Annotated in this window: 54 protein-coding genes (1 of these 54 cut by a window edge); 37 read left to right on the top strand and 17 right to left on the bottom strand. The window is 71.3% G+C overall.

Features of this window, described 5'->3' with window-relative positions; translation table 11 throughout:
• The 3 genes from KBX26_RS27650 to KBX26_RS27640 form a co-directional block, all read left to right on the top strand.
• A protein-coding gene (locus tag KBX26_RS27650; RefSeq protein WP_030337330.1) for a heme o synthase crosses the window boundary here: on the top strand, positions 1-14 show its final stretch. Its footprint begins 940 nt before the window's first position; 14 of the gene's 954 nt are visible here — the last part of the coding sequence; the start codon falls outside the window, past its left edge; the stop codon is at positions 12-14.
• A gap of 290 nt (positions 15-304) precedes the next feature.
• Positions 305-640 carry a hypothetical protein gene (locus tag KBX26_RS27645; protein WP_030337329.1) on the top strand — a complete coding sequence of 112 codons (336 nt, stop codon included), beginning with the start codon at positions 305-307 and terminating at the stop codon, positions 638-640.
• 21 nt (positions 641-661) lie between these two features.
• Complete coding sequence (locus tag KBX26_RS27640; RefSeq protein WP_210866749.1) at positions 662-1,573, top strand: RimK family alpha-L-glutamate ligase; 912 nt, start codon at positions 662-664, stop codon at positions 1,571-1,573.
• Positions 1,574-1,776: 203 nt separating this feature from the next.
• Here the strand turns inward: KBX26_RS27640 and KBX26_RS27635 are convergent, their stop codons facing one another.
• Positions 1,777-2,742, bottom strand: a complete 966-nt coding sequence (locus KBX26_RS27635; RefSeq protein ID WP_167337351.1) for a heme A synthase — start codon at positions 2,740-2,742, stop codon at positions 1,777-1,779.
• Positions 2,743-2,840: 98 nt separating this feature from the next.
• Here KBX26_RS27635 and KBX26_RS27630 point away from each other — a divergent pair, with 98 nt between their 5' ends.
• The 12 genes from KBX26_RS27630 (at position 2,841) to KBX26_RS27575 (ending at position 12,615) form a co-directional block, all read left to right on the top strand.
• Positions 2,841-3,641, top strand: coding sequence for a helix-turn-helix transcriptional regulator (locus tag KBX26_RS27630; protein WP_374224336.1), 801 nt, complete (start codon positions 2,841-2,843; stop codon positions 3,639-3,641).
• A complete protein-coding gene (sufB, locus tag KBX26_RS27625; RefSeq protein WP_030337321.1) occupies positions 3,638-5,068 on the top strand; it encodes a Fe-S cluster assembly protein SufB in 1,431 nt (476 codons plus the stop codon). Before KBX26_RS27630 ends, sufB begins: the two co-directional genes overlap by 4 nt.
• A 57-nt stretch (positions 5,069-5,125) precedes the next feature.
• Positions 5,126-6,271: a Fe-S cluster assembly protein SufD gene (gene sufD / locus KBX26_RS27620; RefSeq protein WP_210866738.1), complete on the top strand. Its 1,146-nt coding sequence runs from the start codon at positions 5,126-5,128 to the stop codon at positions 6,269-6,271.
• Positions 6,271-6,597, top strand: coding sequence for a non-heme iron oxygenase ferredoxin subunit (locus tag KBX26_RS27615; protein WP_030337319.1), 327 nt, complete (start codon positions 6,271-6,273; stop codon positions 6,595-6,597). Before sufD ends, KBX26_RS27615 begins: the two co-directional genes overlap by 1 nt.
• On the top strand, positions 6,597-7,370 hold the full coding sequence (gene sufC, locus KBX26_RS27610; RefSeq protein WP_210866737.1) for a Fe-S cluster assembly ATPase SufC: 774 nt from the start codon (positions 6,597-6,599) through the stop codon (positions 7,368-7,370). The genes KBX26_RS27615 and sufC overlap by 1 nt, the downstream gene beginning before the upstream one ends.
• 20 nt (positions 7,371-7,390) lie before the next feature.
• Complete coding sequence (locus KBX26_RS27605) at positions 7,391-8,695, top strand: cysteine desulfurase (RefSeq protein ID WP_210866736.1); 1,305 nt, start codon at positions 7,391-7,393, stop codon at positions 8,693-8,695.
• Positions 8,695-9,168: a Fe-S cluster assembly sulfur transfer protein SufU gene (gene sufU / locus KBX26_RS27600; RefSeq protein WP_030337314.1), complete on the top strand. Its 474-nt coding sequence runs from the start codon at positions 8,695-8,697 to the stop codon at positions 9,166-9,168. The genes KBX26_RS27605 and sufU overlap by 1 nt, the downstream gene beginning before the upstream one ends.
• 67 nt (positions 9,169-9,235) lie before the next feature.
• A complete protein-coding gene (locus tag KBX26_RS27595) occupies positions 9,236-9,682 on the top strand; it encodes a metal-sulfur cluster assembly factor (protein WP_030337313.1) in 447 nt (148 codons plus the stop codon).
• A 480-nt stretch (positions 9,683-10,162) separates the two neighbouring features.
• On the top strand, positions 10,163-10,795 hold the full coding sequence (locus KBX26_RS27590; RefSeq protein ID WP_030337312.1) for a LysE family transporter: 633 nt from the start codon (positions 10,163-10,165) through the stop codon (positions 10,793-10,795).
• A 340-nt stretch (positions 10,796-11,135) separates the two neighbouring features.
• Entirely contained in the window at positions 11,136-11,783 is a 648-nt protein-coding gene (locus KBX26_RS27585) for an acVLRF1 family peptidyl-tRNA hydrolase (protein WP_210866735.1), read from the top strand.
• A 95-nt stretch (positions 11,784-11,878) separates the two neighbouring features.
• A complete protein-coding gene (locus KBX26_RS27580) occupies positions 11,879-12,178 on the top strand; it encodes a muconolactone Delta-isomerase family protein (protein ID WP_030337308.1) in 300 nt (99 codons plus the stop codon).
• Positions 12,179-12,255: 77 nt separating this feature from the next.
• Positions 12,256-12,615: a nuclear transport factor 2 family protein gene (locus tag KBX26_RS27575; RefSeq protein WP_210866734.1), complete on the top strand. Its 360-nt coding sequence runs from the start codon at positions 12,256-12,258 to the stop codon at positions 12,613-12,615.
• 89 nt (positions 12,616-12,704) lie between these two features.
• Here the strand turns inward: KBX26_RS27575 and KBX26_RS27570 are convergent, their stop codons facing one another.
• On the bottom strand, positions 12,705-13,625 hold the full coding sequence (locus KBX26_RS27570; protein WP_030337304.1) for a neutral zinc metallopeptidase: 921 nt from the start codon (positions 13,623-13,625) through the stop codon (positions 12,705-12,707).
• Between the two features lie 263 nt (positions 13,626-13,888).
• Between KBX26_RS27570 and KBX26_RS27565 the strand changes: the two genes are divergently transcribed.
• Positions 13,889-15,493, top strand: coding sequence for an ABC-F family ATP-binding cassette domain-containing protein (locus KBX26_RS27565; RefSeq protein WP_030337302.1), 1,605 nt, complete (start codon positions 13,889-13,891; stop codon positions 15,491-15,493).
• Positions 15,494-15,566: 73 nt separating this feature from the next.
• Here KBX26_RS27565 and KBX26_RS27560 read toward each other — a convergent pair whose 3' ends face one another.
• A complete protein-coding gene (locus KBX26_RS27560) occupies positions 15,567-16,166 on the bottom strand; it encodes a cadmium resistance transporter (RefSeq protein ID WP_210866733.1) in 600 nt (199 codons plus the stop codon).
• 216 nt (positions 16,167-16,382) lie between these two features.
• Here KBX26_RS27560 and KBX26_RS27555 point away from each other — a divergent pair, with 216 nt between their 5' ends.
• From KBX26_RS27555 to KBX26_RS27545, 3 genes are all read left to right on the top strand, one after another.
• Positions 16,383-16,610, top strand: a complete 228-nt coding sequence (locus KBX26_RS27555; protein ID WP_007462679.1) for a helix-turn-helix domain-containing protein — start codon at positions 16,383-16,385, stop codon at positions 16,608-16,610.
• Positions 16,611-16,656: 46 nt separating this feature from the next.
• Positions 16,657-17,424 (top strand): enoyl-CoA hydratase/isomerase family protein, encoded by a 768-nt coding sequence (locus tag KBX26_RS27550; protein WP_210866732.1) that lies wholly within the window; start codon positions 16,657-16,659, stop codon positions 17,422-17,424.
• 114 nt (positions 17,425-17,538) lie between these two features.
• A complete protein-coding gene (locus KBX26_RS27545) occupies positions 17,539-19,515 on the top strand; it encodes an ABC transporter ATP-binding protein (RefSeq protein WP_030337295.1) in 1,977 nt (658 codons plus the stop codon).
• 87 nt (positions 19,516-19,602) lie between these two features.
• On the opposite strand, the gene mug is transcribed toward KBX26_RS27545, so the two are convergent.
• From mug to KBX26_RS27515, 6 genes are all read right to left on the bottom strand, one after another.
• Positions 19,603-20,190: a G/U mismatch-specific DNA glycosylase gene (mug, locus tag KBX26_RS27540; RefSeq protein WP_210866731.1), complete on the bottom strand. Its 588-nt coding sequence runs from the start codon at positions 20,188-20,190 to the stop codon at positions 19,603-19,605.
• Between the two features lie 29 nt (positions 20,191-20,219).
• Entirely contained in the window at positions 20,220-20,981 is a 762-nt protein-coding gene (locus KBX26_RS27535; RefSeq protein WP_210866730.1) for an SDR family oxidoreductase, read from the bottom strand.
• Entirely contained in the window at positions 20,966-21,511 is a 546-nt protein-coding gene (locus tag KBX26_RS27530) for a hypothetical protein (protein WP_210866729.1), read from the bottom strand. Before KBX26_RS27530 ends, KBX26_RS27535 begins: the two co-directional genes overlap by 16 nt.
• Positions 21,508-22,326, bottom strand: coding sequence for a DUF692 domain-containing protein (locus KBX26_RS27525; protein ID WP_210866728.1), 819 nt, complete (start codon positions 22,324-22,326; stop codon positions 21,508-21,510). Before KBX26_RS27525 ends, KBX26_RS27530 begins: the two co-directional genes overlap by 4 nt.
• The gene (locus KBX26_RS27520; protein ID WP_030337285.1) at positions 22,323-23,246 is read right to left on the bottom strand and encodes a TIGR04222 domain-containing membrane protein; all 924 of its coding nucleotides are present in this window, start codon (positions 23,244-23,246) and stop codon (positions 22,323-22,325) included. Before KBX26_RS27520 ends, KBX26_RS27525 begins: the two co-directional genes overlap by 4 nt.
• A gap of 82 nt (positions 23,247-23,328) precedes the next feature.
• Positions 23,329-23,901: a TetR/AcrR family transcriptional regulator gene (locus KBX26_RS27515; RefSeq protein WP_030337284.1), complete on the bottom strand. Its 573-nt coding sequence runs from the start codon at positions 23,899-23,901 to the stop codon at positions 23,329-23,331.
• 77 nt (positions 23,902-23,978) lie between these two features.
• Between KBX26_RS27515 and KBX26_RS27510 the strand changes: the two genes are divergently transcribed.
• The 3 genes from KBX26_RS27510 to KBX26_RS27500 all read left to right on the top strand — a co-directional run bounded on the left by KBX26_RS27510 (position 23,979) and on the right by KBX26_RS27500 (position 26,660).
• Positions 23,979-24,839 (top strand): carbon-nitrogen hydrolase family protein, encoded by an 861-nt coding sequence (locus tag KBX26_RS27510; RefSeq protein WP_030337283.1) that lies wholly within the window; start codon positions 23,979-23,981, stop codon positions 24,837-24,839.
• A gap of 65 nt (positions 24,840-24,904) precedes the next feature.
• Positions 24,905-25,549: an HAD family hydrolase gene (locus KBX26_RS27505; RefSeq protein WP_030337281.1), complete on the top strand. Its 645-nt coding sequence runs from the start codon at positions 24,905-24,907 to the stop codon at positions 25,547-25,549.
• A 178-nt stretch (positions 25,550-25,727) separates the two neighbouring features.
• Complete coding sequence (locus KBX26_RS27500) at positions 25,728-26,660, top strand: serine protein kinase RIO (protein ID WP_030337279.1); 933 nt, start codon at positions 25,728-25,730, stop codon at positions 26,658-26,660.
• Between the two features lie 44 nt (positions 26,661-26,704).
• On the opposite strand, the gene KBX26_RS27495 is transcribed toward KBX26_RS27500, so the two are convergent.
• Positions 26,705-26,953 (bottom strand): DUF2630 family protein, encoded by a 249-nt coding sequence (locus KBX26_RS27495; RefSeq protein WP_030337278.1) that lies wholly within the window; start codon positions 26,951-26,953, stop codon positions 26,705-26,707.
• 431 nt (positions 26,954-27,384) lie between these two features.
• Here KBX26_RS27495 and KBX26_RS27490 point away from each other — a divergent pair, with 431 nt between their 5' ends.
• From KBX26_RS27490 to KBX26_RS27450, 9 genes are all read left to right on the top strand, one after another.
• Positions 27,385-28,722 carry a cytochrome P450 gene (locus tag KBX26_RS27490; protein ID WP_210866748.1) on the top strand — a complete coding sequence of 446 codons (1,338 nt, stop codon included), beginning with the start codon at positions 27,385-27,387 and terminating at the stop codon, positions 28,720-28,722.
• The gene (locus tag KBX26_RS27485; protein WP_210866727.1) at positions 28,719-29,636 is read left to right on the top strand and encodes a terpene synthase family protein; all 918 of its coding nucleotides are present in this window, start codon (positions 28,719-28,721) and stop codon (positions 29,634-29,636) included. The genes KBX26_RS27490 and KBX26_RS27485 overlap by 4 nt, the downstream gene beginning before the upstream one ends.
• Positions 29,629-31,245: a prenyltransferase/squalene oxidase repeat-containing protein gene (locus KBX26_RS27480; RefSeq protein ID WP_210866726.1), complete on the top strand. Its 1,617-nt coding sequence runs from the start codon at positions 29,629-29,631 to the stop codon at positions 31,243-31,245. The genes KBX26_RS27485 and KBX26_RS27480 overlap by 8 nt, the downstream gene beginning before the upstream one ends.
• A gap of 124 nt (positions 31,246-31,369) precedes the next feature.
• A complete protein-coding gene (locus tag KBX26_RS27475; protein ID WP_030337270.1) occupies positions 31,370-33,928 on the top strand; it encodes a nitrate- and nitrite sensing domain-containing protein in 2,559 nt (852 codons plus the stop codon).
• A gap of 90 nt (positions 33,929-34,018) precedes the next feature.
• On the top strand, positions 34,019-34,441 hold the full coding sequence (locus KBX26_RS27470) for a roadblock/LC7 domain-containing protein (protein WP_030337269.1): 423 nt from the start codon (positions 34,019-34,021) through the stop codon (positions 34,439-34,441).
• 5 nt (positions 34,442-34,446) lie between these two features.
• Complete coding sequence (locus KBX26_RS27465) at positions 34,447-34,833, top strand: DUF742 domain-containing protein (protein WP_030337267.1); 387 nt, start codon at positions 34,447-34,449, stop codon at positions 34,831-34,833.
• Complete coding sequence (locus KBX26_RS27460; RefSeq protein WP_030337265.1) at positions 34,814-35,425, top strand: ATP/GTP-binding protein; 612 nt, start codon at positions 34,814-34,816, stop codon at positions 35,423-35,425. Before KBX26_RS27465 ends, KBX26_RS27460 begins: the two co-directional genes overlap by 20 nt.
• 86 nt (positions 35,426-35,511) lie before the next feature.
• The gene (locus tag KBX26_RS27455) at positions 35,512-35,847 is read left to right on the top strand and encodes a YciI family protein (protein ID WP_030337264.1); all 336 of its coding nucleotides are present in this window, start codon (positions 35,512-35,514) and stop codon (positions 35,845-35,847) included.
• A 5-nt stretch (positions 35,848-35,852) separates the two neighbouring features.
• Complete coding sequence (locus tag KBX26_RS27450; RefSeq protein WP_374224335.1) at positions 35,853-37,106, top strand: RNA polymerase sigma factor; 1,254 nt, start codon at positions 35,853-35,855, stop codon at positions 37,104-37,106.
• 100 nt (positions 37,107-37,206) lie between these two features.
• Here the strand turns inward: KBX26_RS27450 and KBX26_RS27445 are convergent, their stop codons facing one another.
• The 3 genes from KBX26_RS27445 to KBX26_RS27435 form a co-directional block, all read right to left on the bottom strand.
• Positions 37,207-37,581 carry a type II toxin-antitoxin system VapC family toxin gene (locus KBX26_RS27445; protein WP_210866725.1) on the bottom strand — a complete coding sequence of 125 codons (375 nt, stop codon included), beginning with the start codon at positions 37,579-37,581 and terminating at the stop codon, positions 37,207-37,209.
• On the bottom strand, positions 37,578-37,835 hold the full coding sequence (locus KBX26_RS27440) for a type II toxin-antitoxin system Phd/YefM family antitoxin (RefSeq protein WP_210866724.1): 258 nt from the start codon (positions 37,833-37,835) through the stop codon (positions 37,578-37,580). The genes KBX26_RS27445 and KBX26_RS27440 overlap by 4 nt, the downstream gene beginning before the upstream one ends.
• Positions 37,836-37,941: 106 nt before the next feature.
• Entirely contained in the window at positions 37,942-40,794 is a 2,853-nt protein-coding gene (locus tag KBX26_RS27435) for an aconitate hydratase (protein WP_210866723.1), read from the bottom strand.
• 212 nt (positions 40,795-41,006) lie between these two features.
• Between KBX26_RS27435 and KBX26_RS27430 the strand changes: the two genes are divergently transcribed.
• Positions 41,007-41,822 (top strand): DedA family protein, encoded by an 816-nt coding sequence (locus KBX26_RS27430; protein WP_307857920.1) that lies wholly within the window; start codon positions 41,007-41,009, stop codon positions 41,820-41,822.
• A 115-nt stretch (positions 41,823-41,937) separates the two neighbouring features.
• Here KBX26_RS27430 and KBX26_RS27425 read toward each other — a convergent pair whose 3' ends face one another.
• Positions 41,938-42,600, bottom strand: a complete 663-nt coding sequence (locus KBX26_RS27425) for a C39 family peptidase (protein WP_210866722.1) — start codon at positions 42,598-42,600, stop codon at positions 41,938-41,940.
• A gap of 719 nt (positions 42,601-43,319) precedes the next feature.
• The gene (locus tag KBX26_RS27420) at positions 43,320-43,508 is read right to left on the bottom strand and encodes a hypothetical protein (RefSeq protein WP_036412665.1); all 189 of its coding nucleotides are present in this window, start codon (positions 43,506-43,508) and stop codon (positions 43,320-43,322) included.
• A 19-nt stretch (positions 43,509-43,527) separates the two neighbouring features.
• Between KBX26_RS27420 and KBX26_RS27415 the strand changes: the two genes are divergently transcribed.
• The 5 genes from KBX26_RS27415 (at position 43,528) to pulA (ending at position 51,946) form a co-directional block, all read left to right on the top strand.
• Complete coding sequence (locus KBX26_RS27415) at positions 43,528-44,280, top strand: hypothetical protein (protein ID WP_210866721.1); 753 nt, start codon at positions 43,528-43,530, stop codon at positions 44,278-44,280.
• Positions 44,281-44,317: 37 nt separating this feature from the next.
• Positions 44,318-44,707, top strand: coding sequence for a hypothetical protein (locus KBX26_RS27410; protein ID WP_030337824.1), 390 nt, complete (start codon positions 44,318-44,320; stop codon positions 44,705-44,707).
• 98 nt (positions 44,708-44,805) lie between these two features.
• On the top strand, positions 44,806-45,492 hold the full coding sequence (locus KBX26_RS27405) for a hypothetical protein (RefSeq protein ID WP_210866720.1): 687 nt from the start codon (positions 44,806-44,808) through the stop codon (positions 45,490-45,492).
• Positions 45,493-45,633: 141 nt separating this feature from the next.
• The gene (locus tag KBX26_RS27400) at positions 45,634-46,341 is read left to right on the top strand and encodes a cellulose binding domain-containing protein (protein WP_210866719.1); all 708 of its coding nucleotides are present in this window, start codon (positions 45,634-45,636) and stop codon (positions 46,339-46,341) included.
• A gap of 109 nt (positions 46,342-46,450) precedes the next feature.
• Entirely contained in the window at positions 46,451-51,946 is a 5,496-nt protein-coding gene (gene pulA / locus KBX26_RS27395) for a pullulanase-type alpha-1,6-glucosidase (RefSeq protein ID WP_210866718.1), read from the top strand.
• Positions 51,947-52,056: 110 nt separating this feature from the next.
• On the opposite strand, the gene KBX26_RS27390 is transcribed toward pulA, so the two are convergent.
• Together KBX26_RS27390 and KBX26_RS27385 are read right to left on the bottom strand one after the other, a co-directional pair.
• A complete protein-coding gene (locus KBX26_RS27390; protein ID WP_210866717.1) occupies positions 52,057-53,712 on the bottom strand; it encodes a hypothetical protein in 1,656 nt (551 codons plus the stop codon).
• Positions 53,713-54,003: 291 nt separating this feature from the next.
• Positions 54,004-55,875, bottom strand: coding sequence for a hypothetical protein (locus KBX26_RS27385; protein ID WP_210866716.1), 1,872 nt, complete (start codon positions 55,873-55,875; stop codon positions 54,004-54,006).
• Between the last annotated feature and the right edge of the window lie 1,015 nt (positions 55,876-56,890).

Below are 56,890 nucleotides of genomic sequence, written 5' to 3'. Positions count from 1 at the left end.
ACGCGCTGATCTGACCCGTCCCCACCCCGCCCGGTCGGCGCTTGACGGCGATGATCCACTGACTAATCATGAACGTGGATGAGTTGTCCGCTTTTAACGTCACATCAGAGTAACTTTCAGCATGAGCCAGGTCGGCTCAACTCAGGATGGTTCGGGGGCGTTTTGCCCACGTGGTTTGAGCGCAAAAGTCCTGATATAAACGGACAGCAAACCTGTGGTCGTCCTTAAACCTGTAGGTAATTGGCATCACAAAAGGTTCATGGTTCTCGCGCGACCGGGTGCAACTCTGCTTAGGCTTCGCGTCATGGCAGATGGTTCCGATACGACGCTGACGGCCGAGCAGACCACCGGCGAGCAGGCGCCCCACGGCCTGGTCGCGGGCCTCAAGGCGTTCGCCGCCGGGCACGGCGGCGCGAAGGCGGTCATCGAGTACGTCGGCAAGCGTGGCGCGCGGATCGTCCTGGTGGGTTCCGACGGTGAGTGGGGCGACCAGTTCGCCGACGACACCGTCACCGCCCGGGAGGCGTGCGCCAAGGCGGGAGTCACCGTCGAGAACGCCTGGGAGCGTGAGCTGATGGACCAGATGCGTCCGAGCAACGACCTCTGGCGGTCGATGGCCCGCCGCACGATGTCCCGCTGAATAGACAGTTGAATTGACCACATATCACCAGTCGGCCCGGGGGGACCCCGGGTCGCTCTCGTCACCTGCTCCGAGCTGGCCGACCTCGACCCGGACGACCGGTTGGTCCTCGCCCCGCTCGCCGCCCGCGGCGTCGCCGCCCAATCCGTGGTCTGGGACGACCCCGACGTCGACTGGTCGTCCTACGACCTGGTCGTGCTCCGCTCACCCTGGGACTACGCGTTGCGCCGCGACGAGTTCGTGTCCTGGGCGGCGGGCGTCCCGGCGCTGGTCAACCCGGCCGACGTGGTCCGCTGGAACACCGACAAGCGCTACCTCGGTGAGCTGAGCGCCGCCGGGGTGCCGACAGTGCCGACGACCTGGATCGAGCCGGGGGAGAGCTGGCAAGCACCCGCCGAGACCGGCGAGTACGTGCTCAAGCCCGCCGTCAGCGCCGGCAGCCAGGACACCGGCCGCTACGACCTGGCCGACCCGGAACACCGGGAGTTGGCCGCCGCGCATGTTCGCCGGCTCTCCGACGCCGGCCGGGTGACCATGGTCCAGCCGTACCTGCGTGCCGTCGACACCGAGGGCGAGACGGCGCTGCTCTTCCTGGCCGGTCCGGAGGGGCTCGCGTTCAGCCACGCGATCCGCAAGGGTCCGATGCTGACCGGGCCGGATCTCGGCCCGGACGGGCTCTACAAGGCCGAAGAGATCACCGCGCGCACCGCCCGAGCCGACCAGCTGGCCGTGGCCGAGCAGACCCTCGCGGCGGTGCCCGGCGGCACTCGACAGCTGCTCTACGCGCGGGTCGACCTGATCCCCGGCCCGGACGGCAAGCCGGTCCTGGTCGAGCTGGAGCTGACCGAACCGTCGCTCTTCATCGGGTACGCCGACGGCGCCCCCGACCGGCTCGCCGACGCGATCACCACCCACCTGACCCGCCCCGGCTGACGGGGCGCCGGCCGGAAGATCGTGCTCGTTCATTGTTGTAGTGGTGTCCGCGCCTCGTGAGGCCACTACTTCCTGGTTCGAGCACGATCTTCGGCGCGGGGCGCGGGGCGCGGGGCGCGGGGCGCGGGGCGCGGGGCGCGGGGCGCGGGGCGCGGCGGTTACCGGCCCGTCGGGCGGTTGCGTGCCGGGGCGCGCGGGGGTTGTCAGGCGGGGGTCGGGACCGGGGTGGCCTCCTCGGCCGGGGTGGCCCGGGGCGCCGGGGTGACCGGCCGGCGTTCCCGGGTGGACCACTGCACCGCCAGGGTGGCCAGCAGCACCAGGCACGAGCCGAGCATGTGTGCCCCGACCAGGAGCGCCGGCACGTGGGTGAAGTACTGCACGAAACCGATCAGGCCCTGACTCAGCTCCACAACCAGCAGGATGACCGCGGCGCGGGTGGCCCGCTGCGCACCGACGGCGCGGAACGCGAAGATGAGCGCCACCGTGAGGCCGATGAGCAGGAAGACCGCGTCGGCGTGCACCTGGGAGATCGACTCCGGGTCCAGGCCGTTGCGGGCGGCGCCGTGGTCGCCGGCGTGCGGGCCGCTGCCGGTCACCCAGGTGCCGATGACCAGCACCGCGACGCTGACGCCGGTGGTGATCCGAGCGAGGGTGCGCAGCGGGGCGGGCACGACCGCCACGACCGGGCCGTCGGGGTCGACGATGCGCCGCCAGAGCGCGTACGCGGCGGCGATCACCGCCATCGAGGCGAGGAAGTGCAGCCCGACCACCCACGGGTTGAGATTGGTCAGCACGGTGATGCCACCGATCACCGCCTGCGCGGGAATGCCGAGGAAGACGGCGACGGCCAGCGCGAGGAGCCCGGGCCGGCGCGGCCGGTGGACCAGCACCGCCAGCACGGTGGCCAGCGCGATGAGGCCCACCGCGAAGGTCAGCAGCCGGTTGCCGAACTCGATCACCCCGTAGATGCCCATCTCGGGGGTGGTGACGTACGAATCGTCGGTGCACCGCGGCCAGGTGGGGCAGCCGAGGCCCGAGGCGGTCAACCGGACGGCCCCGCCGGTGACGACGATGCCCACGTTCGCGATGATCGAGGCGAGCGCGAGGCGGCGCAGCAGGATGCCGGAGACCGGACGGACGATTCGGTTCACGGCGCAAATCCTACGCACCGTAGTGATCGAGGTCCGTCCGACTCCGGCAGCTCGGTGGTTGGGATCACCGGGGCCCGGGTTTGCGGCCCTCCGGGTAATTACGTAACGTTGGCGTTGTGAAAAACGCGGCGGCGCTCTCCGGGCACCAACCGACGGCCGTAGCGGCCGTCGGTGCGCCGGTGTCCGCGCCCGCCGTGGGCACGTCGGCCGGCCTCGCCGGTCCGGCGGTGGCCGAGATCTCCACCCGGGATCGGGTCACCCGACTGCTGCTGGAACAGGGTGCCGCCACCGCCGCGCAGCTTGGCGCGGCGCTCGGGCTCAGTCCGGCGGCGATCCGCCGGCACCTGGACGCGATGCTCCTGGACGGTGACGTCTACGCCCGCGAGCAGACCGTGCAGGGCAGCCGTGGTCGGGGGCGCCCGGCCAAGGTGTTCCTGCTGACCGAGGCCGCCCGGGTCCGCTGTGGCACACACCACTACGACAACATGGCCACCGCCGCGCTGCGGTGGATCGCCCGCAGCGGCGGCTCGGACGCGGTCGAGGCGTTCGCCACCGAGCAGGTCTCCGCCCTCGAGTCCCGTTGTCGGACGGCCATGGAGGACGCCGGCGATGACCCTCTCGCCCGAGCCGAGGCACTCGCCGCAGCGCTCACCGCCGAGGGTTACGCTGCCAACGCGACCACGATCGCCTCCGGCGGCCAGCTCTGTCAGAACCACTGCCCGGTGGCGCACGTGGCCGCCGAGTTTCCTCAGCTGTGCGAGGCCGAGACCGCGGTCATCTCCCGTCTGGTCGGCACCCACGTGCAGCGTCTGGCCACCATCGCGCACGGCGACGGGGTGTGCACCACGCACATCCCGGCTCAGCCGGGCCGCGCTCAATCCGGTAATCCCGTCACCACTGTGAGGACAGATAGATGACCGAGCAGATCGTCCAGCCCCTGACCCAGGAAGAGCAGCTCGCCGCCCTGGGCCGGTACGAGTACGGCTGGTCCGACCCGGACGCCGCCGGCGCGGTCGCCCAGCGCGGCATCAACGAGGCGGTGGTGCGGGACATCTCGGCGAAGAAGAACGAGCCGGAGTGGATGCTCGACCTGCGGCTGAAGGGCCTGCGGCTGTTCGGCCGCAAGCCGATGCCGGCGTGGGGCGCGGACCTCACTGGGATCGACTTCGACAACATCAAGTACTTCGTGCGGTCCACCGAGAAGCAGGCCACCAGCTGGGAGGACCTGCCCGAGGACATCAAGAACACCTACGACCGGCTGGGCATCCCGGAGGCGGAGAAGCAGCGCCTGGTCGCCGGTGTCGCGGCGCAGTACGAGTCCGAGGTCGTCTACCACAAGATCCGTGAGGACCTTGAGGAGCAGGGCGTCCTCTTCCTGGACACCGACACGGCGCTGCGCGAGCACGAGGACGTCTTCAAGGAGTATTTCGGCACGGTGATCCCGGTCGGCGACAACAAGTTCGCCGCGCTGAACACCTCCGTGTGGTCCGGTGGCTCGTTCATCTACGTGCCGAAGGGCGTGCACGTGGAGATCCCGCTGCAGGCCTACTTCCGGATCAACACGGAGAACATGGGCCAGTTCGAGCGGACGCTGATCATCGTCGACGAGGGTGCGTACGTCCACTACGTCGAGGGCTGCACCGCGCCGCTGTACTCCTCCGACTCGCTGCACAGCGCGGTCGTGGAGATCATCGTCAAGAAGAACGCGCGCTGCCGCTACACGACCATCCAGAACTGGTCGAACAACGTCTACAACCTGGTCACCAAGCGCGCCGTCTGCCACGAGGGCGCGACCATGGAGTGGGTCGACGGCAACATCGGCTCCAAGGTGACCATGAAGTACCCGGCGGTCTACATGACCGGTGAGCACGCCAAGGGCGAGGTGCTCTCGGTGGCGATGGCCGGCGAGGGTCAGCACCAGGACGCCGGCGCCAAGATGGTGCACGCGGCCCCCCACACGAGCAGCACCATCGTGTCGAAGTCGATCGCCCGTGGCGGCGGCCGCACCTCGTACCGCGGTCTGGTGCAGGTGCTGGAGGGTTCGCACCACAGCCGGAGCACCGTCAAGTGCGACGCGTTGCTGGTCGACACCATCTCCCGTTCGGACACCTACCCGTACGTCGACATCCGCGAGGACGACGTGTCGATGGGGCACGAGGCGACCGTCTCCAAGATCAGCGACGACCAGCTCTTCTACCTGATGAGCCGGGGCCTGAGCGAGGACGAGGCGATGGCCATGATCGTGCGCGGCTTCATCGAGCCGATCGCCAAGGAGCTTCCGATGGAGTACGCCCTGGAGCTCAACCGCCTGATCGAGCTTCAGATGGAGGGCGCGGTCGGCTGACGCCGCCCGCCCTACCGAGCACCTGACACCGTCGTCGTTGAACAGACCAAGGAAGAAATGACTACCCAGGCTTCCGCGCCGCCGCCCAGCACCAAGTCGCAGGCGCTGCGCTCGTACGACGTCGCCGACTTCCCGGCCCTCACCGGCCTGGAGGAGGAGTGGCGCTTCACCCCACTCAAGCGCCTCCGCGGCCTGACCACTGAGGCGCCGGCCGTGGCCGGCGCGGTCCGACACGAGTACGGCGACCTGCCCGAGGGCGTCGCCATCACCCGGGTCGGCCGTGACGACGACCGGGTCGGCAGTGTGCTGACCCCGGTCGACCGGGTCAGCGCGCTGGCCTACGGTGCCGCCGCCGACGCCCTGCTGCTGCGGGTGGCCCCCGACGTGGTGCTTGGCGAGGCGGTGCGGCTGCGGGTGGTCGGCGAGGGTGTCGAGCAGCCGGTCTTCGGTCACACGTTCGTCGAGGTGGGCCGGTTCGCCGAGGCGACGGTGGTGGTGGAGCACGTCGGGTCGGCCACCCTGGCCGACAACGTCGAGGTCGCCGTGGCCGACGGGGCGAAGCTGACCCTGGTCACTGTTGCCGACTGGGCCGACGACGCGGTCCAGGCTCAGCACCTGAAGATCAAGCTGGGTCGGGACGCCAAGGTCATCCACATCCAGGTCACCCTCGGCGGCGACCTGGTCCGGCAGTTCACCAGCGTGGAGTACACCGGGCGGGGCGGCGAGGCCGAGCTGTACGGGGTGTACTTCGCCGATGCCGGCCAGCACCTGGAGCATCGGCAGCTGGTCGACCACAACGTGCCGGACTGCCGCAGCTACGTCGGCTACCGGGGCGCCCTGCAGGGCGAGAGCGCGCACACCGTCTGGGTGGGCGACGTGCTCATCCAGGCCGAGGCGACCGGCACCGACACGTACGAGATCAACCGGAACCTGCTGCTCACCGACGGCGCGCGGGCGGACTCCGTACCCAATCTGGAGATCGAGACCGGCGAGATCGCCGGCGCCGGTCACGCCAGCGCGACCGGCCGCTTCGACGACGAGCAGCTGTTCTACCTGATGGCCCGGGGGATTCCGGAGAGTGAGGCCCGCCGGCTGGTGGTCCGTGGCTTCTTCGCCGAGCTGATCAACAAGATTCCGGTGGAGTCGCTGCGCGAGCAGCTCGGCGACGCGATCGAGGCCCGGCTCACCAAGGCCGGCGCCTGATGATCCGGATCTGCTCGACCGAGGACGTGCCGAAGGGCACCGCGATCAGCGCGGACGTCGACGGCACGCCCATCGCGCTGGTGCACGGCGAGGACGGCGAGTTCTACGCCGCGTACGACGAGTGCTCCCACGCCGCGGTCGCCCTCTCCGAGGGCGAGGTCGACGGCTGCACGCTGGAGTGCTGGCTGCACGGCTCCCGTTTCGACCTGCGCACCGGCGAGCCGACCGGCCTGCCCGCCACCGAACCCGTCCCCGTCTATCCCGTCGACGTTCGCGACGGAGACATCTACCTCAGCCTGACGCCGAGTAATGGAGTGACCCGATAATGAGCACCCTGGAGATCCGCGACCTGAAGGTGTCGGTCAAGCTGCCCGAGGGTGAGCTCAAGCCGATCCTGGCCGGCGTCGACCTGACCGTGAAGTCGGGCGAGACCCACGCCATCATGGGCCCGAACGGCTCCGGTAAGTCCACCCTGGCGTACTCGATCGCCGGTCACCCCAAGTACGAGATCACCGGCGGCACGGTGACCCTCGACGGCGAGGACGTGCTCGCCATGACCGTCGACGAGCGGGCCCGCGCCGGCCTCTTCCTGGCCATGCAGTACCCGGTCGAGGTGCCCGGCGTCTCGGTGGCCAACTTCCTGCGCACCGCGAAGACCGCCATCGACGGCGAGGCACCGAAGCTGCGCACCTGGGGTGGCGAGCTGCGCGGCGCGATGGAGCGCCTCCAGATGGACCCGGCGTTCGCCCAGCGCAACGTCAACGAGGGCTTCTCCGGTGGTGAGAAGAAGCGCCACGAGATCGTCCAGCTGGAGCTGCTCAAGCCGAAGATCGCCATCCTCGACGAGACCGACTCGGGCCTCGACGTGGACGCGCTGCGCGTGGTCAGCGGGGGCGTCAACCGGGTCCGCGACACCGGTGACACCGGCATGCTGCTGATCACCCACTACACGCGGATCCTGCGCTACATCAAGCCGGACTTCGTGCACGTGTTCATCGCCGGCCGGATCGTCGAGCAGGGCGGCCCGGAGCTGGCCGACAAGCTCGAGGCCGAGGGCTACGAGCGGTACGCCGCCGGGGCCGGCACGGCCAAGGCCTGAGTGGGAGAGGCGCTGCCGAGATGACCAGCATCGCGATCCCTTCGGGGATGCCGCAGTACGACGACGCGCCGCGTTTCGACGTGGCCCGGGTGCGCGCCGACTTCCCGATCCTGGACCGGGAGATCAACGGGCATCCGCTGGTCTATCTCGACAGCGCCAACACCTCGCACAAACCCCGGCAGGTGCTCGACGTGCTCGGGGAGCACTACGCGCTGCACAACGCCAACGTGTCGCGCTCGGTGCACACCCTGGGCACCGAGGCCACCGAGGCGTACGAGGGGGCACGGGCGAAGATCGCCGCGTTCATCAACGCGCCGAGCGCCGACGAGGTGGTGTTCACGAAGAACTCCACCGAGGCGATCAACATCGTGGCGTACGCCTTCTCGAACGCCTCGCTGCGTCCGGACGGCGACCCCCGGTTCCGGCTCGGTCCGGGCGACGAGGTGGTGATCTCCGAAATGGAGCACCACTCGAACATCGTCCCGTGGCAGCTGCTCTGCGAGCGGACCGGCGCGACCCTGCGCTGGTTCCCGGTCACCGACCAGGGGCGGCTGGACGAGTCGGGCCTGGAGGACCTGGTCACCGAGCGGACGAAGATCGTCTCGCTGGTGCACATGTCCAACATCCTCGGCACCGTCAACGCCACCTCCCGGATCACCGCGCGGGTCCGTGAGGTGGGTGCGCTGCTGCTGCTGGACTGCTCGCAGTCGGTGCCGCACCTGCCCATCGACGTGGTCGACCTGGACGCCGACTACATCGTCTTCACCGGGCACAAGATGTGCGGTCCGACCGGCATCGGCGTGCTCTGGGGGCGCGGTGAGCTGCTGGCGGCCATGCCGCCGGTCTTCGGCGGCGGTTCGATGATCGAGACGGTCACCATGGCCCGCTCGACGTTCGCGGCGCCACCGGCCCGGTTCGAGGCGGGCACCCCGCCGATCGCCGAGGCGGTCGCCCTCGGCGCGGCGGTCGACTACCTGACCGGCATCGGGATGTCGGCCATCCAGTGGCACGAGAAGGAGCTGACGGCGTACGCGCTGGACGCGCTCGGCTCGGTGCCGGACCTGCGGATCTTCGGCCCGACCGTGCCGGTGGGCCGGGGCGGCACCATCTCGTTCGCGCTCGGTGACGTGCACCCGCACGACGTGGGTCAGGTGCTCGACTCGCTCGGCGTGCAGGTGCGGGTGGGCCACCACTGTGCCAAGCCGGTGTGCAGCCGGTTCGGCGTCCCGGCGATGACCCGGGCCTCGTTCTACCTCTACACCACCACCGAGGAGATCGACGCTCTGGTGGCCGGTCTGGAGCAGGTGCGGAAGGTGTTCGACTGATGCAGCTCGACCAGCTCTACCAGGAGATCATCCTGGACCACTACAAGCACCCGCACGGGCGTGGCCTGCGCGACGCCGACGACCCGGGCGACCGGGTCGCGGAAGCACACCACGTCAACCCCACCTGCGGCGACGAGGTCACCATCCGGGTGGCCACCGACGGCACCGTGCTGCACGACATCTCGTACGACGGGATGGGCTGCTCGATCAGCCAGGCGTCGGCGAGCGTGCTGCACGAGTTGCTGCGCGGTCGGGGCACCGGGGAAGCTTTCGAGGTGCACGAGGCGTTCGTGGAGTTGATGTCCGGACGTGGCCAGGTCACGCCGGACGAGGACGTGCTCGGTGACGGGGTGGCCTTCGCGGGCGTGGCCCGCTACCCGGCCCGGGTCAAGTGCGCGCTACTGCCGTGGATGGCCTTCAAGGACGCTGCGGCCCGCGCCGGTGTGGGCGTGAGCCCGGAGGTGAAGGCGTGACCGTGCGTCAGCGAGCGAATGACACAGTGGTGCCTGGTGGCATCACGAAGCGATGCGGAGGGACGGCATGAGCGAGAACACCGCTACCGAGGCGACGCCGGAGGCCGGTGACACCAGCGTGGTGCCGCAGACCGACGCCGCGACGACCGATGGCGGCGCTGACGCCGCTGCCGCTGCGGGCGGCGTCAGCAAGGCCATGCTCGCCGACATCGAGGAGGCGATGAAGGACGTCGTCGACCCGGAGCTCGGCATCAACGTGGTCGACCTGGGCCTGGTGTACGGCGTACACGTCGACGACGAGAACGTCGCCACCCTGGACATGACGCTCACCTCGGCGGCCTGCCCGCTGACCGACGTCATCGAGGACCAGACCCGGCAGGCGTTGACCACCGGCCCCGGCGGCGGCCTGGTCAACGACATCCGGATCAACTGGGTGTGGCTCCCGCCGTGGGGCCCGGACAAGATCACTGACGAGGGTCGGGACCAGCTCCGCTCCCTCGGCTTCAACGTCTGATCCGAACCACTTCGTCGAGCGCGGCACCCGTCCGGGTGCCGCGCTCGACGTGTTGAACGCCGACGTGAACAAGCACGGGTCGTTCCGGTCTGATCCTGACGGTCAACCGTCAACAGCTCAAGATCGCGCTCGATCATTGACTCAAGATCGCGCTCGATCATTGATGTAGTGGCCTCGGTGCGTCGCCGAGGCCACTACATCCTGGTTCGAGCACGACTTTGGCGGGGCGAGCCGGGCCGAGCCGGGGCGAGCCGGGGCGAGCCGGGGCCGGGGCGAGGGCGCGGCGAGCCGGGGTGGGGCGAGCCGGGGCGGGCGAGCCGGGGCGGGGCGCGGGGGAATTAGGTGGCGGGGGCGCGGGTTCGGCGCGCAGGATGCGCTTGTGATTGAGGCGTACCCGATGCAGGTCCCTGTCCGTGCGGCCACTGCCGTGCGTCGACAGCGGCCGGTTCCCGGACGAGCCTCGACCTGCCACCGACGTCCGTGACCGGGGCGTTCCTCGCCGGCCTGGTCGCCGGTTACGGCGTCGCCATCCCGGTCGGCGCGATCGCGATCCTCATCCTGGGGCTCAGTGCCCGTACCTCGTTTCGGGTCGGTGCGGCCGCGGCGCTCGCCGTGGCGACGGCCGACGGGCTCTACGCGGCCGTCGCCGTGCTCGGCGGTGCCGGGCTGGCCGATGTCATCGCGCCGGTCGCCGGGCCGCTGCGGGTGGTCGCCGCCGTGGTCCTGTTGGGGCTTGCCGGGCACGGCCTCTGGCGGACCTGGTCCGCGCACCATTCGCAGCGGCCACCGGCGGAACGCGCCGGTCGGGGCATGAGCACTCCGGGGCGGGCCTACGCGGCGCTGCTCGGCTTGACCCTGCTGAACCCGATGACGGTGCTCTACTTCGCCGCGCTGGTGCTCGGTCGCAGGGACACGGCCGAATCGGGCGTGGTCCCCATGGCGCTCTTCGTGGCCGGGGTGTTCCTGGCGTCGGCGAGCTGGCAACTGGTCATCGCCGGCGGCGGCACGGTGGTCGGCCGGGCGTTGACCGGGCCGCGTGGCCGGCTGGTCACCGGCCTGGTCTCCAGCGCGCTCATCGCCGCGTTGGCGGTGGCCGCGCTACTGCCCAGCTGAACGGTCGCCGCGCCGTGCACGCGCCACGCTGGTCCGTGCCGGGCCGTGCTGCGTCTTGCCGGGCTGGGCCGTGGCGGGCCGTGCCGTGCCGCGCTGCGCCGCGCCGTGCCGTGCCGTGCCGGGCTGGTCCGTGCCGTGCCGTGCCGTGCCGCGCTGTGCCGGGCTGTGCCGTGCCGCGCTGTGCCGGGCTGGGCCGTGCTGTGGCGGGCCGTGCTGTGGCGGGCCGTGCTACGTCGTGCCGGGCTGGGCCGTGGCGGGCCGCGTCGGGTCGGGTCGGGCTGTCGGGCCGGGGAGCCCGCCCGGGGGTCCGGGCGGGCTCGCGGTGCCGTACGGTCGGGCGGTGACCAGTCGACCCGCAGCCGGCGGAGGTCGGTGGGTCGAGGTCGATCCGGCCCGCGTCGGCCGCTGGGTCGAGGGCTTCGCCGACCGGCACGGCCCGCCCACCACCAGCACACAGGAGTACGGCCTGCTGCTCGCCGCTCCGGACGGGGCGACCGCCGAGCTGTACGCCCCACCGGGCGCGCCGGTCGGCACGGATGTGGCCGGGTTCGTGGCCTCCGCCGTGACGCCGCGCCGGATCGGTCTGCTGCTGGCCCGCAAGGGCGCGGTGGCGATCGGGGTGGCCGAGGGTGCCGACCTCGTCAGCTCCAAGGTGGACACCCGGTACGTGCAGGGGCGCACCGCCGCGGGGGGATGGTCACAGCACCGGTTCGCCCGCCGGCGCGACAACCAGGCGAAGGCCGCGCTGGGCGACGCGGCGGACCTGGCCGTACGACTGCTGTTGCCGGCGGCGGCGACGCTCACCGCGCTGGTCTGCGGTGGTGACCGCAGGGCCGTGGACGGGGTGCTCGCCGACCGGCGGTTGGCCCCGCTCGTGCCGTTGCGGGCAGAGCGGTTGCTCGACGTGCCGGAGCCCCGGCACGCGGTGCTGCTCGCGGCGGTGGGCGCGGCCCGCGCGGTCCGGATCCGGTTGCGCGACCCCGATTGACCTCGCCCTCCGCCGACCAGGTCCCAGGGGAGACGGCCGCCACGCAAAACGGGGTTCCCGCCGTGCTGCCCGGCTGGCGGCCGGAGGATGGGCGCGTGGAGTTTCTGGTTGACATGGTGACGACGGTGCCGCCCGGAACGTCGGACGACGGGGTTGCTGAGATGCGCGCGCGTGAGGCGGCACGCTCGGCCGAGCTGACGGCGCAGGGCAGTCTCCTGCGGCTGTGGCGGCCGCCGCTGGCGCCGGGGGAGTGGCGTACGTGGGGGCTGTTCCGGGCCGACGACGCCGACGAGTTGGAGGCGGTGCTCGCGTCGATGCCGCTGCGTGCCTGGCGGCGCGAGACCGTGACGCCGTTGACGCCGCACCCGAACGACCCGGGTCAACCGCCGCGCTGAGCCTGACGGGGCTCGCCCCGTGGGTCGGTGAGCACGACAGGCACGTTACGCGGCACTCCGCCAACAGGGAGATCATCATGTCCGAGGCCCAGATTCTGCGTACCGTCCTCGACCGGTGGAAGTCGGCTGTCGACGCCCACGAGCCCGATCGGGTCGCGGCGTGCTTCACCGACGACGCGATCTTCCAGGGGTTGCAGCCGTACTCGGTCGGTCGTGCCGGCGTCGCCGCGTACTACGCCGGCCAGCCGCTCGGCCTCACCGCCGCGTACGACGTCCGGGAGATCCGCCGTCTCGCCGACGACGTGGTCCTCGGCTACCTGGAGGTGGAGTTCGGCTTCACCGACCGGCCGGCCCTGACCGTCAACCTCGGTGTGCTGCTGCGGCGGGTAGGCGACGACTGGCTCATCGGCCACTACCAGGTGTCGCGGCTCACCTGACCAGGGAGGCGCCGTCGGCGACAGCGTCTGGTGCCCGAAACAGATCGTGGCAGGCCCGCCGGAGGGGCCTGCCACGATCTCGGAACTGGTCAGAGCTGGTCGGTGCCGAAGGTGTCACAGCTCTTCGGGTCGCCGCGGTCGTAGCCCTGGGTGAACCAGCGCTTGCGCTGCTCGGACGTGCCGTGGGTGAACTGGTCGGGGTTGACCCGCCCGCCGGAGCGTTCCTGGATGCTGTCGTCGCCGATCGCCTCGGCGGCCTGCACCGCCTCGCTGATGTCGGACTGGGTGATGGACGTGAACAGCGGCTCCTGGCCGGTCTTGTCCTTGCTCTCGGTGGCGTGCTTGGCCCAGGCGCCGGCGTAGCAGTCGGCCTGCAGCTCGAGCCGTACGGAGGCGGAGCGGGGGCCACTCTGGTCGCCCTGGCCGGCCTTCGCGTTGGTGCCGAGCAGGTTCTGGATGTGGTGTCCGTACTCGTGGGCGAGCACGTAGGGCTGGGCGAACTCGCCCTTGGCGCCGAACCGGGAGGCCAGCTCGTCGTAGAAGCTCAGGTCGATGTACACCTGCTTGTCGGCGGGGCAGTAGAACGGGCCGACACCCGAGTCGGCCTGCCCGCAGCCGGTGTTCACGGCGGCCTGGAAGAAGTTGGTGTCGGTCGGCTCGTACTTCCCGTTGCCCACCTCCGGGTACGCCTTCTGCCAGTAGGCCTGGATGCTGTTGACGTAGAGCGCGTTGCGGCAGCGCGCGTCGTCGAGGCGCTGCGGGTTGTCGCGCGAGCAGAGCTGCTCCAGGTCGGTGCCGCCGGCCTGACCGCCCTCGTCGCCGTTGGTCATGGCGTTGAGGCCGAAGCCGCCGCCGAGCAGCGCGACGAGCACTGCCACCACGATGCCGATGATGCCGCCTCGACCGCCGCCGCCGGGGATCGGGATGCCGAAGCCGCCGCCGGATCCGCCACCCCGGCCGACGTCGTTGACCTGGGAGGTGTCGATTTCGGCCCGCTCGTTGAGTTCCATGGTGACCCCGATCGCCGTATGCCGGTGAGTGTCTTTTATGTGTTGTTTCGTCCCTCAAGTGCCGGACGGGGTCCGGACAGGCGTTCCCGTACCCGATGATCTTGATCGGTAATCCGGGCGGGCCGCCCGGCGGCGCCCGGTACACTTGTCAGGTGCTGCGCTGCGAAGGCTGAACCGCCCCGCGCCGTCGGGCCCCTTGAGCCCGCCGGCCGTTTCGCGTGCCCCGAGTCAGCCTTCCGAACCCCGAGAGCGAGCCCGCAAACATGATCACTGCCACCGGCCTGGAACTGCGCGCCGGTTCCCGGATCCTGCTGTCCGACACCACCCTGCGCGTGCAGCCCGGTGACCGGATCGGCCTGGTCGGTCGTAACGGTGCCGGCAAGACCACCACGCTGAAGGTGCTCGCCGGTGAGGGGCAGCCGTACGGCGGCCAGATCGACCAGCGCAGCGCCATCGGCTACCTGCCGCAGGACCCACGCACCGGCGACCTGGAGGTCACCGGCCGCGACCGGGTGCTCTCCGCCCGTGGCCTGGACGTGCTGATGGCGCAGATGCAGGAGATCGAGGCCCGGCTCGCCGAGGACGCCGACGAGAAGCTGGTCCGTCGGTACGGCGCGCTGGAGGACCAGTTCGCCGCCCTGGGCGGGTACGCGGCCGAGGCTGAGGCCGCGCGGATCTGCGCCAACCTCGGCCTACCGGACCGTGCGCTCGCGCAGACCATCGGCACCCTCTCCGGTGGTCAGCGTCGGCGTATCGAGCTGGCCCGGATCCTGTTCCGCGACGCGGGCGAGAACGGCGGCGGCATCCTGCTGCTCGACGAGCCCACCAACCACCTCGACGCCGACTCGATCACCTGGTTGCGGGGCTTCCTCGCCAACCACAAGGGCGGCCTGATCGTGATCTCCCACGACGGCGCGCTGCTGGAGTCGGTGGTCAACAAGGTCTGGTTCCTCGACGCCACCCGGTCGGTCATCGACGTGTACAACCTGGGCTGGAAGGCGTACCTGGAGGCCCGCGAGACCGACGAGCGGCGGCGGCGTCGGGAGCGGGCCAACGCGGAGAAGAAGGCCGGCGCTCTGATGGCGCAGGCCGACAAGATGCGGGCCAAGGCCACCAAGACCGTGGCCGCGCAGAACATGGCCCGCCGTGCCGAGAAGCTGATCTCCGGCCTGGAGGAGGTGCGGGTCGCCGACCGGGTGGCCAAGGTGCGTTTCCCCAGCCCCGCGCCGTGCGGCAAAACCCCGCTCACCGCGACCGGCCTGTCCAAGTCGTACGGCTCACTGGAGATCTTCACCGACGTCAACGTGGCGGTGGACCGCGGCTCCCGGGTGGCCATCCTCGGGCTCAACGGTGCCGGCAAGACGACCCTGCTGCGGATGCTCGGCGGGCTGCTCACCCCGGACACCGGCGAGGTGCACGCGGGGCACGGCCTGCGGTTGGGCTACTACGCCCAGGAGCACGAGACGCTGGACGTGGAGCGGACGGTGCTGGAGAACATGCGCGCCGCCGCCGTCGAGCAGTCCGACACCGACCTGCGCAAGATCCTCGGCGCGTTCCTCTTCTCCGGTGACGACGTGAACAAGCCGGCCGGGGTGCTCTCCGGTGGCGAGAAGACCCGGCTGGCGCTGTCCACCCTGGTCTGTTCCGGCGCCAACGTGCTCCTCCTCGACGAGCCGACGAACAACCTCGACCCGGTCAGCCGGGAGCAGGTGCTCGACGCCATCGCCAACTACCCGGGCGCGATCGTCCTGGTCACCCACGACCCGGGTGCGGTGCTCGCGCTCAAGCCCGACCGGGCCATCCTGCTGCCCGACGGCGACGAGGACGCCTGGAGCGACGACCTGCTCGAACTGGTCGAGCTGGCCTGATCGAGGCAGCTCGACGTGCGCTCGACCTCAACGTGCGCTCAAGCTCCGCCTGCGCTCGACCTCGGCGCTGCGGTCAGCCGAGCAGGTCACCCAGCCGGCCGAGCACGCCGGAGCTGACCAGGATCACCAGCCCGATGGCGATGAAGATCGCCGGCACCAGCCAGGCGCCGGCGCGTTCGACGAGCCGGACCACCCTCCGATGCCCGCCCAGCCAGGCCCCGGCCACACACCACAGGGCGATCAGCAGCACGAAGACCAGCAGGAACACGGCGCTGTCGGCCACCCCGAGGGCCCGGAAGACGGGTACGTAGACCGCGACGTTGTCGGCACCGTTCGCGATCGTCACCCCGGCCACGCCGAGCGCTCCGGTGACGACAGCGGGTGGCTCGTCGTCGCCCGAACCCCGCAGTGCGCGTACGCCGAGCGCGATCGGCAGCAGGCCCAGCAGACCCGTCCACGGGTCGGGCACCACCAGGAGCCCACCCGCGATCACCGCGCTGGCCAGCGCGAGCGCGCCGATGCCGAGGTATTGCCCGGCGACGATCTGCCAGGTGCGGGGTTGGCCGGTGGTGCGGGCCGCGACGAAGAACAGCGTCAGGATGACGATGTCGTCGATGTCGGTGGCGGCGAAGACGACGGCCGCTGCGCCCGCGGTGCTCAACAGGTCGATCACGACCGAAGGCTACGGGTCGTCGGCAGCCGCCAGCGTCCAGCGGTGGTACGCCCGGACGACGCGGCGGGCCGGATCGCCAGGATCACTCTATCGGGAAGCTGACATTGCATAGCGTGTCGGTTGGCGAAGAGTTGATATCTGGCGCATGATCGTCCGAGGCGGTCTAATAGGTGGGACCGTATCCGAACCGCACAGTCTGGGACGTGAGGACACAGCATGGCAGCCACTGGCACAGCCACCAGCACTGAGAAGGGTCGCCGGATCGTCGGAGCCGAGCGTCAGACGCTCGCCAAGGACCTGGTAAAGCGGTACACCTCGGGGGAGAGCATCCGCGCGTTGGCGGCCTCGACCGGCCGTTCCTACGGGTTCATCCACCGAGTGCTCACCGAGTCCGGCGTGCAGCTGCGTCAGCGCGGTGGTGCCCGGCGCCGCAAGAAGGCGTGACCCGCCCCCCAGCGTCGTCCATCAGCGCCGCGCCCCGGGACGTCCGGTGACCGCCGAGGCGACCGGGGTTCGGCTGACCTGCGACGGGCCGGTCGCCACGGTGACGTTGTGCCGGCCCGACGTGCTCAACGCCCAGACGCCCGCGATGTGGCGAGCGATGAGCGACTTCTCCCGTGACCTGCCCGGCGATGTCCGGGTGGTGGTGGTCCGCGGTGAGGGTCGGGCGTTCTCGGCCGGCCTCGATCTCGCGGTGGCGGGTGCCTCCGGTCCGGGGTCGTTCGCCGAGTTGGCCACGCTGTCCGAGCAGGAGTGCGCCGAGCGCATCGCGGAGTTCCAGGCCGGTTTCACCTGGCTGCACCGGCCGGACGTGATCTCCGTCGCGGCCGTGCAGGGCCACGCCATCGGTGCCGGCTTCCAGCTGGCGCTCGCCTGTGACCTGCGGGTGCTCTCCGCTGACGCGAAGCTGTCGATGGCCGAGGTGACCCTCGGCCTGGTGCCCGACCTGGCCGGCACGAAGCGCCTGGTCGAGCTGGTCGGCTACGCGCGGGCGTTGGAGATCTGTGCGACCGGCCGCCGGTTGGACGCCGCCGAGGCGGACCGGATCGGCCTGGCCACCCTGGTCGTGCCGCCAGCCGAGCTGGACGGTGCGGTGCGGGACCTGACCGCCGGCCTGCTCTCCGGAGCCCGCGACGCGGTGGTGGAGATCAAGGCGTTGCTCGCGGGCGCGGTCGGGCGGTCGCACGCCGACCAGCAGCGCGCCGAGCGGGAGGCGCAGACCCGTCGGCTGCGTGACCTCGCCGGCACTGGAGAATAGGTAAGGACCGCACGGGAAGATCCGGGTTACGGCTGGGGTTGTCACACTCGTCGGGAGAATTGACCTGACGGTGCGGTCTGCCCGGCAACCCGGAGGTGAGCGATGTCCAACCCGATGTCCGGCGGTGGCATGGCCGGGTGGAGCATGCTCCGGTCGATGCGCAACAGCGACGAGGTCTCCACCCACCGCCTCAAGCGGGGGGTGGCCCGCCGCATCGTGGCCTTCGCGCGCCCCTACCGACGCGACATCGTCATCTTCCTGATCACCGTGGTGCTGGCGGCCGTCATCGGCGTGGCCACACCGGTGCTCGCCGGCGACGTCATCAACGCGATCAACCGGGGCGGCGACGAGGCCGGCCGACTCGTGGTGCGGCTGGCCCTGTTCATCGCCGCGCTGGCGGTCGCCGACGCACTGCTCTCACTGGCCCAACGGTGGTATTCGGCCCGGATCGGCGAGGGCATCATCTTCAACCTGCGCACCCGGGTCTACGACCACGTGCAGCGGATGCCGTTGCAGTTCTTCACCCGTACCCAGACCGGGGCGCTGGTCAGCAGGCTCAACAACGACGTCCTCGGCGCCCAGCGGGCGTTCACCTCGACGTTGTCCGGCGTGGTCAGCAACGTCATCCAGTTGGTGCTCACCGCGGCGGTGATGTTCACCCTCTCCTGGCAGATCACCGCGCTCTCGCTGGTGCTGCTCCCGATTTTCATCATTCCGGCCCGCCGGGTCGGTCGGCGGCTGGCCGAGATCACCCGGGAGTCGTACAACCTCGACGCCAAGATGAACGCGACCATGACCGAACGCTTCGGGGTGGCCGGCGCACTGCTGGTGAAGCTCTTCGGTCAGCCCGAGATCGAGGCCCGCCGGTTCGCCGGGCGGGCCGAGCGGGTCCGCGACATCGGCATCCAGTCCGCCATGTACTCCCGCACCTTCTTCGTGGCGATGCTGCTGGTCGCCTCGCTGGCGCAGGCGCTGACCTACGGCCTCGGCGGCTGGCTCGCGGTGACCGGCGGTGTCAGTGCGGGCACCGTGGTGACCCTCGCGTTGCTGCTCACCCGCCTGTACGGTCCGCTCACCGCGCTTTCCAACGTCCGGGTGGACGTGATGAGCGCGCTGGTCTCCTTCGACCGGGTCTTCGAGGTGCTCGACCTCAAGCCGGGCATCGTGGAGAAGCCCGACGCCGTGGCGGTGCCGCGTGGCAGCGGCCGGGTCGACTTCCGGGACGTGCGGTTCCGCTACCCGAGCGCCGCCGAGATCTCCCTCGCCTCGCTGGAGGAGGTCGCCACCCTCGACCGGACGATCAACGAACCGGTGCTCAAGGGCGTCTCGTTCAGCGTCGAGCCGGGGCAGATGGTCGCACTGGTCGGCCCGTCCGGGGCGGGCAAGTCGACGCTGTCGATGCTCATCTCCCGGATCTACGACGTCAGCGACGGGCAGGTGCTGGTCGGCGGTGTGGACGTACGCGACGCGACGCTCGCCTCCCTGCGTGACGAGATCGGTGTGGTCACCCAGGATTCGCACCTGTTCCACGAGACGATCGCCGAGAACCTGCGCTACGCCAAGCCGGACGCCACCGACGACGAGATCTGGGCCGCGCTGGCCGGAGCGCAGGTCGCCGACCTGGTCCGGTCGCTGCCCGACGGGCTGGACACCACAGTGGGGGAGCGCGGCTACCGGTTCTCCGGCGGCGAGAAGCAGCGCATCGCCATCGCCCGCCTGCTGCTCAAGGCCCCGTCGATCGTGATCCTCGACGAGGCGACCGCACACCTGGATTCGGAGAGCGAGGCGGCGGTGCAGCGTGCGCTGTCGGTGGCGCTGACCGGGCGGACCGCCCTGGTGATCGCGCACCGGCTCTCCACAGTGCGCGACGCCGACCAGATCCTCGTTCTCGACGGCGGGCGGATCGTCGAGCGGGGGCGACACGACGAACTGGTGGCGGTCGGCGGGCTCTACGCCGAGCTGTACCGGACCCAGTTCGCTGTCGCCGACTCGCCCACCCCGTTCGTCGACGCGACCGGCCCCGAGCCGGTGGTCATGCCACTGGGCACGTACGTCGCGGACGAGGCCATGCCGCCCGCCGCCGCCAACTGACGGCTGCCGGCCTTGATCGACTCGGGTTCCCTGAAGTCGGGGTGTCCTGGTCGCGTTGACCGCCCGACTTCCTGAAAACCGAGTCGATCAAGGGGCGGTTACCTCGGTGGCCTCCCGCAGCTCGGCGAACGCCAGGCCCAGCGTGACCGGGGTGAAGTGGGCGTTCAGGCCGCTCGGGTTGGGCAGCACCCACAGCCGCGCCCCGGCCAACGACTCCGGTTGCGGCCCGAAGGTCGCCTTGGGCCGTTGGAAACCGATCCGGTACGCGGTCACCCCCACCACCGCCACCCAACGCGGCCGGTACCGGGCCACCTTGTCGGTCAGGATCGCCGCGCCGTCGAGGAGTTCCTCGGTGCTGAGCTCGTCCGCGCGGGCGCTGGCCCGGGCGGCCATGTTGGTGATGCCGAGCCCGAGCGCGGGCAGCTCGCCCTGTTCGCTGGGGTGCAGCAGTCGGGGAGTGAACCCGCCCCGGTGCAGGGCAGGCCAGAACCGGTTGCCGGGCCGGGCGAAGTGCCAGCCGGTGGCAGCCGACCAGAGGCCGGGGTTGATGCCGACGAAGAGCACCGCCAGCCCCGGCGCGAGCACGTCGGGGATGGTCCGGTCAGCGGCCGCCGCCAACTCCGCCCGGGTCGGCCCGGCCGCTCTGTCGGTGCGAGCCGGCTTCGACGGTGTCACGGCCCGGGTTTGCCGGGCCCTGTCGGGGGTCACAGCCCGCGTAGAGCGCCGCCGTCGACCGGCACTGTGATCCCGGTGAGGTAGCTCGCGGCGGGGGAGAGCGCGAACGCGGCCACCCGACCGAACTCGGCCGGGTCGCCGATGCGGCGCAGCGGGATGCCGGCCTCCGCCTCGGCGCGGGCCCGCTCCGGGTCGCCGGTCGCTCCGAACAGCTCCCGGTTGCGATCGGTCATGATCCGGCCGGGCAACAGGCCGACCACGCGGACGCCCCGAGGGCCGTAGTCGTCGGCGATGTCCTTGGCGGCCCCGACCAGGCCGGGCCGCAGACCGTTGGAGATGCCGAGACCGGGCACCGGGCCACGCGCCGAGGTGGAGAGCACCAGCCCGATCGCGCCGCCCTCGGGCAGGGCGTTGGCGACAGTGCGTACGGCACGGATGGTGCCCAGGAAGACCGTCTCGAAGGAGAGCCGCCACTGCTCGTCGGTGACCGCTGCGGCGTTGCCGGGCGGTGGCCCACCGACCGAGATCAGCGCGCCGTCGAGCCGGCCGAAATGCTGCTGGGCGGCGGCGACGAGCTGCCCCGGGGTCTCCGGGTCGGCCAGGTCGCCGGTCAGCCCGACGGCGTGCTCCGGCCCACCCAGCTGCTGCGCGGCGGCGGCCACAGCGTCCGCGTCCCGGGCTGAGAGGACCACCCGTGCACCGTCGGCGACCAGGCACTGCGCTGTCGCGAAACCCAGGCCGCGGGAGGCGCCGGTGAGGACGTACACGCGGTCGGTCAGTCCGAGATCCATAATGCCGATCCTGCCGCATCCGAAACGCCGTCGCCAGCACGGGTGGGTACCCGCGGGGCGGGGCGCAGCAGGCGTACCCGGCCGGCGATCTGCACCGCGACGGCCCCGCCGGCGCGGCCCACCGCCGGCAACCGGCGCGGACGTGGCGCCCGCAGCCCGTCGTAGCGCAGGAGCGCCTCCCGGGCGGCCAGCTCCTCGGCGGCCGGCGGCGGCAGCGCACGTTCGGCGTGCAGCGCGCGGGCCAGGTCCCAACCGTCGCGCAGCGACCCGGCGGTGGGTCGCCGCTCGGCCCAGCCGGCGAAGGTCGTCGTCCACCTGGCACCGAGGCTGGCGGCGAGCAACGGCCAGTGCCGGGCGACGGCACCGGCCCGTTTGCGCAGCAGGGCCGCGCGGGTGGCGGCCAGCGGGCCGGGTGCGAACCCCGGCGGGGGTGGCCCTCCGGCGACGAGCGCGGCGACCAGTTCGGCCTGCCGTTCGGCGAGCCCGGCGCGGGGCGCGGCTGCCAGGTCGCCGTGGGGCGCGCCGGTCATGTGACGGCCGGGAAGCCCGCGGCGGCGGCGAGGGCGTCCAGTTCGGCGCGGAGTTCAGCGGCCGGCGGGTAGTGGCCGTCGCGTTCCAGCAGCAGCGCCGGTGGCCGCTGCCGGGCGCAGAGCGCGCCGACCAGCTCCAGCACCGCTGGCGGAACCGGGTCGGTGTGGGTGTCGTGGTAGAAACCGCCGTGCTCCGCGCCGCCGGCCACATGGGCGTACGCGATCCGCTCCAGCGGCAGACGGTCCAGCAACGCCAGCGGGTCGGCGCCCCGGTTGCGGGCGTTGGCGTGCACGTTCGCCACGTCCAGCAGCAGCAGGGCCCCGGTCCGGTCGAGGATCTCGGTGAGGAAGTCCGCCTCGTCCAGCTCGTCGTCGGGCCAGTCGACCAACGCGGCGATCGGTTCCAGCGCGATGGGCACCGGCAGGTCGGCCTGGGCCCGCGCCACGTTGGCGCAGACCGCGTCGACGGCTTCCCGGCTGCGCGGCAGCGGCAGCAGGTGCCCGGCCTCCAGACCGCCGGCCCTGACGAACGCGATGTGTTCGCTGATCAGCGGGGCGTCCAGGCGTTGCGCCACCGCGGCCAGGTGGCCGACCCGGGCCGGGTCGACCGGCTCGGCGCCGCCGAGGGAGAGCCGCACCCCGTGCGGTACGACTGTCACCGCGCGTTCCCGCAGCTGTGTCAGCCCGGGTGGGAGCGGCCCGGACGCGGGCACCCCCTCGGCCACCACTTCGACGAAGCGCAGGCCGGGCAGGTCGGCCACGAAGCCGGCGATCTCCGGACGCCAGCCGATGCCGACCCCGGACGGGCCGGTCATCCGCCGCACCCCCCGCCGCCGCACCCGCCACCACCGCCGCAGGAGCTGCCACCGTCTCCACCGGAGCTGTCCCCGCCGCCGGAGGACCCGTCGGACCCGCCCGTCCATCCGCTGCCGGAGGCGGCCTGGCGCTGAATCTCGGCCTGTTCGGCGAAGCCCGGGTCGAGTGCCCAGAGCGAGGCGGTGCCGTACAGGGCGACGCCCATCGCCGCGCCGGCCGCCCCGTAGGTGGCGTAGGCGGGTGCGGAGGCGGGCGCGAGGTGGGTGTGCTCGCGGCGGACGGAACGCACTGCCGATCGACCGGCCCGGGTGAGCATGGGCGCCCGGCGCAGCACGAGCGTGATGATCAGCAGCGGAACCAGTGTCAGCAGCAGGTAACCGACCGGGTGACCGTTGAACAGGCCGGAGACCAACCGGAGCACACCGAGGCCCAGCAGGGCGATCAGGATCGTGGCCCAGAAGCGGGCGCGGGCGCGCTGCGCGTCGTCGGTGAGCAGTCCGCGTTGCTCCAGGCCGTTGCGGATCTGGTGCAGCGCGGTGCGTACCCGCTCGTCCTGCGGGAGGTCCCCGACCCGGGCGTGCTGGTGGGCCGCCCAGTGGATGGCCTGATCCAGCGGGGTGAGCCCGGTCGGCGCGGCCCCGACGGTGGTCAGCCGGCGGTCCGGTCGCACGCCGATCGCTCCGCTGGCGCGCAGCCCGCCGAGCGCGGCGTGTACGGCCAGCCGAGGCCCCCCGTTGAGGTACGCGACCTGCTGGGGCCCGAGGGGGTCGGTGGTCATGGCGCCGGTCGATCCGGCGGCGAGCCGGACCCGGTGGTACGCCGCGATCACCACCACCAGGATGGCCGCTGCGAGGTAGTACCGGAGGAAGGTCGGGCCGGAGATGCCCCAGGTGTCACCGGACGCGGCGTGGACGCTCATCGACTGCTCCTGTCACCGGAGGGGATCGGCGGCCCCATTGTGGAGCAGCCTCGCCACGGTCGACCGACCGGTGCCCGCGCGGTCAGTGCCGGCGGACCGCCTCCTCGACCAGGTCGAGCACCGGGCCCAGGTCACCGGCCGGTCGACCCATGGCCAGGTGCAGCACCAGACCGTCGTAGGCCAGCTCCAGGAACTGGGCCAGCACGTCGATCGGTACGTCCTCACGCAGCACCCCGGCGTCGCGCTGGCGGGCCAGCCGGTCCCGGGTCGCCTCCGCGATCGCGGCGGACCGCTCGGCCCACCGTTTGGCGAACGCGGGGTCGGTGCGCAGCCGCCGGGAGACCTCCAGTTGGCTGCCCAACCAGCCGGTGGTGTCGGGGGAGACGGCGCGGGCCAGCAGATCGCGCATCACCTGCACCAGACCGTTGCGGGCCACCGTCTCGACCATGGCCGCGGCGTCGTCCTCGGCGACGGCCAGGAAGAGCGAGTCCTTGTCGCGGAAGTGGTGGAAGATCGCGCCGCGGGACAGACCGGTGGCCTCCTCAAGGCGGCGTACGGTCGCGCCCTCGTAGCCGAGCCGGGCGAAACACGCCCGGGCGGCGGCGAGGATCTCCTGCCGGCGCGCGTCGAGCTGGTCCTGACTTACTCTGGGCACACGTCGATCGTCGCAGGTCAACCCGGGGCACGCAAACCGTACGTACGGCTTGGGATGGTGCCGTTTACCATCGCCCGGTGACCCAGCCCCACACCGTGCCCAGCTCCCCGCTGACGGTGGCCACCGTCCAGGCCACCCCCACGCCGGGCGACGTCGCCGGCAACGCGCTCGTCGCCGCCGACCTGGTCCGCCAGGCGGGCGAACGGGGCGCCCGGGTGGCAGTCCTGCCGGAGTTGTTCCTCTGCGCGTACCACCCGCCGGCCCTCGCCGCCGACCCGGCCGGCACGGACGTCGCCGCCGATCAGGGCGGGATGGTCGCGGATCCCCGGCTCGACCCGCTGCGCGTCGCGGCGCGCGAGGCCGGCGTCACCGCGCTGGTGGGCGCGGCCGTGCGGCACCCGGACGGCCGGCGGACCATCGCGGCGCTGGTGGTCGACCGGGCCGGCGAGGTGCGGGTCGGTTACGACAAGCAGCAGTTGTGGGGTGACGAACGGGAGCTGTTCGTCCCCGGCGATCGGGGTGCCACGCTGCTCGTCGACGACTGGCGGCTCGGGCTGGGCATCTGTTATGACGGTTGTTTCCCGGAGCACGGCCGGGCCGCCGCCCTCGACGGCGCACACGCCTACCTGTGCCCGAGCGGGTACCTGACCGGCTCCGAACACCGCCGGGATCTCTACTACGCCGCGCGGGCCCTGGACAACACGATGTTCGTGGTCTTCGCCAACGCGGTCGGCGGCGTCGACCCGTGGCGGTTCAACGGTGGCGCGGCCATCTACGACCCGGAGGGGCGGGTGCTGGCTCGCGGGGCCGACGACGGCACGGCGGTGCTCGTGGCGTCGCTGGATCCGGCCGTGCTCGCGGCCACCCGGGCGGCCCACTCGATGCTCGTCGATCGGCTGCCGGAGCAGGGCGGCGCGCGGGTGTCGATGCCTGGCTGAGCCCTTCGTCAGGTCGATACCCGCCGCATCTGTTGGCGGACACGTCGGTCCCGTAGGGTGCCCGAGTGCCACTGCTCCTGCTGGACCTGGACAACACCCTGCTGGATCGGGCCGGGCCGTTCCGCCGCTGGGGTGAGCGCTTCCTGGACAGCATCGGCGCGCCCCACACCGACATCGACTGGCTGGTCTCCATCGACGCCGACGGCCTGACCGACCGCTGGGACCTCGCCGACGCCATCCGGGACCGCTACGAGCTGCGCATTCCCTCGATCGACCTGGTGGAGGAGCTGCACGACGGGGTGGTGGCGCAGACCCGGCTCGACCCGCTGACCGCCTGCGCGCTGCGGATCGCCGACGACGCCGGCTGGGTGCCGGTGGTGGTCTGCAACGGCACCGTACGCGTCGAGGACGCCAAGATTCGCCGGACCGGGCTGGACCAGTACGTCGCCGACTGGGTGATCTCCGAAGAGGCCGGCGTCAGCAAGCCCAACCCGAGAATCTTCGCGCTCGCCGCCCAACGGGTGCGGATGCCGCTGCGCGGGTCGTGGGTGATCGGCGACAGCCCGGAGGCGGACATCGGCGGCGCTGCGGCCGTCGGGCTGCCCAGCGTCTGGCTGCACCGTGGGCGCACCTGGTCGGACGTCCGGTTCGCGCCGAGCCGCACCGTGGACGGGTTGATCGCCGCGGTCGCCACCGTCCTCGCCCGCTGAGGGTTCGCGCACTGGGCTCGGTTATTCGGTTGACCGGTCGCCGTGCTGCGACGAGCATTGTCCGCGCATCGTGCGTCCCGGGTGTGTGCCCGGTCGAGGAGAGGGGGTCGGTCATGGCCGTCTTCGCAGGTCGCTTCCAGCTGCCTATCTCAGCCTCGACCAAGGGAACCTCACCACAGTGCGCGATCATGATCTTCCGGCGCTTGAGCGCCGAACCCGCGGCAAGAGCCGCTTCGACGACGACGAACCGCAGTTTCTGAAGCGCGGGCGGCCCACCGAGCCGCTCGCGGACCCGGACAGCGAGCCCGACCCGGACACCGGCGAGCGCTGGTCGTCCTGGGACGACGCCGTGCACGGGCCGCAGCCGCACCCGGCCTGGCTGGTCACCGAACTGGCCGCCAAGGACACCGAGCTGGGTGTGCTGAAGACCGGCAAGGAGGCGGACGTCCACCTGGTCCGTCGGGCGGTGCCCGACACCGACCGGTCCTGTCTGCTGGCGGTGAAGCGCTACCGCGATCCCGAGCACCGGCTGTTCCACCGCGATGCCGGTTACCTGGAGGGCCGTCGGGTGCGCCGGTCCCGGGAGAACCGGGCGATGGCCGGCCGGACGGCGTTCGGCCGGCAGATGATCGCCGGGCAGTGGGCGGCGGCCGAGTTCGCCGCGCTGAGCCGGCTCTGGGAGATCGGCGCCGGCCACGACCGGATCGCCGTGCCGTACCCGGTGCAGTTGCGGGGCACCGAGTTGATGCTGGAGTTCGTCGGTGACGCCGAGTCGGGGGAGGCGGCGCCGCGACTGGCCCAACTGCGTCCCGGCCCGGCCGAGCTGAGTGACCTGTGGGCCCAGTTGGTGGAGGCGCTGCGGGTGCTGGCTCGGGCCGGCTACGCGCACGGCGACCTGTCGCCGTACAACCTGCTCGTGCACCAGGGGCGGCTGGTCGTGATCGACCTGCCGCAGGTGGTCGACGTGGTGGCGAACCCGCAGGGGCCGGAGTTCCTGGCCCGCGACGTGCGGGTGGTCGCCGCCTGGTTCGCGGCCCGGGGCCTCCCGGGCGAGCAGGCCGACAGCGGTCGGTTGACCGGAGAGCTGCTGCGCGAGGCGGGCCTGCGCTGACCGGAGCGGGGCGGGCGACCCGGTCGCCCCACCCGCCGCGCTGGCTATTGCAGGTAGCGCTCCACCTCGGGCTTGGGGCGTTCGCCCTGGGCGTCCGGGTCGCCGTGGGTGTCCCGGGCGGCCCGCCGACGGCGCAGCAGGTCCCAGCACTGGTCGAGGGACTCCTCCAGGGCGCGCAGGCGCTCGCTGGCCTCGCCCTCGGTGCCCGACTCGTGGGCCTGGGCCTCGGCCCGCAGCTTGTGCTCCTCGTCGACCAACTCGGAGATCCGGTTCAGGATGGTCTTGTCGTCCATGCCCCAGAGCCTGGCACAGGGTGCCGGGCGTCGCCCGGATTCGGGGGTACCGGTGCGTTCCGGGTCACTGACCGGCACCGACCGGGCCGGCCTCGCCGGGCTGGTGCCGGTGCCGCAGGGACCGCCTCGGCGGGCCCGGGCCGTGGCGCCCCGCGTACCGGCCTTATCGTCCTGCTGAGTGTCCACTCAGGATTCACCAAAACGAAAATATCGACGCCGGTAGGTTTGTGTAGACGGAAATTGCGCTGTCCGCAAGTCTGGAGGTACCCCTCGTTTGGTGAGATGCTTCCCGTCGGCCCAGAAGGTGAAAGTTTCATCAGCCTGTCCGACCGAAGTGGATCGCTGCGGTCGACGGGACGACGAGGAGACGTGGTTCGATGTCGCAGGTGTCCGAGGCGCGCTCCGCCACCGTCAGCACCGAGCCCCGGACGATCCCGGCACGACGCGCGCTGCCCGCGCTGGTCCGTGATCCGCTGGGCGCGCTCGTCGACTTCGCGGATGCCGCCGGCGGTGAGGTCGTCCGGCTCAACCTCGGCTCGTTCCGCCCCTACCTGGTCAGCCATCCTGAGCACCTGCAACGCGTCCTGCGCGACAACGTTGCCAACTACATCCGGGACGGCGACGGGCTGCTCTGGCGACCCGTTCGCCGGATCGTCGGTGACGCCATCCTGGTCGCCGAGGGTGCGGTCTGGGAGTCCAGCCGAGGCGCGCTGCAGCCGTTGTTCACCGCCAAGCGGGCCGAGACGCTCGTCGACAAGATGGCCGAGGCGATCAACGAGGCGGTCGACGAGTGGCTCGAACCGGCCCGCACCGGTCGCCCGATCGACGGCGGCGCCGAACTGACCCGGATCGTCCTGCGTACCACCATGCGGGTGCTCTTCGCCGACCGGATCTCGGTCCCCGACGCGCTGCGGATCAGCGCCGCGCTGGACACCCTCACCACCGCGATGCTCCCGCGACTGGTGATGCCCGCCGTGCCGTACGCGGTGCCGATGCCCCGCGACCGGCAGTTCCGCGAGGCGGTGCGCACCATCGACGAGGTGGTGCTGCCGATCATCCGGCAGGCCCGGGCCCACCCCACCGACGGCGACGACATCATCTCCACCCTCTGCCGGCCGCGCGCCGACGGCAGCGAACCCGACGAGTACGCGATCCGCGGCGACGTGGTCGCGATGTTCTCCACCGCCACCGAGACCACCATCGCCCTGCTCTCCTGGCTGTGGCCGGTGCTGGCGTCCCGCCCCGACGTGGCCGAGCGGATGACCGACGAGATCGAGCAGGTGGTCGGCGCCGAACGGGTCGGCCGCGAGCACCTGCCCCAACTGCGCTACGGCCGGATGGTGCTCGACGAGATGCTGCGGCTCTACCCGGCGGGTTGGATGATCCCGCGCACCGCGGTCGGCGACGACATGCTCGGCGGGGTGCGGATCAAGGCCGGCGGCACCGTGCTGGTCAGCCCGTACGTGACCCAGCGGATGTCGACGTTCTGGGACAACCCGTCGCTCTTCGACCCGGAGCGGTTCGCGCCGGAGCTGCCCCGGCGGCGTTACCGGTACTCCTACTTCCCGTTCGGCGGGGGCCCGCACCAGTGCCTCGGGCAGTACCTGTTCCTGCTGGAGGCCCAACTCATCGTCAGCACCGTGCTGAGCCGCTACCGCTTCCGGCTGCGCGAACCGGTGGGCCTCACCCCTCGGATGGGTGCCTCCCTGCAACCCAAGCAGCGTGCCGAGGTCATCCTCACCGCGGTCGAGCGCCCGGCCGCATCGTGACCGAGACCCCGCGACCGGCACCGGCAGCTCATGACGCGATCGCCGAGCAGGGGCGGGTGTGCGCGCTCGCCGTGCGGGGCGTACGCGACCTGCAGGAAGTTACCGCCGACCATCCCGAGCTGTTCGACGCCGCGCCGTTCGACCCGGCGCTGCTCAGCTCGGTGGCCACCACCGTCGCCTTCATCGCACCCTGGCACAGTGCCGCCGAACTGCGGATCACCACCCGTACCGTGCTCTGGGTCTTCGCCACCGACTGGCAGGTCGACTACCTCGCCCGGTCCGTCGACGACATCCGGAAGGTGGTGACCGACTGCCTCGCGGTGGCCGACGGCGCCACGCCGGCACCCGGGCGGCACCTGGCCCGGCTGCTGGCCGACCTGCGCGACGAGCTGGCCACCGTGCCGGCGTTCGCCCGGCTGCGCCCGATCTGGCGCGACGAGCTGGCCCGGATGCTCGCCGCCATGGCCCGGGAGTGGGACTGGAAGAACCTGCCGACCGACCCGACCACCGGGCGACGCCTGCCGGACCTGGACCGCTACCTGGACAACGCCGACAACTCCGGCAGCTCCTTCGTCAACGTCACCCACTGGATCGCCACCGGCGACGAGAAGACCCTCGCCCAGTTGACCGACCTGCTGGACGCCGGACGTGGCGTGCAGCGGGTGCTGCGGCTGGTCAACGACCTCGCCACCCAGGGGCGCGACGCCGAGTGGGGTGACCTGAACGCCCTCTCGCTGGTCGACGACCCGGCGCAGGTGCACGACCGACTGGCCGAGCTGACCGCCCGGTCCCGGGGGGACCTGGCCGCCCTCGCCGAGCGGTGCCCCCGCCAGGCGGATTACCTCAACCGGCAGATCTCCTTCACCGGCGGCTTCTACCAGCTGTCGGACTTCTGGGGGGTGCGTGATGAGTGACGGTGCCACCCGGGTGTTCGTCGACGCGGCGGCCGCGGCCGACCCGGTCGCCGACGCCGCCCGCGAGCTGATCGCCGGGCTCGGCCTGCGGCCGTGGGGGCAGGTCGCCGCCTCGGTGTACGAGACCGGCCGGCTGGTCGCCGTCGCTCCCTGGCTGACCGGGCACCACCAGCGGATCGCGTTCCTGGTGCGCAGCCAACGCCCGGACGGGGCGTGGGGCCCACCCGAGGGGTACGCGCTGGCGCCGACGCTGAGCGCAACCGACGCGTTGCTCGCCGCGCTGGCCGACGGCCGGACCGGAACGGAGCTGCTCGCCCCGGTGGCCGGTGGGCTCGGCGCGCTCGCCGACATGCTGCTCCGCGCCGACGCCCGGACGCTGCCGGACACCCCCGCGTTGGACCTCATCGTTCCGGCGCTGGTCGACACGATCAACGACCGGCTCGCCGGGCTGGAGCGGGCGGTCGCCGACCGGCTGCCCCGCCCGCCGTTGCCGCTGCCCGCCGGGTTGCACCGGGACCGGCTGCGCGCGGTGCGGTCCGCGGTGGCCGCCGGAGCGACGCTGCCACCGAAGGTGGCCCACTTCTACGAGCTGCTGGACGCGGTACCGGCCGACGCCGGCCCCACCCTCACCGCGGTTGGCGCCTCACCCGCGGCGACCGCGGCCTGGCTGACCGCCGTCGGGCCGGCCGCCGGCCCCGCCGCGCACGCCTTCCTGCGGACGTTGATCCGTGACGGGGGTGGCCCGGTGCCCTGCCCGGCACCGATCACCGTCTTCGAGCGAGCGTGGGTGCTGAGCGGCCTGCGCCGCGCCGGCATCGCCGTCAACCCGCCGGCCTCCGTGCTGGAGAGCCTGACCGCCGCCACCGCCGGCCAGGGCATCGCCACCGGTGACGGTCTGCCGACCGACGCCGACACCACGTCGGTGTCCCTCGACGCGTTGGCCCGGCTCGGCCATCCGGCGGACCCGGCCAGCCTGTGGGCGTACGAGACGGCCGACGGTTTCTGCACCTGGCCGGGGGAGGACGGCTTCTCGGTCACCACCAACGCCCATGTGCTGGACGCTTTCGGCCAGCACCTGACCCGGCAGCCGGGCGCGGACGCGCGCTACCGCCGGGCCGTCGACCGGCTGAGCTCGGTGCTGGCCGGGCATCAGCGCGCGGACGGCGCCTGGCAGGACCGGTGGCACGCCTCGCCGTACTACGCCACTGCCTGTTGCGTGCTGGCGCTCGCCGAGTTCGGGCGCGGTGCGGCCGCCGCCGAGGCGGTGGACCGGGCTGCTGGCTGGGTGCTGAACAGCCAGCGCCCGGACGGCTCGTGGGGGCGGTGGGACGGCACCGCCGAGGAGACCGCGTACGCCCTGCAGGTGCTGTTGGCGGTGCCGACGACGGTGCCCCGGGTCGACGACGCGGTCGCCCGTGGGCACGCCTACCTGCACGAATCCGCCACCCGGGACCACCGTCCACTGTGGTATGGCAAAGAGCTGTACTGTCCGACAGTGATCGTTCGCGCGGCGGTGCTCGCCGCCTGCCGGTTGGCCACCGATCGGGTCTCCGGCGTGGACCGATCGGTGGTGGATTGCGGTTACCAGGCTACAAAAACAACAACTTGAGGGGTTGTGTGGACACTGCTAGCGTACGCAGAGCCTCAGCCCCGGATGCCCCACCATGGTGGGACGTCGCCCCCTCTGATCATTCGTTGATGAGCTGAGTCAACGCCCGGCCTGGGACGGTTCAATGCGTTCTCGCGGTACGAGTATCCGCACCAAGGTTGTCGCCCTGCTGCTCTCCCTGGTCGCGCTGTGGATGTTCGCGGCCTGGGTGACCCTGCGCGACGGCTTCAACCTGCTCGGTGTCCAGGTGATCAACAGCAAGGTCTACGCGCCGACCGAGCCGTTGTTGCAGGAGCTCCAGTTGGAGCGGCGGCTAACCCAGGCGTACCTGAGCAACCCCGAGGCCGCGCAGCGGACGGCGCTCGAAGCCGAGCAGCGCAAGAGCGCGGGGCTGGCCGCCGACTTCGCCGACTCGGTGCGTGACTGGCAGGTCGACATCGCCGGCAGTTCCGCACTGGACACGCAGCTCGGTCTGACGATCGCTCAGGTCAACGCGTTGGAGCAGACCCGCGCCGAGGTGCTGGACCGCAAGATCGACCGGGTCGCCGCCGCCGAGGCGTACACCTCCGCGATCGAGTCGATCTTCCAGATCTACGACGTGACCGGCAGCCTGGACGACAAGCAGATCGCCGGCGAGGCGGCAGCCCTGATCCAGCTCAACCGGATGAAGGAGCTGATCTCCCAAGAGGACGCGCTGCTCAGCGGGCTCTTCGGCAACGGCCGGATGAGCGGGCCGGAGTACGCCCGCTACGTCAGCCTGGTCGCCGCCGAGCGGTTCCTCGGCGACGAGGTCCGGACCCGCCTCGCCGACGCCGACGAGCGCCGCTTCCGGCAGCTCGTCAGCGGGGAGGCGTTCACCAGACTGCGCGCCGTACAGGACAGCATCATCCGCGAGGGCCGGCCGTCGACCCAGCTACCGATCGGCGCCGAGCAGTGGCGGGGCACCGTCGAGCCGGCGTTGACCGAGGTGAACGACGCCGTCACCGCCGGCGGTGAGGGCATCGTTGATCGAGCCACCGGCGTGGCCGTGATGGTCGTCGTCCGACTGGTGCTCGCCACCGGTCTGGGTCTGCTCGCCGTCATCGCCTCCGTCGTCATCTCGATCACCACCGCGCGGAACCTGCTGCGCCAGCTGGACCGGCTGCGGGAGGCCGCCTGGCAGCTCGCCGACGAACGGCTGCCCCGGGTGGTGGAGCGGCTCGGGCGCGGCGAGGAGGTCGACGTGGCCACCGAGGCGCCCCCGCTGGAATTCGGCACCGACGAGATCGGGCAGGTCGGTAAGGCGTTCAACGCCGTTCAGGAGACCGCGCTGCGGACCGCCGTCGAGCAGGCCGACCTGCGTCGCAACGTCCGCGAGGTCTTCCTCAGCCTGGCCCGACGCACGCAGGCACTCGTACACCGTCAGCTCACCCTGCTCGACGCGATGGAGCGCCGCGAACACGACGCGGAGGAGCTGGAGGACCTGTTCCGGGTCGACCACCTGGCCACCCGGATGCGACGCAACGCGGAAAACCTGATCGTGCTCTCCGGCTCCACCCCCGGTCGGGCCTGGCGGCGCAACGTCCCGATGGTCGACGTGGTGCGCGGCGCCGTGGCCGAGGTGGAGGACTACACCCGGGTCAACGTGCTGCCGCTCGGGCCGGTCTCGCTCGCCGGCCGCGCGGTCGGCGACGTCATCCACCTGCTGGCCGAGCTGATCGAGAACGGCCTGTCGTTCTCCCCGCCACACACGACCGTCGAGGTCCGCGGCCAGCTGGTCTCCAACGGGTTCGCCCTCGAGATCGAGGACCGGGGCCTCGGCATGAGCGAGGAGGACCTGGCCGCGGCGAACCACCGGATCGTCGACCAGTCCGAGCTGAACCTCGCCAACGCCGCCCGCCTCGGGCTCTACGTGGTGAGCCGGCTGACCGAACGGCACGGCGTGCGGGTCCGGCTCAAGGAGTCCGCGTACGGGGGCACCACGGCGGTCGTGCTGATCCCGCTGGAGCTGGTCACCGAGGCCGACGCCTCCCCGGAGGACTCGGGCTCGTTCCGGGCCGGTTCGGCCATCCCGATGCCGTCGACGCCGGCCGCGGAGAGCGGCAGCCCAACCTCGCTCGCACCGGTCGCCCTCGCCGCACCGACGACCACCGCGCCGGACGTGGCCGCGACGTCGTCGGCGCCGACGCCAACCGACACCACCACCCCGACGTCGGACGAGGAGGCCGAGGCGGACACCGTTCTCCCCACCCGACAGCGGACCACCCCGACGACCGGCACACCCGACCTGCCCACCCGCGCCCGGCGCGGCCCGGGTCAGCCAGCCCTGGAAGCCCCGACCGTGCCCACCGGCCTGCCCGCCGTCGAGCGCACCCGCCCGGAGACCCGCGACGCGGAGTCGGTCGCGGCTGGTGACGGTGGCCCGGTGCCCGCCCGCGCCGACGCGGAGCGGACCGACTCCGGCCTGCCCGTCCGGGTCCGACAGGCGAACATCGTTCCCGAGTTGCGAGACGACCCGGCGATGTCGGAGACCGACGACGAGGATGTGGTGCGCCCACCGGAGCAGGTCCGCCGGATGATGAGTTCCTACCAGACCGGCACCCGGCGTGGGCGAACCGACGCGGCTCGGCTGCTCGGCGGCGCCTCCGGCGCCCCGGCGGCGACGCCGTCCGAGCCGACCGACGAGGATCCACAAGCGACCTGACCGAGCACCGATGACGCGGGTTCCCGCGCGGTGTGACGGTCAAGCCCCAAACGAACACGGCGCACAGCCGGGCGAGAAGAGGACGACGAAGTGACCCAGAAGACGGCTTCGAGCGCCGACCTGACGTGGTTGCTGGATGACCTGGTGGGCCGGGTGAAGCAGGCCGAACACGCGGTCGCGCTCTCCACCGACGGCCTCTTGATGGCCTCCTCCCAGGGGTTGAGCCGAGACGACGGCGAGCACCTCGCGGCGATGGCGGCCGGCATCCAGAGCCTCGCCCGAGGCGCCGGCAAGCGTTTCGGTGGCGGGCAGGTGCAGCAGACCATCATCGAGATGCAGTCGTCGTTCCTGTTCGTCACCGCGGCCGGCCGCAACGCCTGCCTGGCGGTGCTGGCCACCGAGGACGCCGACGTCGGTCTGATCGCCTACGAGATGGCGATGCTGGTCACCCGCGTCGGCAAGTACGTCGCATCACCATCGCGTGGCACTGATCAGCAGGTCGGCGAGAGGTAACGGCGATGACGGTCCAGGGGGAGTCCGCAGACCATCAGTGGGTGGATGACCATGCGGGTCCGGTGGTGCGCCCGTACGCGGTGACGCGCGGTCGGGCCCGCCCGGTCACCGGCACATTCGACCTGATCTCCCTGGTCACGGCGACCCGAGCCGAGGTCACGCCCGAGGTGGGTCTCGGCCCCGAGCATTTGGCGATCGTCGGGCTGTGCCAACGCATACAGTCCGTCGCCGAGATCGCCGCCCATCTCGACCTGCCGGTGGGCACCATCCGGGTGCTCCTCGGTGATCTGGCAGCCCGCAGCCTGGTGCAGGTCCGCGAGCCGCAGACCACGGCCGGTCTTCCCGACAACAGCATCTTCGAGGCGGTAATCAATGGACTACGGGCACTCTGACCGGCCGGCGGGAGCGACGCCACTGCCCACCGCGATCAAGATTCTGGTCGCGGGCGGCTTCGGCGTGGGCAAGACGACCATGGTTGGCGCGGTCAGCGAAACCCGGCCGTTGCGGACCGAGGAGGTGCTGACGGAGTCGGGGGTCGGCATCGACGACCTCTCCGGTGTGGAAGGCAAGACCACCACCACCGTGGCCATGGACTTCGGCCGGATCACCATCAGCGACGACCTGGTGCTGTACCTGTTCGGCACTCCGGGACAGGACCGGTTCTGGTTCGTCTGGGACGAGTTGGCGTTGGGGGCGATCGGCGCCGTGGTGCTGGCCGACACCCGCCGGCTCGCCGACTGCTTCCCCTCGATCGACTACTTCGAGGGTCGCGGCACGCCCTTCGTGGTGGCGGTGAACTGCTTCCAGGGCGCGCGGACGTACCGGCTCGACGAGGTGCAGGCCGCGCTGAACCTGGACCCGGGCGTGCCGGTGCTGCTCTGCGACGCCCGGCAGCGTGAGTCCAGCAAGGAGGTGCTCGTCACGCTGATGGAGCACGCCATGAAGACCCGCGAGGCCCGCCGCCGCGCCGCCAGCGGAGACTGACCCGAGGTTTTTCGGGGGAGGGTGTCCGGAACGCTGTCGGCCGATCGTCATGCTGGTGATACCCCGAGAAACAAGGGAGCGACCAGATGAAGTTCATGATGTTCGTGTGCAGCGACGCCGAGCCGGACACCGACCCCACCGAGTTGCCCGACATCCACAAGTGGGTAGCGGAGAACGACTCACGGGGTCGCCGCCTGACCGGCGACGCGCTGGCGCCGACCAGCGCGGCCACCACCGTCCGGGTTCGCGGCGGTGAACTGCTCGTCTCCGAGGGCCCGTTCGCGGAGACCGCCGAGGTGATCGTGGGCTTCGACCTGCTCGACTGCGCCGACCTGGACGAGGCGATCGAGGTGGCCCGCACGCACCCGATGGCCCGCGAGGGGCGGCTGGAACTGCGCCCGTTCGCGGACCTACCCGACTGACGACGATGTTCACCTCGCCGCGCCGGCCGATGCCTACCCAGGCCCCCGCCGGCGCGGCGGCGGCCGGCGCGGGCCCCCGCGTCGAGGCGTACCCCCGGATCGTCGCGACCCTGATCCGGGTGACCGGGGACTGGTCGTTGGCCGAGGACTGTGCCCAGGAGTCGTTGACCGCCGCGCTGGAGCGCTGGCCCGCCGACGGTGTGCCCGCCAACCCGGGCGGCTGGCTGATGACGGTGGCGCGTAACCGGGCGATCGACGTGCTGCGCCGCGCCACCGTGGAACGACGCAAGCTGCACGACCTGGCGTTGCTCACGCCGGATGAGGCGTCGCCGGAGCCGGAGGTGGGCCAGGACGTGGTGGACGACCGGCTGCGGCTCATCTTCACCTGCTGCCATCCGGCGCTCGCGATCGAGGCCCGGGTGGCGTTGACGTTGCGAACGGTCTGCGGCGTGCCGACCGCCGACATCGCCCGCCTCCTGCTGGTCAGCGAGTCGACGATGACCCGCCGGTTGACCCGGGCCCGCACCCGCATCACCCAGGCGGGCATCCCGTACCGGGTGCCGAGCGGGCCGGCGCTGACCGAGCGACTACCCGGCGTCCTCGCCGTGCTGTACCTGCTGTTCACCCGGGGCTACGTCGCCGACGGCGAACCGGCGTTCGCCGACGAGGCGGTCCGGCTGGCCCGGCTGCTCGACCGGCTGATGCCCGAGCAGTCCGAGGTCGCCGCGCTGCTGGCGCTGTTCCTGTTCCACCACTCCCGTCGGGATGCCCGCCGCGACGCCGCCGGCACCCTGCTCACCCTGCACCGGCAGGACCGCGACCGGTGGGACCGCGCCGCCATCGCCGAGGGCCTGGCCACCCTCGATCGGGTACGCCACGACGGGCCGTACGCGTGGCAGGCCCGGATCGCCGCCTGCCACGCCACCGCCGTCTCGGTCGACGACACCGACTGGCCGACGATCGCGCGGGCCTACGACGCGCTGGCCGACCTCCGCCCCTCGCCGGTGATCGCGCTCAACCGCGCGGTAGCGCACGGGTACGCGTACGGGCCGGCCGTGGGGCTGGCCCTGCTCGACGCGGCACGAGCCGGGGGCGGACTGGGCGGCTATCCGCTCGCCGTGGCGGTGGAGGCCGACCTGGTGGCCCGGCAGGGTGACCGGTTGCGCGCGGCCAGCCTGTTCCGGGAGGCGGCGGCGGCGGTCGGCTCGACCGCCGAGCGCCGTGCCCTGCTCGGCCGGGCTGACGAACTGGCCGGGTAGGCCGGTGGGGTCCAGCCGGGCCCGGCCAGCACCAGGAATCGGGTCCAGACCGCGAGGCCCTGGTCGACCGGGCCGACGACCTCATCCGCGAGGTTGACAGTCACGCCACAAGGATCGGTACGTCGTACTTGTGGATGCGGTCGTTCCGGGTGACCAGGGTCAGCCCCTCGTGCAGGGCCTGCGCGACAAGCATCCGGTCGAAAGGGTCCCGGTGGATCGCCGGCAGCCGACCAGCCGCGATGGCGTGATCGTGGAGGATCGGGAGTTCCCGCAGTTCGGCGTCACGAATCCGTTCGGCGAGGTCGGCAGGGCCGGCCAACTTGCCCAGCGACTGTTTGATCGCGACCTCCCACAGCGTGACCGGGCTCAGATACACATCGGGTTCGGCGTCGATGCGGTCCTTGACGTCCGTGGCGAGCCCCGGGTCGTCGGTCAACCACCAGAGCACCACGTGCGTGTCGAGCAAGAGCCTCATCCGGACAGCCCGAAGTCGCGAGCAACCTCGTCGTTGACCTCGTCGGAATCCCAGTCTCCGGTGAGATCCAGCGCACCGCGCAGAGAGCCGCGACCAGTGCGTGTCGTACGACGAAGAGGAATGACTTTGGCAACCGGGTTACCGGCCCGACAGATCACGATTTCCTCGCCGTGCTCGACCCGTTCGATGATGCGTGACAGGTTCGTCTTCGCATCGTGGATGTTGAACTGTGCCGCAGCTTCACCGGCCACCATGACACCTCCTTAGCTAAGAGGTTAGCCCGGGGCGGGGTGTCGGGACGGGAACGACGCAGGCTCCCTCCCGCCGAAGGGCGGAAGGGAGCCTGGTGACATCGGTACGTCAGCTGGCGATCATGCGGCGCAGCACGAACTGCAGGATGCCGCCGTGCCGGTAGTAGTCCGCCTCGCCCGGGGTGTCGATCCGCACCACAGCCTCGAACTCGACGCCGGTGTCGGTGGTGACAGTCACCGTGCGCGGGGTCTCACCGTCGTTGAGCGCGGTCACCCCGGTGATGCTGAACGTCTCGGTGCCGGTCAGGCCGAGCGACTCGGCGGTGACGTCCACCGGGAACTGCAGCGGCAGCACGCCCATGCCGATCAGGTTGGAGCGGTGGATCCGCTCGTACGACTCGGCGATGACCGCCCGGACGCCCAGCAGCATCGTGCCCTTGGCCGCCCAGTCCCGCGACGAACCCGAGCCGTACTCCTTGCCGGCCAGGATGACCAGCGGGATGCCGGCCTCCTGGTAGGCCATCGAGGCGTCGTAGATCGAGGTCTGCTCGCCGGTGAGGTGGTTGACGGTGAAGCCGCCCTCCACCCCCGGAACCAGCTGGTTGCGCAGCCGGATGTTGGCGAAGGTGCCCCGGATCATCACCTCGTGGTTACCCCGGCGGGAACCGTACGAGTTGAACTCGTGGCGCGGCACGCCGTGCTCGGCCAGGTACGTGCCGGCCGGGGAGTCCGCCTTGATCGCACCGGCCGGCGAGATGTGGTCGGTGGTCACCGAGTCACCCAGCTTGGCCAGCACCCGGGCGGCGGAGATGTCGACGACCGGGCTCGGCTCCTGCTGCATGCCCTCGAAGTACGGGGGCTTGCGCACGTAGGTGGAGTCGTCCGCCCAGGCGAACGTGTCGCCGGTCGGGGTGGGCAGCGACTGCCAGCGCTCGTCACCGGCGAAGACGTCCGAGTACGCGGCGCTGAACCCGGTGGCGCCGATCGCCTGGGCGATGACGTCCTGAATCTCGGCGCTGTTCGGCCAGATCTCCCGCAGGTACACCGGGTTGCCCTCGGAGTCCTCACCGATCGGCTCGTTGGCCAGGTCGATGTCCATCGTGCCGGCCAGGGCGTACGCGACAACCAGCGGCGGCGACGCCAGGTAGTTCATCTTGACGTCCGGGTTGATCCGGCCCTCGAAGTTCCGGTTGCCGGAGAGCACCGAGACCACCGACAGGTCGTGCTCGTTGACCGCGGCGGACACCTCCTCGGGCAGCGGGCCCGAGTTGCCGATGCAGGTGGTGCAGCCGTAGCCGACCAGGTTGAAGCCGAGCTTGTCCAGGTACGGCGTGAGGCCGGCCCGCTCGTAGTAGTCCATGACGACCTTCGAGCCCGGGGCCAGGGTGGTCTTCACCCACGGCTTGCGGCTCAGGCCCTTCTCCACGGCGTTGCGGGCCAGCAGCGCGGCACCGATCATCACCTGCGGGTTGGACGTGTTGGTGCAGGACGTGATCGCGGCGATCACCACGGCGCCGTGGTCCAGCTCGTACTCGACGCCGTCGGCGCCGGTGACCCGGACCGGGTTGGTGGCCCGGCCACCCGCGCCGACCGCCGCCGTCTCCAGGTCACGCGGCTCGTCGGCCGGGTCGCTGAACTCGTTGGCCGGCGGGTCGCTGGCCGGGAACGACTCGGCGCTGGCCTCGTCGGCCGGGCCATTGGCGCCGCGCGGCAGCTCCTCGCGGGGGACACCCGGCTTGAGGTCACGCTCGTTGGTGGAGTCGTCGGCCACGTAGTCGGTCAACGCGGAACGGAACAGCGTCTTCGCCGCGCCCAACGGCACCCGGTCCTGCGGGCGCTTCGGGCCGGCGAGCGACGGCTCGATGGTGCTGAGATCCAGCTCCAGGCGCTCGGAGTACTCCGGCTCGGCGTCCGGGTCGTGCCAGAGGCCCTGCTCCTTGGCGTACGCCTCGACGAGCGCGACCTGCGCGGCGTCGCGGCCGGTCAGCTCCAGGTAGCGGATGGTCTCACCGTCGATCGGGAAGATCGCCACGGTGGAGCCGTACTCCGGGGACATGTTGCCGATGGTGGCCCGGTTGGCCAGCGGCACGGCGCTCACGCCCGGGCCGTAGAACTCGACGAACTTGCCGACCACACCGTGCTTGCGCAGCATCTCGGTGATGGTCAGCACCAGGTCGGTGGCGGTGGTGCCGGCCGGCATCTCGCCGTGCAGCTTGAAGCCCACCACACGGGGGATCAGCATGCTGACCGGCTGGCCGAGCATCGCGGCCTCGGCCTCGATGCCGCCGACGCCCCAGCCCAGCACGCCCAGGCCGTTGACCATGGTGGTGTGCGAGTCGGTGCCGACGACGGTGTCCGGGTACGCCTGGCCGCCCCGCTCCATGATCGTGCGGGCCAGGTACTCGATGTTGACCTGGTGCACGATGCCGGTGCCCGGCGGGACGACCTTGAACTCGTTGAACGCGGTCTGGCCCCAGCGCAGGAACTGGTAGCGCTCCTTGTTGCGCTCGTACTCCAGCTCGACGTTGCGGGCGAACGCGTCCTCGCGGCCGAACAGGTCGGCGATGACCGAGTGGTCGATGACCAGCTCGGCGGGGGCGAGGGGGTTGACCTTGCTGGCGTCGCCGCCCAGCTCGCGGACGGCCTCGCGCATGGTGGCCAGGTCGACCACGCAGGGCACACCGGTGAAGTCCTGCATCAGCACCCGTGCCGGGGTGAACTGGATCTCCACGCTCGGGGCGGCGGTGGAGTCCCACCCGCCGAGCTGGCGGATGTGGTCGGCGGTGATGTTCGCGCCGTCCTCGGTCCGCAGCAGGTTCTCCAGCAGGATCTTCAGGCTGTACGGCAACCGGGCGTGGCCGTCCACCTTGTCGATCTTGAAAATCTCGTAGCTCGCGTCTCCGACGCGTAGCTGGGTCTTCGCACCGAAGGTGTCGAGGCTCGCCACGTCGTACTCCTTCACACCAGCGACCGTGAGTAGTCCTGAGCAGTCTGTCGCACCGGTCGGGGTGCCGCCGAGGTTAGGTGACACTTACCGCCGATTCCGCTTCCAACAAAACCGTACGTCCGTCTTGCTATATGTGCAACCCGGCGTACCGACCCGGCGGGCCCACGACCGCACCGCGCCGACAGACCGGCGGGGTAGGGTCGGGAACCGATCGGAAGGGGTGCCGAGTGATCGACGTTCAGCACTGGCTCTCGGCGCTGCCTCCAGGCGTGGTCTACCTGCTCGTCGCCGCAGTGATCGGCGTGGAGAGCATGGGCGTCCCCCTGCCCGGCGAAATCGTCCTGGTCAGCTCCGCACTGCTCGCCGCCACCGGCGTGGTGGAACCGGAGTGGGTGGCCACCGCGGCGGCGTTCGGCGCCATCGTCGGCGACTCCATCGGGTACGCCATCGGCAGACGCGGCGGCCGTCCGCTGCTCGTCCGGCTGGGCAGGCGCTTCCCCAAACACCTGGGCCCGGCGCAACTCGCCCGCGCCGAACAGAGCTTCGCGCGGCACGGCGTCTGGGCGGTCTTCTTCGGTCGGTTCGTGGCACTGCTGAGGATCCTGGCCGGGCCGCTCGCCGGGGCGCTGCACGTGCCGTACCGCCGCTTCCTGGTGGCCAACGCCGCCGGCGGGTTGGTCTGGGCCTTCGGCACGACGTACCTGCTCTACTCGGTGGGTCGCGCGGCCGAACACTGGCTGAAGGACATCTCCTGGGCCGGGCTGGTCCTCGCGGTGCTCGCCGGGCTCGGCAGCACCTGGTGGCTACGCCGACGCGCTCACCGCATCGAGGCGGCCGACGCCGGTAGGGGCCCGGCCGACGCCGGCAGTGGCCCGGAAGTGGCCGAGGTTGCCGCCGACGGTCCGACGGCTGCGGTGGCCCCGGGCGGTCGGTTGGCTGGGGTGGCCTCGGGCGGTCGGTCGGCTGGGGTGGCCCCCGACCTCGGTCCGGTCCGTGTCGACCCGGTCCGTGTCGACCCCGTCCGCGCGGGCGACGAGCACTGACCTCTGGCGCTGACCTCTGGACATGCTGAAGGGCCGGCCCCGTGGTGGGGTCCGGCCCTTCAGCTGTGTGCTGGGGTGCTGTGTGTTGGTGTGGTGTGGTGTGGTGTGGTGTGGGTCAGCTGGTGGCGTAGCCGCGGGTGGCGATCCAGTCCGCGAGGTGCTCGACGGTGATCCAGTAGGAGGCGGTGTCCGGGTTGGCGGAGTCGGCGATCTTCACCACGTTCCCGCCATCGCGGTAGCCGACGACGCTGATGTAGTGCCCGCCCTCGAAGGAGTGGATACCACCGTCGGTGTCGGTGGTGGTGCCGGCGATGTTGGCGACCACGGCCCGGCCGTCGTCGACGGTCTTCACAACGTCGGCGCGCAGCTGGTCGGTCTGCTTGTCATCCGCGTCCGGGCTGGAGATCTCCACCGACCGGTAGGCGTCGTTCTTACCGGTCTCCTTGTTCAGCACGGGGGTGATGTCGTTGATGGAGTTGGTGCCGGCCTCGGTGGTGCCCATCTCCTTGGCCATGGCGTCGACGCTGATGTCCTTGCCCTGCACGGACAGGGCGTTACGGGCGGCGGCGGGGCCGCAGTAGTAGAAGTTCGGCTGGGCTTCGTAGCGCACGCCGAGCTGACGCTCACCGGCGGGCTTGCGGTCGGTCTGGGTCTGCGACGCCGGCTTGCTGGTGTTCGGGGCGGCGAAAGCGGTGGTGACGGGGCCGGCGATGGCACCGCCGGTGAAGGCGAGACCGGCGGCGGTCAGGGCGGTCTTACGAATCAGATCGGTACGCATGATGGCGTGCTCCTCTGCATCGGGGGAAACCGCACGGCACTGAACGCGGGGGGGGTGTGGCCGTGCGGGGAGGTTCGTGGCGACGCCGGCGATCCGGGGGGACCTGCTCGGGCGTGCCGGGGGTGTAACCGGGGTGGCCGGGCGGGTGTTCCCGGCGGCTGCTCTCCACCGGGCCGGGGGCGCGGTGGTCTGCCAGGTATAACGACCCCGCCCGGCCCCCGATTCCACGCGCGGGGTGGCCCCGACTACCCGACACTCCCACCTAAACCGGACACCGGTGCTCGCCGGGATGCCCCGACATGACGGACGAACGGGATGATCGACTCGGGTTCCTGAAAACCGCGCTGTCCCGGGGCCCGGGAAGCCCCGACTTCATGAAAGCCGAGTGGATCACGCCCGTCTGCGCCATTTGCGCCCGCTCGACCGGGGCCGAGGCGGGGAGACAGTGCCTGACGGAACCGGGCGACTTGGCCGGACCCGGTCCCACCCTTGGGTCACGCCGCGGCCCCGTTCGCCCGCCGGGCCGTCCGCCCGTTCGCCCGGGTCGGCTGTCTGCCCGGGTCGGCTGTCTGCCCGGGTCGGCTGTCTGCCCGGGGTCGGCTGTCTGCCCGGGTCGTTCGTCGGGTCGTTCGCCGGGTTGTTCGCCCGTTTGCCCAAGTCGGTTGGTCGCCGGGTGGCCCGCCGGGTTGCCCCGCCGATTCTCTACAGGGGACGGTCGGTCAGGCGGGGTCGGCGGGCTTCGCCGCGTCGTTGGCCTGGGCGTGCCGCTCCAGGAGTCGCTGCCGGATCTCCTCCGGGGTGTACGCGCGCCGACGCCGTTCGGCCCGCGCGATGACCACACCGGAGGCCGCGACGCCGGCGAGCCCGGCCAGCCCGAGAACCTTCCACCACCGCATTCGTTGCCGCATCGGCCTAGGCTAGTCCCTCATGAGCATCAGCCTGGACGAGGCCGTCGAGTTGACCCGCACCGGTGACGTGTGGGTTTTCCGGGGTCGCAGCGTGCCGGACCGGGCCATCCAGTTCACCACCAACAGCCCGGTGAACCACGTCGGGATGGCGGTGGTGTTGGACGACATGCCGCCGCTGATGTGGCACGCGGAGCTGGGCAGGTCGTTGCCGGACCTGTGGTCGGGCACCCACCAGCGCGGCGTGCAGCTGCACGACCTGCGGGACGCGGTCTGCGTGTGGGCCAACCGGTACGGCCAACGGGCCTGGCTGCGACAGCTCGACCCGCCCGCCGACGGGGAGATGGAACGGGCGGTGCTGCGGACGATCGCGCGGTTGGACGGCACACCGTTCCCGTCGACAGCGCAGCTGGCGTGGCGCTGGGTGCGTGGTCGGGTGCCGACGCTGCCCCTGCCCGGCCGGCCAGCACCTCGGCGAAACCCGGCGACCCCGGCGATCCCTGCCGGCCCGGCCGGATCGGCGGGTGAGCGGGACCAGGCGACCCCGGCTAGCCCGGCCAGTCCGGCCGGATCGGCGGGCGAGCGGGACCGGGCGCTGGAGACGGCGTACTGCGCCGAGGTGGTGGCGGTGACCTACGAGGCCATGGGGTTGCTGCCGGCGGGGCGGCGTCCGAACTGGTACGACCCGGGGCGGTTCTGGAGTGGTGACGACCTCGGTCTGGCCGCCGACGCCCGGTTGGGGTCGGAGATCGAGGTACGGGTGCCGCCGCGCTGAGGTTTGACCCGGGCGGTGACCGGCAATTGCTGTGACCGTGAACGCCTCCACGGATCTTGACACGTTGGCCGACTTCTTCGACCGGTACGGCGTGGCGCTGACCTCCGGCGATCTGCCGGCCATCGCCGGTTGTTACGCCCTGCCGGGGCTGGTGGTGGCCGACACGTACAGCTTCTCGTTCACCACCGCGGCGGCGGTGGCGCTGTCCTTCGTGGGCGCCGCGCCGGACTACCAGGACCGGGAGCTGGTCGCGGCCCACGCCCGGATCGAGGACGTGCAGCCGGTGTCCGCGCTGTTGACGATGGTGGCGGTGGAGTGGGAGTTCCTGGACAGTCGGGGGCAGTCGGTGCCCGGGGAGCGGTATCGCTACCTGTTGCGTACCTCCGATGAGGGGCCACTGATCTGCACGGTCGTCCGGACGGGTTGACCGACCGGGGCCGGTCGGTCCGATCCGTACCCGCCAGGTTCCCGGTCCGCGTGGCGCTGGCTACGCTGTCGCGTCGGTGGGGGACGAGGGGAGACCTGATGGCGGTGCGGCCGGACGGTGCGGCAGATTCGCGGGCGGCGCGGGTGTTGGTGTCGGTGCCGTGGATCGTGGTGCTGCTCGGTGTGTGCGCGCTGGTGGTGCTCCTGGTGGTGGCGCTGTTGTCGTTTCGGGGCAGGGAGCACGACGCCGGGCCGCAGGCAGCGCCTCCGGCGTTCCTGCCGACCGTGCCGGCGGGAGCATCCACCACCGGCGGGCCGACCCCGGCCGCTGTGGAGCGGCGCTCGGTGTCGCCGCGACCGTCACGTAGCAGTCGGTCACCGTCCCCGTCGCCGCGGCCCACGGTGACCGGCTCGCCGACGCCGGGGCGGACGAGCGTACTGTCCGCGCCGACGACACCGGCGGAGGACCCCGTCAGCGCCCGCTACCAGGTCGGCACGAACGGCTGGAACGGGGAGTCGGCGATCCTGTCGATCGCCAACACGTCGAACCGGTCGGTGGACTGGCAGGTGGAGTTGGCGTTCGACGACGACACCTGGTCGCTGCGAGTCGGTGACGACTCGGGCGTCTCGGTACGGGGGCGCGGGGACGGCGAGTTCGTGGTGCGCGGCACCCGTTCGCTGGAACCGGGCGACTCCCGGACGCTGCGGCTGCGCGTCGGCCTGGGTGAGTCGGCGCAGCGACCGCGAACGTGCACGATCAACGGGGTCGACTGCCGGATCGGCTGAGCCGCAGCCGGGTCGGTGGCCGGCGACGCCGTACGGCCGAGGCTTACCGCCCGGGCGCCGATCGCTACGCCGCGTGGCCGAGGCTTTCCGGCCTGGGCCGCCGATCGCTACGCTGCGCGGACGATCCGCTGAGGGAGGTACATGTCCGGCATGCGCCGCCGTGCTCCGCGTCCGCCGCACGGTCCGGTCGCGATCGCATCGTCGCCCTGGATCGTGGTGGGTGCCGGTGTCGTCGTGATGGTGGTCCTGCTCTTCGTGGCGCTGGGCGCGTACCGGGGACGCACCCCGGCGCCGGACGGCGCGCAGCCGCCGGCGCTGCCGCTGCCGTCCGTGGCGGCGGCGCCGAGCGTGCCCACGTCGGTGCCGTCCACCGTGCCGTCTCCGGCGCCGGTGCTGCCGGGGTTGTCCGGGCGGGCCAGCGGGCTGCCGCCGAGCGCCGCGGCCGGTTCCGGTTCACCGTCGGCAGTTCCGACGGTCGCTGCGACCGGGCGGCCGACGGCGACGCGGTCGCCGACCCGGGCGGCACCGGGGCAGCCGGGGATGGCCGGGCGGTACCGGGTGGTGCAGAGCTTCGACGGCGGTTTCATCGGCGAGGTGGCGATGGTGAACACGTCCGCCCAGAGCCGCGGCTGGACGGTGCGGTTGGAGTTCTCCGGTGGACGGTTGGTGACCGCCTGGGTGGAGGGCGTCCCGCAGGGGACGATCCGGCAGGGCGATGACGGCTTCACGTACGTCAGCGGGGTCGAGGTGTCGGCCGGCGGTTCGGTGTCGCTGCGGTTCCACATGGAACGGACGTCCAGCACGCCACGGGAGTGCACTGTGGACGGGGTGCGCTGCGGCGGCCTCTGAGCGGCGATTTCGCAAGGTTGCTGCTTTGTTGCGACCACGTTTGCAAGGTATTGCAGAATGTTTCGGCAAGGGTTAGCGTGCGGCCATCAGCGACCAGAGGAAGGCGTCGATGAAACCCCCGCCGAGACCGCGTACCGCAGTGCTGGCCCTTACCTCCCTGCTCACCGTCACCCTCGCCGGCGCTCCGGTCGCCGTGCAGCCCGCCGCCGCGAGCCCTCAACCGTCCGACCGTGCCTCACTCTCGGTCGTCGGCGCGACCCAGTGGCGCGACGAACCCAGCGCCGACGCGCTGCTGAAGGCCGGCGGCAGCGCCGCCCGCGCCGAGCAGTTCTACTTCGTCCTGCCGGACCGGTTCGCCAATGGAGACCCCCGCAACGACACCGGTGGCCTCACCGGTGATCGGCTGCGCACCGGCCTCGACCCCACCGACAAGGGCTTCTACCACGGCGGTGACCTCAAGGGCGTCATCGACAAACTGGACTACATCCAGGGGATGGGCACCACCGCCATCTGGCTCGCCCCGATCTTCAAGAACCGGCCGGTGCAGGGTGCCGGCAACGACATCTCGGCCGGCTACCACGGCTACTGGATCACCGACTTCACCCAGGTGGACCCGCACTTCGGCACCATGCAGGAGATGAAGCGCCTGGTCAGGCTCGCCCACCAGCGCGGCATCAAGATCTACCTCGACGTGATCGTCAACCACACCGCCGACGTCATCAAGTACGCCGAGGACAAGTACGCGTACGTGGACAAGGCGACCTCGCCGTACACCGACGCGCGAGGCCGGGCGTTCGAGGACCGCAACTACGCCGACGGCAGCCGCGCGTTCCCACCGGTCGACAAGGAGTCCTTCCCGTACACGCCGACCTTCGCCGAGCCGGAGGATGCGAGCGTCAAGGTCCCGGCCTGGCTCAACGACGCCACCATGTACCACAACCGGGGTGACTCCACCTTCGCCGGAGAGAACAGCGAGTACGGCGACTTCTTCGGCCTCGACGACCTGTGGACCGAGCGTCCCGAGGTGGTCCGGGGCCTGACCAAGGCGTACGGGGACTGGATCGGCGCGACCGGCGTCGACGGGTTCCGGTTGGACACCGTGAAGCACGTCAACATGGACTTCTGGCCGCAGTTCAGCCAGGGCATCCAACGGGCCGCCGAGAAGGCCGGCAAGAAGGACTTCTTCATGTTCGGCGAGGTGTACAGCGCCGACCCGGAGATCAGCTCCAGCTACGTCCGCCAGGGTGGCCTGCCGGCCACCCTCGACTTCGCCTTCCAGGAGGCCGCGCGGGGCTTCACCGCGGGCGCCGGATCGGCCAAGGCGCTCGCCGACGTGTACGCCCGCGACGACCTCTACGCCGCCCGGGACACCGACGCGGGCCGGTTGACCACCTTCCTCGGTAACCACGACATGGGCCGGATCGGTTCGTTCATCGCCGGTGGTGGCACCGATGCGGCCAGCCACCTCCGACGCGACCAGCTCGCCCACCAGTTGATGTTCCTGACCCGTGGCCAGCCGGTGGTCTACTCCGGCGACGAGCAGGGCTTCACCGGGCCGGGCGGAGACAAGGACGCCCGGCAGGACATGTTCGCCTCGAAGACCCCCGACTACCTCGACGACGACCTGCTCGGCACCGACCGCACCCACGCCAGCGACCAGTTCGACACCTCCCATCCGCTGTACCGGACGATCGCCGAGCTGGGCCGGCTGCGCCAGGCCCACCCGGCGCTGCGCGACGGCGCGCAGGTCACCCGGTACGCGGCCGACGGGCCGGGCGTCTTCGCCGCCTCCCGGATCGCCCCGGCCGACCGCACCGAGTACGTGGTGGCCGTGAACAACGCCGACACCGCGCAGACTGTCACTGTGGACACCTGGTCGGCCGGCGCCACCTTCACCGGCATCTACGGCGCCTCCGGCGACGCGCGGGCCAACGGTGACGGCGAAGTGGCCCTCACCGTGCCGCCGTTGTCGGCCGTCGTGTACCGGGCCGGCACCCCCATCGCACCGGCCGCCGACAAGCCGACCATCACCATCACCAGCCCGATCCCGGACACGCCGGTCGCCACCCGGGCCGCGGTCACCGCCCGGGTCACCGGTGATCCACTGGCCAGCGTCACCGTCGCGGCCCGGGTGGCCGGTGGCCGGTGGACGCTGCTGGGCAGCGCCGACCACGCCCCGTACACCGTGCAGCACGACCTGACCGGCCTGGCCGGGGGTACCCGGGTCGAGTACAAGGCGGTGGTCCGCGACGGTCGGGGCCGGACCGCCACCGCCCGGTCCACCGCAGTCGTCGGCACCCCGGAGCAGGGCGGCTCCCGGGAGTGGGCGGTGGTGCACTACCAACGCCCGGCCGGCGGGTACGACGACTGGGGGCTGTACGCCTGGGGGGACATCGACCCGGCGTACGTCACCGAGTGGCCCAAGGGGCAGCCGTTCGCCGGGGAGGACTCCTACGGCCGGTTCGCCTGGGTGAAACTCAAGCCGGGCGCGACGTCGGTGAACTTCCTGGTCGTCGACAAGGCTGGCACGAAGGACGTCGCGCAGGACCGCAGCATCGACCTCAGCCAGACCGGGGAGATCTGGCTCAAGCAGGGCGACCCGGCGATCTACCCGAGCAGGCAGGCCGCCACCGGTGAACCGGACCCGCCGGTCGAGGAGGGCACCGCCGTGCTGCACTACCGGCGGGCCGACGGCAACTACGACGGCTGGGGCCTGCACCTGTGGGACGGCGCGGCCAACCCGACCGAGTGGTCCGCCCCGCTGCGGCCGAGCGCCGTCGACGCGTTCGGGGCGGTGTTCCGGGTGCCGCTGGCCGCCGGCGCCACCGGCCTGAACTACATCATCCACAACGGCGACACCAAGGACCTGCCCGACGACCAGCGGCTCGACTTCGCCAGCGCCGGGCGGGAGGTGTGGCTGCTCGCCGCCACACCGGGCCGGCTGCTGCCGTCGGCGGCCACCACCGCCAGCGGGGACACCGACATCAGCAAGCAGAAGGCGCACTGGATCGACAGGTCGACAGTGGCGTGGCAGACACCCCCGACCGACGGCAGGACGTACGCGCTGGTCGCCGCGCCCACCGGTGGGGTCAGCGTGGTCGACGGCGAGCTGACCGGCACGTACACCAGCCTGCCGTTGCGGGCGCAGCGCAACGGGCTCACCGAGGCGCAACGCGACAGGTTCCCGCACCTGTGGTCGTACCGTAGCTTCGCCCTGGACCGGGCGGACCTGGCCAAGGTCCCGGCGGCGTTGCGCGGGCAGTTGCTGGTCACCGCGCGCGACGCCGAGGGTGCGCTGCTCGCCGCCACCGGCGTGCAGATCCCCGGCGTGCTCGACGACGTGTACTCCCGGGCGACCGACGCCACCCTCGGGCCCACCTTCGCGGGCCGGACGCCGAGCCTCGCGCTGTGGGCGCCCACCGCCCGGAGCGTGGCGTTGCAGCTGTTCGACTCGACCACCAGCGCCCCGAGGACGGTGCCGATGCGCCGCGACGACCGCACCGGCGTCTGGTCGGTGCGCGGCGATCGCTCCTGGACCGGCAAGTTCTACCGGTACGAGGTGCGGGCCTGGCAGCCGGCAGCGCAGAAAATGGTCACCGCGTCGGTCACCGACCCGTACTCGGTGGCCCTCGCCACGGACTCCACGCACAGCCAACTCGTCGACCTCAACGACCCGGCGCTGGCCCCTCCCGGGTGGCGCACGCTGCGCAAACCGGCGCCCGTGCCGGCCGCGAAGGCGCAGATCACCGAGTTGTCCGTGCGGGACTTCTCCATCGCCGACGAGACGGTGCCGGCCGAGCGGCGGGGGACGTTCCTCGCGTTCACCGACCCGAAGACCGCCGGCATGACCCACCTGCGGGCGGTCGGCGACGCCGGTGTCACCCACCTGCACCTGCTGCCGGCGTTCGACTTCGCGACGATCCCCGAGCGGCGCGCCGACCAGCGGCAGCCCGCCTGCGACCTGGCCGCGCTGCCGCCAGACTCCGCCGAGCAGCAGAAGTGCGTGGCGGCGGTCGCCGAGACCGACGGCTACAACTGGGGGTACGACCCGCTGCACTACACCGTCCCGGAGGGCGGCTACGCCGTCGACCCGGCCGGCGCGGCGCGGACCACCGAGTTCCGGCGGATGGTCGCCGGGGTGAACGACGCCGGGCTGCGGGTGGTGATGGACGTGGTCTACAACCACACATCGGCGGCCGGCACCGACCCGAAGTCGGTGCTCGACCAGATCGTGCCCGGCTACTACCACCGGTTGTTGGACGACGGCACTGTTGCCAACTCCACCTGCTGCGCCAACACCGCCCCCGAGCACGCCATGATGGGCAAGCTGGTGGTCGACTCGCTGGTCACCTGGGCCCGGCAGTACAAGGTGGACGGCTTCCGCTTCGACCTGATGGGTCACCACCCGAAGGCCAACATCCTGGCCGTCCGGGCGGCCCTGGACCGGTTGACCGTCGCCCGGGACGGCGTGGACGGCCGGTCGATCCTGCTCTACGGCGAGGGCTGGAACTTCGGCGAGGTCGCCAACGACGCCCGTTTCGTGCAGGCCACCCAGGCCAACATGGCCGGCACCGGCATCGGCACCTTCAACGACCGGCTGCGCGACGCGGTGCGCGGCGGCGGACCGTTCGACGCCAACCCCCGGGTGCAGGGCTTCGCCTCCGGGCTCTACACCGACCCGAACGGCGACCCGGTCAACGGCTCACCGGCCGAGCAGAAGGCCCGGCTGCTGCACGCCCACGACCTGATCAAGGTGGGGCTCACCGGCAACCTGCGCGACTACCGGTTCACCGACACCGCCGGGCGGCAGGTCACCGGGGCGCAGGTCGACTACAACGGCTCCCCGGCCGGCTACACCGCGACGCCGGGGGAGGCCGTCACCTACGCCGACGCGCACGACAACGAGATCCTGTACGACGCGTTGGCGTACAAACTGCCGCAGGCCACCACGGCGGCGGACCGCTCCCGGATGCAGGTGCTGGCGCTGGGCACTGTGCTGCTGGGACAGGGCACCGGGTTCGTCACCGCCGGCACCGAGCGGCTGCGGTCGAAGTCGCTGGACCGCAACTCGTACAACTCCGGTGACTGGTTCAACCAGATCCGCTGGGGCTGTGAACGGGGCAACGGGTTCGGCGCCGGTCTGCCGCCCGCGCCCGACAACGAGGACAAGTGGTCGTACGCGAAGCCGCTGCTGGCCGACCCGGCGCTGGTGCCGGACTGCGGGGCGATCAACACGACCGACGCCCGGTACGCCGAGTTGCTGCGCATCCGGGCGTCGTCGCCGGTGTTCGGGCTGGCCACCGCCGAGCAGGTGCAGCGGCGGGTCGCCTTCCCGCTGTCCGGTGCCCAGGAGACGCCTGGTGTGCTGACCATGACCCTGGACGCCCGCGGGCTGGGCGGTGCGTGGACGTCGGTGACCGTCGTCTTCAACGCCACCCCGTCGGCGGCCACCCAGACGGTGACCGGGCTGCGCGGAGCGGACGTGGCACTGCACCCGGTGCTGGTCGACTCGGCCGACCCGACGCTGCGGACCGCCTCGTTCGACCGGGCGGCCGGCACGTTCACCGTACCGGCGCGCAGCGTGGCGGTCTTCGTTCAGAAGTGACGGTGAACCGGCCCCCTTCCGCGTCTCGCGGAAGGGGGCCGGCCGGTGGTGCTGGCGCTGCGCTGTGGTCACCCGAGGGTGCTGAGTCATCGTCACCCAAGGGTGATCGATCAGGCGAAGCAGTTCTCGATGGTGCCGCCCGGGATGGCCAGGCAGTTGGTCGGACGGTTCGCGGTGATGGCGGACTTGTCGTCCACGTTCACGTCTCCGAAGAAGCTGAAGACACCGCCCGGCTCGAAGGTGGAGAAGTTGTGGGCGACCTTCGTCTTCGACAGGTTGACCTCGCCGAAGATGTTGAAGATGCCGCCGCCGACCCCGATCGGGCCGATGGCCCGGTTGCCGACGACCTCGCTGTCGCGCAGCGTGGTGACGCTCAGGGTGTTGAAGAGCCCGCCGCCGAAGAAGCCGGCGGTGTTGTCCTTGATGCTGCTCTTCTCGAACGTGACAGCGCTGCCGAAGGCGATGGCGACACCGCCACCGACACCGGCGGTGCTGTTGCGCTCCACCGAGACGTTGTGCAGGTTCAGCTGGCTGTCCGCCGCAGCGATACCGCCGCCAGCGAGGACCGCGGTGTTCGAGACGAACTTGGTCTCGTACGCCGTGGTGTTGCCCTCGATGTCGAGGTAGCCGCCGCCGAAGCCCAGCGTCTCGTTGTCGGTGATCTCGGCCTTCTTGAGCTCGACCGTTCCGCCGTTGACGTCGTCGGTGAAGATCGGCGCGGCGCCGTTGGAGATACCGCCACCACCGATGATGGCGGTGTTGTCCTTGATCTTCGACTCCTCGACCTTGAGCAGGCCGGCGTTGAAGACGCCGCCACCGAAGAAGAAGGCGGTGTTACGGGTGACGGTGCTGTGCCAGATCTTCGTGGTGCCGAAGTTGGCCACACCACCACCGTTGCCGCCCGACTGGTTCAGGACGACCTCGGACTCCAGGATCTCGGCGGTGCCACCCGGCTGGACCAGGATGCCGGCACCGTCGGTGGAATCCGGGTACTCGACGAGCGGCGTGACGACGCCGCCCTGAGCGGCCGGCGCGGCCTTGGCCGCCACCTTGGGTGCCGCCTTCAGGCCCGCCTTCGGGTTGGCCTGTCGGGCGGTGAGCGCCTGGTTCAGCGGAACGCCCGCCTTCACCTGAGCCGCGATCGCCTCCGAGTCCGAGTAGGACGCCCAGACGGCCGCTGGCTCGACGCTGTTGAACAGCTCGAGGGTCTGGCCACCCTTGATGGTCAGGCCCTTGATCGTGAGGTGACCACCGGCACCGACGTTCAGGATCCGGAAGTAGTCAGCGGTGGCTTCCCGAGCGATCGTGGTGTGCTCGCCCTTGAGCGTGATCCGCTCGGTGATCACCGGCAGGCCGTTGCCCTCGTAGTCGTTGCGGCTCAGGTTGTAGGTGCAGCCCTTGGCCAGCTCCAGCACACCGCCGTGCTTGTTGTTGGCGAACACGATCGCCTGAATCAGCTTGTCGGTGTCGCAGGGCACCTCCTTCCCGCGCTCGTGGTCCTTGTCGCGGCCCTTGTCGTCGCGACCCTTGTCGTCCTGGTTCTTGTCCTCCCAGTCGCGCCCCTCGTCACCCCGCTGGTCGCCGTCCTTGCTGACCTGCGTGGTGTTCCAGTTCAAGCCGACCGCACCGGCGCTGCCCGCGACGCCCACCGCCGCGAGACTGATCACGCCCGTCAAACCGGCCACGCCACTGGCGAGCCAGAGCTTGCGGCGACGCTTGGCCGCCGCCCGCCCGGAGGCTTCGTTGTTCGTTAGGTAGTTGGACATCGGAGCTCTCTGCCCTCTCCTCGTACCAGACAGGGTCGCCGCCGTCAGACGGGCGTCCCCTGCTACAAATCGGTTGTAGCTCCCAAAACCACCGTATGAGAAGGTTCCTCGCCTCGCGGGCTTATCCGAGAGAAGCCCACATTCGGTTCATGTTGCCCCCACCGGGGTCCGGACCGACACACCACTGCCCAAGCCGGCCGAGCGCCCTGTGACCTGCCCAAATGGGTACGCCCCTCCGAACCGTCACCGGCTCGGAGGGGCGCGCCCTCTATGTGGATCAGCCCCACCCGATCAGGCGAAGCAGTCCGAAACGTTGAAGCAGTTGGTCGGACGGTTGGCAGTGACCGCGGACTTGTCGTCAAGCGTCACGGTGCCGCCGAGGCTGTTGAAGATGCCCCCCGGCGGGAGGGTGGAGAAGTTGTGCGCCACCGTCGTCCGGTGGAGCGTGACCTCGCTCCCCTCGGTGTTGAAGATGCCGCCACCGCGAGCGAACGGGCCGACCGCCCGGTTGCCCACCACCTCGCTGTCGCGCAGCGTGGTGACGCTGTCGTCGTTGTAGAGACCGGCACCGAAGAACCCTGCGGTGTTGTCCTTGATCCTGCTGTCCTCGATCGTCGCGACGCTGTCGAAAGCCACCGCCACGCCGCCACCCACGCCAGCGGTGCTGTTCTTGGCCACCGTGGCGTCCTTGAGCGTGAGCTGGCTGTCGGCCACCGCGACGCCACCACCGGCGAGAACCGCGGTGTTGTCACTGACCGTCGTCTGGTGCAACGTCGTGGTGCCCCCGACGTCCAGGACACCGCCGCCGAATCCGAGCGTCTCGTTGTCGGTGACCTCGCTCTTGTAGACCCAGACCGCGCCGCCGTCGACGTCCTCGGTGAAGATCCGCGGCGCGCCGTTGGCGATGCCACCGCCGCCGATGATCCCGGTGTTGTCCTTGATCTTCGACTCGTCGACCTGGAGTACGCCGGCGTTGAAGATGCCGCCACCGAAGAAGAAGGCGGTGTTGTGCGCGACCGTCGTCTTGCTGAGCCTGGTGTTGCCGAAGTTGGCCAACCCGCCGCCGTTGCCGCCGGCCTGGTTGTAGAGCAACTCGCTGTCCAGGATCTCCGCGCGGCCACCGGGCTGCACCAGCACCCCCGCGCCGTCGGTGGACCCAGGCTGTTCGACCAGTGGCGTCACCGCCGGCCCGGCACCCGTCGGCTTCGCCGGTGCGGCTACCGGCTTGGCGGCTGTCGCCGTGGCGGCCTTTGCTGTCGTAGCGGCCTTGGTCGGTGTCGCCTTGGCTGGTGCTGCCTTGGTGGTGGCTTTCGCGGGTGCTGCCTTGGTGGTGGCCTTCGCGGCCGGCTTGGCGACCGGCTTGGCGGCGGGTTTCGCGGCCGGTTTGGCGGCGGTGGCCGTGGGCTTCGCCGCTGCCGCCGGTGACTCGGTCCCGGGTGCGGCAGTGGCCGGCGGCTTGGCCACCGTCGAGCGGACCGCAGCCGAGTACGGCGCCCAGACCGTCGCCGGGTCGGCGGTCATCGAGGGCTGAAGGGTCTGGCCACCCCTGATGCTCAGCCCCTTGAGGGTGAGGTGGCCGCCGGCGCCGACGTTGAGGATGCGGAAGTAGTCCGCCGTGGCATCCCGTCCGATCGTGGTGTGCTCACCCTTCAGGGTGATGTGCTCGGTGATCAACGGGAGGCCGTTGCCGTCCTGGTTGCGGGTCAGGGTGTAGGTGCAGCCCTTGGCCAGCTCCAACACGCCACCGTTCTCGTTGGCGAACGTGATCGCCTGGATCAGCTTGTCGGAGTCGCACGGGACCTGTTTGGCGCGGTCCTTCTCGTCGTGCTTGCCGTCCTTGCCGTCTTTGCTGTCCTTGCCGGGGTGGTCGTCGAAGCCGCTCCAGTCGCCGCCGCTCCACTCGTCGTCCTGACCGCCATCGTCCTTGGTGCCGTTCTTGTCCGCACCGCCGTCGTCGCTGACGTTCTGCCGGTTGGTCGACGGCTGCGCGTCGGACACCTGGTCGGACTTCGGCTTGTCGTCTCGAGCGGCGACGCCGCCGAGCGCCGCCAGGCCGACCACCCCGGTCAACCCGGCCACACCGGCGACCCAGAGCGCCCGCCTTCGTCGTGTCGGCGGAGCTGTCGACGCCCCGCCGTCGGTACTCGTTACGTCGTTGGACATCAGAGCCTTCCGCCCTTTCCTACTACAGACGGGATCGCACCGCCCGAGGCGCCACGACCGGCTACAAATGGGTTGTAGCCAACTGATCCCCACCGTATGAGAACCATCTTCGCGATGCGGACGGATCCGAGATAACCACACATTAGGCGCAGGGCGGACATGGGTCATCAACCCGTCCGGGCTGGCAGAAGAAGGCTGCTACCAGCACAAACGCCGACTGGCGGTGCGGCCGGTTCTGCCCCCGGGCCTAGCTCGGGCCGGCTCGGTGGGCCTCGTCCGGACCAGAGAGCCGTGGGCCTGTCGCGGGGTCGGATGTCACGGGGTGGCCCTGGTGTCGCGGGGGTCTGTCGCGGGGTTGGTGTGGCGCGGGGTTGGTGTGGCGCGGGGTTGGCCTGGTGCGGCGGGGTCTGTCGCGGGGTGGCCTTGTGGTGCGGGGGTCGGTCTGTCGCAGGGTGGCCTGCGGCGAGGTCGGGCCGACGGCGAGGTCGGGCCGACGGCGAGGTCGGGCCGACGGCGAGGTCGGGCCGACGGCGAGGTCGGGCCGACGGCGAGGTCGGGCCGACGGCGAGGTCGGGCCGACGGCGAGGTCGGCCGCCGCGAGGTTGAATGGCGATGACGTCGGGGGACGACGGTGTACGGCCGTCGCTGTCGCGGATGCGGCCGTCGCGGTGTGCGGATACCGAACACCGCTCGTCCCTGCAGCGTGATCCACTCGGTTTTCCTGATAACGCGGTATCCGAGCGACGCGGATGGCACGACTTCAAGAAAACCGAGTGGATCACGGGCGGGGCTCAACCCGGCCCTCAGGCGAGGGCCAGGCGGACCAGGGGCCACGTCCACATCCTGGCGGGGTGGGGCCAGACGGGCCAGGCCCCGGCCCGTCAGTCGACGGGCCGGGGCCTGGTGGGGCCGGAGCTCCGGTGGACCAGGGGCTGGGCGGGCAGGGTCCAGGCGGGCCAAGCCCCGGCCCGTCAGTCGACGGGCCGGGGCTTGGTGGGCCGGGGCCGGGTGGGCC

The sequence above is a fragment of the Micromonospora sp. C97 genome (genome assembly GCF_018070385.1).
In the GTDB taxonomy this organism is placed as follows: Bacteria; Actinomycetota; Actinomycetes; order Mycobacteriales; family Micromonosporaceae; genus Micromonospora; species Micromonospora parva.
The sequence above is the reverse complement of the archived record's forward strand: the minus strand, read 5'-3'. Positions and strand labels throughout refer to the sequence as shown.

Excerpts from the sequence above, each read along its gene's own strand:
- KBX26_RS27420 (WP_036412665.1), bottom strand. The coding sequence starts at position 43,508 with ATGCGGCAACGAATGCGGTGGTGGAAGGTTCTCGGGCTGGCCGGGCTC.
- KBX26_RS27465 (WP_030337267.1), top strand. The coding sequence starts at position 34,447 with ATGACGGTCCAGGGGGAGTCCGCAGACCATCAGTGGGTGGATGACCAT.
- KBX26_RS27520 (WP_030337285.1), bottom strand. The coding sequence starts at position 23,246 with ATGAGCGTCCACGCCGCGTCCGGTGACACCTGGGGCATCTCCGGCCCG.
- KBX26_RS27530 (WP_210866729.1), bottom strand. The coding sequence starts at position 21,511 with ATGACCGGCGCGCCCCACGGCGACCTGGCAGCCGCGCCCCGCGCCGGG.
- KBX26_RS27455 (WP_030337264.1), top strand. The coding sequence starts at position 35,512 with ATGAAGTTCATGATGTTCGTGTGCAGCGACGCCGAGCCGGACACCGAC.
- KBX26_RS27575 (WP_210866734.1), top strand. The coding sequence starts at position 12,256 with ATGTCCGAGGCCCAGATTCTGCGTACCGTCCTCGACCGGTGGAAGTCG.
- KBX26_RS27445 (WP_210866725.1), bottom strand. The coding sequence starts at position 37,581 with ATGAGGCTCTTGCTCGACACGCACGTGGTGCTCTGGTGGTTGACCGAC.
- KBX26_RS27545 (WP_030337295.1), top strand. The coding sequence starts at position 17,539 with ATGTCCGGCGGTGGCATGGCCGGGTGGAGCATGCTCCGGTCGATGCGC.
- KBX26_RS27605 (WP_210866736.1), top strand. The coding sequence starts at position 7,391 with ATGACCAGCATCGCGATCCCTTCGGGGATGCCGCAGTACGACGACGCG.
- KBX26_RS27450 (WP_374224335.1), top strand. The coding sequence starts at position 35,853 with ATGTTCACCTCGCCGCGCCGGCCGATGCCTACCCAGGCCCCCGCCGGC.
- pulA (WP_210866718.1), top strand. The coding sequence starts at position 46,451 with ATGAAACCCCCGCCGAGACCGCGTACCGCAGTGCTGGCCCTTACCTCC.
- sufU (WP_030337314.1), top strand. The coding sequence starts at position 8,695 with ATGCAGCTCGACCAGCTCTACCAGGAGATCATCCTGGACCACTACAAG.
- KBX26_RS27440 (WP_210866724.1), bottom strand. The coding sequence starts at position 37,835 with ATGGTGGCCGGTGAAGCTGCGGCACAGTTCAACATCCACGATGCGAAG.
- KBX26_RS27405 (WP_210866720.1), top strand. The coding sequence starts at position 44,806 with ATGGCGGTGCGGCCGGACGGTGCGGCAGATTCGCGGGCGGCGCGGGTG.
- KBX26_RS27475 (WP_030337270.1), top strand. The coding sequence starts at position 31,370 with ATGCGTTCTCGCGGTACGAGTATCCGCACCAAGGTTGTCGCCCTGCTG.
- sufD (WP_210866738.1), top strand. The coding sequence starts at position 5,126 with ATGACTACCCAGGCTTCCGCGCCGCCGCCCAGCACCAAGTCGCAGGCG.
- KBX26_RS27555 (WP_007462679.1), top strand. The coding sequence starts at position 16,383 with ATGGCAGCCACTGGCACAGCCACCAGCACTGAGAAGGGTCGCCGGATC.
- sufB (WP_030337321.1), top strand. The coding sequence starts at position 3,638 with ATGACCGAGCAGATCGTCCAGCCCCTGACCCAGGAAGAGCAGCTCGCC.
- KBX26_RS27645 (WP_030337329.1), top strand. The coding sequence starts at position 305 with ATGGCAGATGGTTCCGATACGACGCTGACGGCCGAGCAGACCACCGGC.
- KBX26_RS27570 (WP_030337304.1), bottom strand. The coding sequence starts at position 13,625 with ATGGAACTCAACGAGCGGGCCGAAATCGACACCTCCCAGGTCAACGAC.
- KBX26_RS27415 (WP_210866721.1), top strand. The coding sequence starts at position 43,528 with ATGAGCATCAGCCTGGACGAGGCCGTCGAGTTGACCCGCACCGGTGAC.
- KBX26_RS27400 (WP_210866719.1), top strand. The coding sequence starts at position 45,634 with ATGTCCGGCATGCGCCGCCGTGCTCCGCGTCCGCCGCACGGTCCGGTC.
- KBX26_RS27495 (WP_030337278.1), bottom strand. The coding sequence starts at position 26,953 with ATGGACGACAAGACCATCCTGAACCGGATCTCCGAGTTGGTCGACGAG.
- KBX26_RS27390 (WP_210866717.1), bottom strand. The coding sequence starts at position 53,712 with ATGTCCAACTACCTAACGAACAACGAAGCCTCCGGGCGGGCGGCGGCC.
- KBX26_RS27565 (WP_030337302.1), top strand. The coding sequence starts at position 13,889 with ATGATCACTGCCACCGGCCTGGAACTGCGCGCCGGTTCCCGGATCCTG.
- sufC (WP_210866737.1), top strand. The coding sequence starts at position 6,597 with ATGAGCACCCTGGAGATCCGCGACCTGAAGGTGTCGGTCAAGCTGCCC.
- KBX26_RS27595 (WP_030337313.1), top strand. The coding sequence starts at position 9,236 with ATGAGCGAGAACACCGCTACCGAGGCGACGCCGGAGGCCGGTGACACC.
- KBX26_RS27615 (WP_030337319.1), top strand. The coding sequence starts at position 6,271 with ATGATCCGGATCTGCTCGACCGAGGACGTGCCGAAGGGCACCGCGATC.
- KBX26_RS27480 (WP_210866726.1), top strand. The coding sequence starts at position 29,629 with ATGAGTGACGGTGCCACCCGGGTGTTCGTCGACGCGGCGGCCGCGGCC.
- KBX26_RS27425 (WP_210866722.1), bottom strand. The coding sequence starts at position 42,600 with ATGCGTACCGATCTGATTCGTAAGACCGCCCTGACCGCCGCCGGTCTC.
- KBX26_RS27385 (WP_210866716.1), bottom strand. The coding sequence starts at position 55,875 with ATGTCCAACGACGTAACGAGTACCGACGGCGGGGCGTCGACAGCTCCG.
- KBX26_RS27525 (WP_210866728.1), bottom strand. The coding sequence starts at position 22,326 with ATGACCGGCCCGTCCGGGGTCGGCATCGGCTGGCGTCCGGAGATCGCC.
- KBX26_RS27460 (WP_030337265.1), top strand. The coding sequence starts at position 34,814 with ATGGACTACGGGCACTCTGACCGGCCGGCGGGAGCGACGCCACTGCCC.
- KBX26_RS27535 (WP_210866730.1), bottom strand. The coding sequence starts at position 20,981 with ATGGATCTCGGACTGACCGACCGCGTGTACGTCCTCACCGGCGCCTCC.